Source organism: Mycobacterium shunyiense, assembly GCF_058270035.1.
Genome location: NZ_JBZDPT010000019.1, coordinates 271209 through 325522, shown reverse-complemented (window position 1 = coordinate 325522; position 54314 = coordinate 271209). Strand labels below are relative to the sequence as shown.

The 54314-nt window shown below is 66.7% G+C and carries 60 protein-coding genes, 1 pseudogene and 1 riboswitch (1 of these 62 only partly in view); of the genes and pseudogenes, 21 read left to right on the top strand and 40 right to left on the bottom strand.

Annotated elements, in window-relative coordinates:
* From AC4ELS_RS13745 to AC4ELS_RS13735, 3 genes and pseudogenes are all read right to left on the bottom strand, one after another.
* Positions 1-291 (bottom strand): annotated as a pseudogene (locus tag AC4ELS_RS13745) (DUF222 domain-containing protein); the annotation flags it as partial.
* A gap of 45 nt (positions 292-336) precedes the next feature.
* Positions 337-663, bottom strand: coding sequence for a hypothetical protein (locus AC4ELS_RS13740; RefSeq protein ID WP_499047761.1), 327 nt, complete (start codon positions 661-663; stop codon positions 337-339).
* Positions 664-676: 13 nt separating this feature from the next.
* Positions 677-901: a hypothetical protein gene (locus tag AC4ELS_RS13735; RefSeq protein WP_064880536.1), complete on the bottom strand. Its 225-nt coding sequence runs from the start codon at positions 899-901 to the stop codon at positions 677-679.
* Positions 902-997: 96 nt separating this feature from the next.
* On the opposite strand from AC4ELS_RS13735, the gene AC4ELS_RS13730 reads away from it, so the two are divergent.
* Positions 998-2245, top strand: a complete 1248-nt coding sequence (locus tag AC4ELS_RS13730; RefSeq protein WP_448443960.1) for a TetR/AcrR family transcriptional regulator — start codon at positions 998-1000, stop codon at positions 2243-2245.
* Here AC4ELS_RS13730 and AC4ELS_RS13725 read toward each other — a convergent pair.
* From AC4ELS_RS13725 to thiC, 10 genes are all read right to left on the bottom strand, one after another.
* Positions 2212-2481, bottom strand: coding sequence for a DoxX-related protein (locus tag AC4ELS_RS13725; RefSeq protein WP_004571515.1), 270 nt, complete (start codon positions 2479-2481; stop codon positions 2212-2214). The two genes, AC4ELS_RS13730 and AC4ELS_RS13725, sit on opposite strands and share 34 nt — an antisense overlap.
* Positions 2482-2497: 16 nt before the next feature.
* Positions 2498-3982, bottom strand: a complete 1485-nt coding sequence (locus AC4ELS_RS13720) for a flavin-containing monooxygenase (protein WP_448443958.1) — start codon at positions 3980-3982, stop codon at positions 2498-2500.
* Positions 3983-4024: 42 nt separating this feature from the next.
* Entirely contained in the window at positions 4025-4324 is a 300-nt protein-coding gene (locus AC4ELS_RS13715) for a CDGP domain-containing protein (protein ID WP_448443956.1), read from the bottom strand.
* A 25-nt stretch (positions 4325-4349) separates the two neighbouring features.
* A complete protein-coding gene (locus AC4ELS_RS13710) occupies positions 4350-5273 on the bottom strand; it encodes a DUF5996 family protein (RefSeq protein ID WP_499047758.1) in 924 nt (307 codons plus the stop codon).
* Positions 5274-5371: 98 nt separating this feature from the next.
* Positions 5372-5641, bottom strand: coding sequence for a DUF3303 domain-containing protein (locus AC4ELS_RS13705; protein WP_064880549.1), 270 nt, complete (start codon positions 5639-5641; stop codon positions 5372-5374).
* The gene (locus AC4ELS_RS13700; protein ID WP_064957161.1) at positions 5638-7014 is read right to left on the bottom strand and encodes a cytochrome P450; all 1377 of its coding nucleotides are present in this window, start codon (positions 7012-7014) and stop codon (positions 5638-5640) included. Before AC4ELS_RS13700 ends, AC4ELS_RS13705 begins: the two co-directional genes overlap by 4 nt.
* 46 nt (positions 7015-7060) lie before the next feature.
* Positions 7061-7624, bottom strand: coding sequence for a septum formation family protein (locus AC4ELS_RS13695; RefSeq protein WP_448443950.1), 564 nt, complete (start codon positions 7622-7624; stop codon positions 7061-7063).
* The gene (locus AC4ELS_RS13690) at positions 7621-8247 is read right to left on the bottom strand and encodes an alpha/beta hydrolase family protein (protein ID WP_499047755.1); all 627 of its coding nucleotides are present in this window, start codon (positions 8245-8247) and stop codon (positions 7621-7623) included. Before AC4ELS_RS13690 ends, AC4ELS_RS13695 begins: the two co-directional genes overlap by 4 nt.
* Entirely contained in the window at positions 8244-9077 is an 834-nt protein-coding gene (gene thiD, locus AC4ELS_RS13685; protein WP_499047753.1) for a bifunctional hydroxymethylpyrimidine kinase/phosphomethylpyrimidine kinase, read from the bottom strand. The genes AC4ELS_RS13690 and thiD overlap by 4 nt, the downstream gene beginning before the upstream one ends.
* Positions 9078-9084: 7 nt before the next feature.
* Positions 9085-10707 carry a phosphomethylpyrimidine synthase ThiC gene (gene thiC / locus AC4ELS_RS13680; RefSeq protein WP_499047751.1) on the bottom strand — a complete coding sequence of 541 codons (1623 nt, stop codon included), beginning with the start codon at positions 10705-10707 and terminating at the stop codon, positions 9085-9087.
* Positions 10696-10805, bottom strand: a riboswitch (TPP riboswitch). Its footprint overlaps the gene before it by 12 nt.
* A gap of 388 nt (positions 10806-11193) precedes the next feature.
* Here thiC and AC4ELS_RS13675 point away from each other — a divergent pair.
* The 6 genes from AC4ELS_RS13675 to AC4ELS_RS13650 all read left to right on the top strand — a co-directional run bounded on the left by AC4ELS_RS13675 (position 11194) and on the right by AC4ELS_RS13650 (position 17399).
* Positions 11194-12423 carry an amidase domain-containing protein gene (locus tag AC4ELS_RS13675; RefSeq protein WP_499047749.1) on the top strand — a complete coding sequence of 410 codons (1230 nt, stop codon included), beginning with the start codon at positions 11194-11196 and terminating at the stop codon, positions 12421-12423.
* Between the two features lie 10 nt (positions 12424-12433).
* Positions 12434-12928, top strand: coding sequence for a hypothetical protein (locus AC4ELS_RS13670; protein WP_499047747.1), 495 nt, complete (start codon positions 12434-12436; stop codon positions 12926-12928).
* 295 nt (positions 12929-13223) lie between these two features.
* Entirely contained in the window at positions 13224-14987 is a 1764-nt protein-coding gene (locus tag AC4ELS_RS13665) for an MFS transporter (protein ID WP_499047745.1), read from the top strand.
* A gap of 87 nt (positions 14988-15074) precedes the next feature.
* The gene (locus tag AC4ELS_RS13660) at positions 15075-16004 is read left to right on the top strand and encodes an LppU/SCO3897 family protein (RefSeq protein ID WP_499047743.1); all 930 of its coding nucleotides are present in this window, start codon (positions 15075-15077) and stop codon (positions 16002-16004) included.
* Positions 16005-16023: 19 nt separating this feature from the next.
* Positions 16024-16665, top strand: a complete 642-nt coding sequence (locus tag AC4ELS_RS13655) for a class I SAM-dependent methyltransferase (protein ID WP_499047741.1) — start codon at positions 16024-16026, stop codon at positions 16663-16665.
* Complete coding sequence (locus AC4ELS_RS13650) at positions 16662-17399, top strand: LOG family protein (RefSeq protein ID WP_064880567.1); 738 nt, start codon at positions 16662-16664, stop codon at positions 17397-17399. Before AC4ELS_RS13655 ends, AC4ELS_RS13650 begins: the two co-directional genes overlap by 4 nt.
* On the opposite strand, the gene AC4ELS_RS13645 is transcribed toward AC4ELS_RS13650, so the two are convergent.
* From AC4ELS_RS13645 to AC4ELS_RS13610, 8 genes are all read right to left on the bottom strand, one after another.
* Positions 17377-18693 (bottom strand): phenylacetate--CoA ligase family protein, encoded by a 1317-nt coding sequence (locus AC4ELS_RS13645; protein ID WP_499047739.1) that lies wholly within the window; start codon positions 18691-18693, stop codon positions 17377-17379. The two genes, AC4ELS_RS13650 and AC4ELS_RS13645, sit on opposite strands and share 23 nt — an antisense overlap.
* Entirely contained in the window at positions 18686-19300 is a 615-nt protein-coding gene (locus tag AC4ELS_RS13640) for a hypothetical protein (protein ID WP_448443937.1), read from the bottom strand. The genes AC4ELS_RS13645 and AC4ELS_RS13640 overlap by 8 nt, the downstream gene beginning before the upstream one ends.
* On the bottom strand, positions 19293-21164 hold the full coding sequence (locus AC4ELS_RS13635; protein ID WP_499047737.1) for a hypothetical protein: 1872 nt from the start codon (positions 21162-21164) through the stop codon (positions 19293-19295). Before AC4ELS_RS13635 ends, AC4ELS_RS13640 begins: the two co-directional genes overlap by 8 nt.
* Entirely contained in the window at positions 21161-21775 is a 615-nt protein-coding gene (locus AC4ELS_RS13630) for a hypothetical protein (protein ID WP_499047735.1), read from the bottom strand. Before AC4ELS_RS13630 ends, AC4ELS_RS13635 begins: the two co-directional genes overlap by 4 nt.
* A complete protein-coding gene (locus tag AC4ELS_RS13625) occupies positions 21772-23340 on the bottom strand; it encodes an AAA family ATPase (protein ID WP_499047733.1) in 1569 nt (522 codons plus the stop codon). The genes AC4ELS_RS13630 and AC4ELS_RS13625 overlap by 4 nt, the downstream gene beginning before the upstream one ends.
* A gap of 120 nt (positions 23341-23460) precedes the next feature.
* Positions 23461-24273 (bottom strand): exodeoxyribonuclease III, encoded by an 813-nt coding sequence (locus tag AC4ELS_RS13620; protein WP_499047731.1) that lies wholly within the window; start codon positions 24271-24273, stop codon positions 23461-23463.
* Positions 24274-24304: 31 nt separating this feature from the next.
* A complete protein-coding gene (locus tag AC4ELS_RS13615; protein ID WP_499047729.1) occupies positions 24305-25234 on the bottom strand; it encodes an N-acetylglutamate synthase, CG3035 family in 930 nt (309 codons plus the stop codon).
* Positions 25234-25827, bottom strand: a complete 594-nt coding sequence (locus tag AC4ELS_RS13610) for a peptide deformylase (RefSeq protein ID WP_064880584.1) — start codon at positions 25825-25827, stop codon at positions 25234-25236. Before AC4ELS_RS13610 ends, AC4ELS_RS13615 begins: the two co-directional genes overlap by 1 nt.
* A 138-nt stretch (positions 25828-25965) precedes the next feature.
* On the opposite strand from AC4ELS_RS13610, the gene napA reads away from it, so the two are divergent.
* The 5 genes from napA to AC4ELS_RS13585 are packed head-to-tail and all read left to right on the top strand — an operon-like array spanning position 25966 to position 29056.
* Positions 25966-26277, top strand: a complete 312-nt coding sequence (gene napA / locus AC4ELS_RS13605; RefSeq protein ID WP_054601151.1) for a nucleoid-associated protein NapA — start codon at positions 25966-25968, stop codon at positions 26275-26277.
* A gap of 48 nt (positions 26278-26325) precedes the next feature.
* Positions 26326-26796: a LytR C-terminal domain-containing protein gene (locus tag AC4ELS_RS13600; RefSeq protein WP_207549043.1), complete on the top strand. Its 471-nt coding sequence runs from the start codon at positions 26326-26328 to the stop codon at positions 26794-26796.
* A 10-nt stretch (positions 26797-26806) separates the two neighbouring features.
* Positions 26807-27517 carry a superoxide dismutase[Cu-Zn] gene (sodC, locus tag AC4ELS_RS13595; RefSeq protein WP_064957146.1) on the top strand — a complete coding sequence of 237 codons (711 nt, stop codon included), beginning with the start codon at positions 26807-26809 and terminating at the stop codon, positions 27515-27517.
* On the top strand, positions 27498-28628 hold the full coding sequence (locus tag AC4ELS_RS13590; RefSeq protein WP_498886010.1) for a glutamate--cysteine ligase: 1131 nt from the start codon (positions 27498-27500) through the stop codon (positions 28626-28628). Before sodC ends, AC4ELS_RS13590 begins: the two co-directional genes overlap by 20 nt.
* An 11-nt stretch (positions 28629-28639) precedes the next feature.
* Complete coding sequence (locus AC4ELS_RS13585) at positions 28640-29056, top strand: hypothetical protein (RefSeq protein WP_498886008.1); 417 nt, start codon at positions 28640-28642, stop codon at positions 29054-29056.
* Here AC4ELS_RS13585 and AC4ELS_RS13580 read toward each other — a convergent pair.
* Positions 29034-30044: an Lrp/AsnC family transcriptional regulator gene (locus AC4ELS_RS13580; protein ID WP_498886007.1), complete on the bottom strand. Its 1011-nt coding sequence runs from the start codon at positions 30042-30044 to the stop codon at positions 29034-29036. The genes AC4ELS_RS13585 and AC4ELS_RS13580 overlap by 23 nt on opposite strands.
* A 61-nt stretch (positions 30045-30105) precedes the next feature.
* Between AC4ELS_RS13580 and AC4ELS_RS13575 the strand changes: the two genes are divergently transcribed.
* On the top strand, positions 30106-30732 hold the full coding sequence (locus AC4ELS_RS13575; protein ID WP_448443919.1) for an LON peptidase substrate-binding domain-containing protein: 627 nt from the start codon (positions 30106-30108) through the stop codon (positions 30730-30732).
* Between the two features lie 18 nt (positions 30733-30750).
* Complete coding sequence (locus tag AC4ELS_RS13570) at positions 30751-31554, top strand: alpha/beta fold hydrolase (protein ID WP_499047727.1); 804 nt, start codon at positions 30751-30753, stop codon at positions 31552-31554.
* Positions 31555-31635: 81 nt separating this feature from the next.
* Here AC4ELS_RS13570 and AC4ELS_RS13565 read toward each other — a convergent pair whose 3' ends face one another.
* From AC4ELS_RS13565 to AC4ELS_RS13525, 9 genes are all read right to left on the bottom strand, one after another.
* Positions 31636-32559, bottom strand: coding sequence for an SAM-dependent methyltransferase (locus AC4ELS_RS13565; protein WP_498886003.1), 924 nt, complete (start codon positions 32557-32559; stop codon positions 31636-31638).
* Positions 32546-32899 (bottom strand): monovalent cation/H(+) antiporter subunit G, encoded by a 354-nt coding sequence (locus tag AC4ELS_RS13560; protein WP_448443913.1) that lies wholly within the window; start codon positions 32897-32899, stop codon positions 32546-32548. The genes AC4ELS_RS13565 and AC4ELS_RS13560 overlap by 14 nt, the downstream gene beginning before the upstream one ends.
* Positions 32896-33177: a monovalent cation/H+ antiporter complex subunit F gene (locus AC4ELS_RS13555; protein WP_064880600.1), complete on the bottom strand. Its 282-nt coding sequence runs from the start codon at positions 33175-33177 to the stop codon at positions 32896-32898. The genes AC4ELS_RS13560 and AC4ELS_RS13555 overlap by 4 nt, the downstream gene beginning before the upstream one ends.
* A gap of 71 nt (positions 33178-33248) precedes the next feature.
* The gene (locus AC4ELS_RS13550) at positions 33249-33782 is read right to left on the bottom strand and encodes a Na+/H+ antiporter subunit E (protein ID WP_448443910.1); all 534 of its coding nucleotides are present in this window, start codon (positions 33780-33782) and stop codon (positions 33249-33251) included.
* Entirely contained in the window at positions 33779-35377 is a 1599-nt protein-coding gene (locus AC4ELS_RS13545; protein ID WP_064957140.1) for a Na+/H+ antiporter subunit D, read from the bottom strand. Before AC4ELS_RS13545 ends, AC4ELS_RS13550 begins: the two co-directional genes overlap by 4 nt.
* Positions 35374-35835 (bottom strand): Na(+)/H(+) antiporter subunit C, encoded by a 462-nt coding sequence (locus AC4ELS_RS13540; RefSeq protein WP_064957139.1) that lies wholly within the window; start codon positions 35833-35835, stop codon positions 35374-35376. The genes AC4ELS_RS13545 and AC4ELS_RS13540 overlap by 4 nt, the downstream gene beginning before the upstream one ends.
* Positions 35832-38684, bottom strand: a complete 2853-nt coding sequence (locus AC4ELS_RS13535) for a Na+/H+ antiporter subunit A (RefSeq protein WP_064880606.1) — start codon at positions 38682-38684, stop codon at positions 35832-35834. The genes AC4ELS_RS13540 and AC4ELS_RS13535 overlap by 4 nt, the downstream gene beginning before the upstream one ends.
* 192 nt (positions 38685-38876) lie before the next feature.
* Positions 38877-40163, bottom strand: coding sequence for an ArsB/NhaD family transporter (locus AC4ELS_RS13530; RefSeq protein WP_499047725.1), 1287 nt, complete (start codon positions 40161-40163; stop codon positions 38877-38879).
* Positions 40164-40175: 12 nt separating this feature from the next.
* Positions 40176-40664 (bottom strand): CBS domain-containing protein, encoded by a 489-nt coding sequence (locus AC4ELS_RS13525; RefSeq protein WP_499047723.1) that lies wholly within the window; start codon positions 40662-40664, stop codon positions 40176-40178.
* A 156-nt stretch (positions 40665-40820) separates the two neighbouring features.
* On the opposite strand from AC4ELS_RS13525, the gene AC4ELS_RS13520 reads away from it, so the two are divergent.
* Complete coding sequence (locus AC4ELS_RS13520) at positions 40821-41780, top strand: sensor histidine kinase (RefSeq protein WP_064880610.1); 960 nt, start codon at positions 40821-40823, stop codon at positions 41778-41780.
* Entirely contained in the window at positions 41780-42427 is a 648-nt protein-coding gene (locus tag AC4ELS_RS13515; protein ID WP_055110531.1) for a response regulator, read from the top strand. The genes AC4ELS_RS13520 and AC4ELS_RS13515 overlap by 1 nt, the downstream gene beginning before the upstream one ends.
* Here AC4ELS_RS13515 and AC4ELS_RS13510 read toward each other — a convergent pair.
* From AC4ELS_RS13510 to AC4ELS_RS13500, 3 genes are read right to left on the bottom strand one after another with little or no spacing between them, the layout of a single operon-like run.
* The gene (locus AC4ELS_RS13510) at positions 42394-42843 is read right to left on the bottom strand and encodes a DUF1707 domain-containing protein (protein ID WP_499047720.1); all 450 of its coding nucleotides are present in this window, start codon (positions 42841-42843) and stop codon (positions 42394-42396) included. The two genes, AC4ELS_RS13515 and AC4ELS_RS13510, sit on opposite strands and share 34 nt — an antisense overlap.
* Positions 42844-42903: 60 nt before the next feature.
* Positions 42904-43398, bottom strand: coding sequence for a hypothetical protein (locus AC4ELS_RS13505; protein WP_499047718.1), 495 nt, complete (start codon positions 43396-43398; stop codon positions 42904-42906).
* The gene (locus AC4ELS_RS13500; protein ID WP_499047716.1) at positions 43395-43784 is read right to left on the bottom strand and encodes a hypothetical protein; all 390 of its coding nucleotides are present in this window, start codon (positions 43782-43784) and stop codon (positions 43395-43397) included. Before AC4ELS_RS13500 ends, AC4ELS_RS13505 begins: the two co-directional genes overlap by 4 nt.
* A gap of 21 nt (positions 43785-43805) precedes the next feature.
* Between AC4ELS_RS13500 and AC4ELS_RS13495 the strand changes: the two genes are divergently transcribed.
* Both AC4ELS_RS13495 and AC4ELS_RS13490 read left to right on the top strand, forming a co-directional pair.
* Positions 43806-44390, top strand: coding sequence for a TetR/AcrR family transcriptional regulator (locus AC4ELS_RS13495; RefSeq protein ID WP_499047714.1), 585 nt, complete (start codon positions 43806-43808; stop codon positions 44388-44390).
* A gap of 25 nt (positions 44391-44415) precedes the next feature.
* A complete protein-coding gene (locus tag AC4ELS_RS13490; RefSeq protein WP_498885987.1) occupies positions 44416-44868 on the top strand; it encodes an SRPBCC family protein in 453 nt (150 codons plus the stop codon).
* 89 nt (positions 44869-44957) lie between these two features.
* Here the strand turns inward: AC4ELS_RS13490 and AC4ELS_RS13485 are convergent, their stop codons facing one another.
* From AC4ELS_RS13485 to AC4ELS_RS13460, 6 genes are read right to left on the bottom strand one after another with little or no spacing between them, the layout of a single operon-like run.
* On the bottom strand, positions 44958-47180 hold the full coding sequence (locus AC4ELS_RS13485; protein ID WP_448443894.1) for an AAA family ATPase: 2223 nt from the start codon (positions 47178-47180) through the stop codon (positions 44958-44960).
* 1 nt (position 47181) lies between these two features.
* Complete coding sequence (pssA, locus tag AC4ELS_RS13480) at positions 47182-48063, bottom strand: CDP-diacylglycerol--serine O-phosphatidyltransferase (RefSeq protein ID WP_064880630.1); 882 nt, start codon at positions 48061-48063, stop codon at positions 47182-47184.
* Positions 48060-48761, bottom strand: a complete 702-nt coding sequence (locus tag AC4ELS_RS13475; RefSeq protein ID WP_448443892.1) for a phosphatidylserine decarboxylase — start codon at positions 48759-48761, stop codon at positions 48060-48062. Before AC4ELS_RS13475 ends, pssA begins: the two co-directional genes overlap by 4 nt.
* A 35-nt stretch (positions 48762-48796) precedes the next feature.
* Positions 48797-49984, bottom strand: coding sequence for a molybdopterin molybdotransferase MoeA (gene moeA / locus AC4ELS_RS13470; protein ID WP_499047846.1), 1188 nt, complete (start codon positions 49982-49984; stop codon positions 48797-48799).
* Between the two features lie 2 nt (positions 49985-49986).
* Positions 49987-50910, bottom strand: a complete 924-nt coding sequence (locus tag AC4ELS_RS13465) for an SDR family NAD(P)-dependent oxidoreductase (protein WP_064880636.1) — start codon at positions 50908-50910, stop codon at positions 49987-49989.
* Positions 50911-50941: 31 nt separating this feature from the next.
* Positions 50942-52237, bottom strand: a complete 1296-nt coding sequence (locus AC4ELS_RS13460) for a flavin-containing monooxygenase (protein WP_499047712.1) — start codon at positions 52235-52237, stop codon at positions 50942-50944.
* 96 nt (positions 52238-52333) lie between these two features.
* Here AC4ELS_RS13460 and AC4ELS_RS13455 point away from each other — a divergent pair, with 96 nt between their 5' ends.
* The 3 genes in view from AC4ELS_RS13455 to AC4ELS_RS13445 are tightly spaced (at most 29 nt apart) and all read left to right on the top strand, a layout consistent with a single transcriptional unit that may run on beyond the window.
* On the top strand, positions 52334-52732 hold the full coding sequence (locus tag AC4ELS_RS13455) for a MerR family transcriptional regulator (RefSeq protein WP_064957131.1): 399 nt from the start codon (positions 52334-52336) through the stop codon (positions 52730-52732).
* Positions 52733-52761: 29 nt separating this feature from the next.
* On the top strand, positions 52762-53274 hold the full coding sequence (locus tag AC4ELS_RS13450) for a PH domain-containing protein (protein WP_499047709.1): 513 nt from the start codon (positions 52762-52764) through the stop codon (positions 53272-53274).
* A protein-coding gene (locus tag AC4ELS_RS13445; protein ID WP_499047707.1) for a PH domain-containing protein crosses the window boundary here: on the top strand, positions 53271-54314 show its 5' portion. 429 nt of this gene lie beyond the right edge of the window; 1044 of the gene's 1473 nt are visible here — the first part of the coding sequence; the start codon lies at positions 53271-53273; the stop codon falls past the right edge of the window. Before AC4ELS_RS13450 ends, AC4ELS_RS13445 begins: the two co-directional genes overlap by 4 nt.

Genomic DNA, 54314 nt, shown 5'->3' with positions numbered 1-54314 from the left:
CCCCAACTCGGCGGCCTCACCCAATCGCCGGCCGGCCTCAGCGGTCGACAGCCGCCACCGGATCCGCAGCACCTCATTCCAGGATTTGGCACCCAACTCCCGAGGTGTGGCTGCGGCCTGCAACTGCGCGAGCAGCCGATGCCCCACAGAGGGCAGCTGACACAGCAGTTCCTCGTACTCGTCGAGCACCGCGACCAGCTCAGACCGGGTCAACGAAGCCAAATCACACCCGGCGAACGCGTCGAAAGCGGCGCGTAACCCCGCTACCGCCTGGACCGCACCCGCCTCCATGAATCGAACATACATTCGACCCCCGACAAGTGCGGCCAGCGCGCACTAGTGCGAGTCGTGCTTGGGCAGCAGCGTCTCGTGCGCAGAGGATGTGGCGGCCCGGAACAGCACCGCGATCAGGGCCAGGGCGCCGACTGCGACGATAGGGATGGTCCACAGCCTGCGGGTCAGCACAGCCGACCCGCACGTGTCCGCGTACTCCTGGCCGGCGGCGTTGGCCTGCACCAGGTGGGTCGAATAACCGGAGCCGCAGGGGATCTGCATTCCGAACTGATCGAAGTCGTCGAGGTAGACGGGCAGGCTCAGTAGATACAGCCCGATCCCCAACACCACGGCCCCGGCGATTCCGATGTAGACGGCGCGAAAACTCACTTCTCTTCCCCCTTCACGTCATGCAGACGTCGGTGAACAACAGCACCGGCCACGAGACGATCGACCCGAGAAAAGACACCACGGCGTCGAGGCCGCCCATCGAGGGCAGGTGATCGGTGTGCGTGCCGGACCAGACCGTGCCGATCAACAGATACGGCACTCCCAGCACGACAGCGACGACGATGAGTTCGCCGAGTGCGACGCGGTAGGCCAGCAACCTCCGCAACTTGGCAAACACGCGACCCCCATCCGGCCTCAACGCCGTCTATGTTAACGCCTATTCTCTGCCGGATTACCATTTTGACCCGGCACTTCGGTCCGTTATGGTGACGGAATGGCGCGCATCTCGCCCCGGTCGATCGACAGTGGTGCCAGTGTTGTGCGGCGTCGACCCAAAGACCGAAAGGCGCAGATAGCGCGGGCCTCGGCGGAGTCTTTCAGCGCGCTGGGCTATCACGGCGTCAGCATGGAGGCCATCGCTTCGCGGGTCGGGATCTCCGCGGCCGCGTTGTACCGGCACTATTCGAGCAAGTACGAATTGTTCCGCGACGCCGTGCTCAACCTCAGCCAGCAACTGGTCGACGGTACCGCGTTCGCAGACGAGGCCGACGGGGATCCGCGGGAGCGGTTGCGTCTCATCGTCGCCGCGCTCAGCGACACCGCCTTGGTCAATCGCGAATCCGGCGGGCTGTACCGCTGGGAGGCGCGTTATCTGCGCGGCGACGACCAGAGCACTCTGGACGCGCAGGTGCGCACCGTGCACCGACGGATTCACCGGCCGCTGATGGAATTGCGGCCGGAGCTGAGCTCGCACGCCCGCTGGACCCTGTCGACTGCGGTGCTCGGCGTGATCGGCAGCGTCGTCGACCACCGATCCAAGCTGCCCGCCGGTCAGATCCGCACACTGCTCGCCGACATCTGCGACACCGTGCTGGCCGCCGAGTTGCCGGAGGTTCCCAACGCGACCGGCCCCGCGGTGACACCGCCACCCGTCGTGAGCACGACGAAATACGAAGCGCTGCTGACCGAATCGATGCGCCTGTTCAATCAGAACGGCTACCGCGACACCACCATGGAGGACATCGCCGCCGCGGTCGGCATGCCCGCCTCGGGGATCTACCGGTACTTCTCCGGCAAGTCTGACATCCTGGCCGCCGGGTTCCGTCGCGCCGCCGACCGGTTGTCTTCCGACATGGCCGAGGTGCTCAGCGCGGCAACGGATCCCGAGCAGGCTCTGGGCGCGCTCATCGACGACTACGTGGCCCGCTCGTTCGACCACCCCGAACTCGACTACGTCTACTACACCGAACGCCTCAACATGACGCCCGCCGACCAGAAGATCCTGCGCGACCTTCAGCGGGCGGCGGTGGAATCGTGGGTCGAGGTGGTCATGCCGGTACGTCCGCGGTGGAGTGCGGGTCAGGCACGCTTCGCCGTTCATGCGGCGATGGCGTTGGTGATCGACTTGGGCCGGCTCATGAATTATCAGAATTCGGAGCAGGCCCGAGCCGTCGTCGCGGTCATGGTCGATATGACGCTGCTGGGCCGTTACCGGTTACGCACGGCGTTGCCGGCCAGGTAGGCCACGTAGCCGAGCGTGCCGATGGTGGCCAGCTTGCGCGTCTTGGGGAGCAGGAGGCCCAGGCCGATCGCGGTCTCGATACCACCGTTGGTGTAGATGTGCTTCTGCGTGTCCTTGGGGAACGCCGGCTTGGTGATCGACTCGAACAGCTGCGGCTTCACAAAATGTGAGACGCCGGCGCCGGCCACGCTGAGGCCGACGAGCTTGACCAGCTTGGAGTTCTTGCCCTCTGCCATGTGTGATCCTCTCTGATCAGGCAAATGTGTAGTCGCTCAACGGGAATCGTGAAGCTTCCGTGACGGCCCGGCGGGTCGTCATCGGTCGGAGCAGCGTTGCCTCGCCACTCGGATTGAAATAGTACGACCGTGCCGATGCGCAGTTGCCGAGGGTGAACAACGAGTCACCCAGCAACTCCGTCATCCGGTCCAGATAGCGCGCGTTGGCCTGTTCGGTGACCTCGAACGTCGTCGCCTTCCGGCGCCGGAGTTCGCCGAACAACCGGTCCATCAGATGCATCTGATACTCCATGGTGTTGAAGAAGTTCAGACCCAGGAACGCGTACGGACTGGCCAGGCTCAAGTAGTTCGGGAAGTACGGCATCGATACACCCTGGTAAGCCTGGAACCGGGTTTCCCGCCACCACTTGCCGAGGTTGCGGCCATCACGCCCGATCACCTCGATGGCAGGGAAGTTGGCCTCCCACAGATCGAACCCCGTCGCCAGCACCAGGGTGTCGATGTCGGTCCGGGTGCCGTCGGCGTTGACGATGCCCCGGGCATCGATGCGTTCGATGCCGTCGGCCTGCAGGTGCACATTCGGCTTGGTGAAGGCGCGGTAGTAGCCATTGGAGAACGTCGGGCGCTTGCAGCCGAAGTCGTAGTCAGGGGTCAGCTTGCGGCGCAATTCGGGGTCGCGGATCGAGGCGAACCGGTGCAGTTTGGCCAGGTCGGCCGCGGCGATGTTGAACCGCCGGAAGTACCGGTGCTTGAGCACGGCCGTGTCGACCATGAACGCGTAGATGGCGTCGGTGACGGCACGCACGGCCCGCTGGGTCAGCGGGACCCTGGCGAACAGGGCCTTGACCCCAGCGGAGAACTTCAGGTCGATCTTGGGCACGACCCAGATCGGGGTGCGCTGGTACACCGTCAGGTCAGCAGCCTTGCGAGCCAGCTCTGGGATGAGCTGAACGGCAGTGGCGCCGGTGCCGATGATCGCGATACGACGGCCGTCGGGCCGGTAGTCGTCGTCCCAGTCGGTGGTGTGGATGACCTTGCCGGTGAAGTCGGCGATGCCGGGGATGTCAGGCGTGTGGGGTTGCGACAGGAAGCCGGTGGCGGTGAGGAGAAAGTGTGCGTTCAAGGTCTCGCCACCCGCTACGGATACTCGCCAGAGTGAAGCCTCTTCGTCCCAGTGGGCGCCGTCGACGGTCGTGTTGAACCGGATGTGGCGGCGCACGTCGTACTTGTCGGCGACGTCGTCGGCGTACCGCTTGATCTCGGTGCCGGTGGAGAACAACCTCGACCAGTTCGGGTTCGGCTCGAAGAAATACGAGTAGGTCGTGGTCGGCACGTCGACGGCCAGGCCGGGGTAGTGGTTGACGTACCAGGTGCCGCCGAGATCATCCTCGCGATCCAGGATCACGAAGTTCTCGATGCCCAGCCGTTTGAGCTGGATGGCGGCACCGATGCCGGCAAATCCCGCGCCGACGATCACCGCCTCGAATTCCCCCGGGCTCATGCCGCAAACAGTACCGCAGGTACTGGGTACTTTGTCGAGGGCTCAGTTGTCGTCGATGCGCGTCGGCGGATCGGCGAACGGGGTGTCCCACGGAGCGATCTCGTGGCCGGGCCCCATCACATCGCAGCGCTTGACCGGCACCAGGTGGGAGCTGAAGCCACTGGGCACATAGCCCCAGGTCCCCATGCAACGCTGCCAGGTGCCGTCGGGTTGGACGGGCCCGTCGCATTTACTGATCACCGGCCCGCCGTACTGGCAGCCGGCGGCGGCCGGTGGCGCTGAGGTGATCAACCCGCCGGCGATCAGCGCGACAGCCACGCTGCCGACGATGCAGAGCTTCATGGTGTTCTCCGTCTCCGTGTGCGTGTCACCAGCGCTGTGGATCGCATTCCAGACCTGCCCGGTCCCAGCCCGCAAGGTCGGCTGCGGCGGCGTAGGTCGATTGCAGGAAATCTAGCAGGGCACGGTCGGGTTCGGAGGCAGTCCGCACCGCTTCGTACGGGAGAAGGAACTGCCGAAAGTCCGCGCTGTAGAACGCTGCGTCCGGGCCGACGCGATAGTCGGCGAAGCCTTCCGGCTCGGGATAGGCGTAGGCGTAGAACGCGCCCTCGTCGCCGCCGCCCGGCCAGAAACCGCAACTGCTCAACTCGTGCGAATAGCCTTCCACCATCACCCAATCCGCGCAGTTGGGCGCCCCGCCGGGGTGCTCGGGCGCGGGCCGGCCGGAGAATCGGGTGCAGGCCAGGTCGAACGAGCCCCAGAAGAAGTGCACAGGGCTGACCTTGCCGATGAAATGCGAACGGAAATCGGTGATCACCCGGTGCGCCTGGACCAGTTGGCGCCAGAACAAGTTGGCGGCTTCGGGGTCATACGAGGCGTGCTGGTGATCTTCGGCAAAGGGTATGGCCGGGTCGACCTCGTTGGGGCTTGCCGAGATTCGCGTTTCAATGTCCAGTTGTCGCAGCGCGGTGAAGGTTTCGTCGTAGAACTCGGCGACCGATTTCGGCTTCAACGTGACGGCGCGGGATCCGCCGTCGCTGGTACGGATCTCCAGCAGGTGGTCGATGAAGTTGAACTCCATGTCGAACAACCGGTTTCGGTACGGGATCGACGACGTGGTCAGACCGCGCGGGCTCACGTAGAACGTCACCTGCCACCAATGGTTGATCAGTGGCGAGTGTGTCAGCCGGATCTTCCCGACGATCTGAGTCCACATGTGCAGGGTGTCACGGGTGGGCTCCCAATCGGATACCCGCAACGCGGGCCAAGAGTTGCCTGGACCAGCGTTCATGAGACAGATGCCACCTTCCGCCGTTGACGACTCGTGGTGACGTCAGCCTAGCTTTGTGTCACCGAGGTTAGAGGCGGAACGACGGCACCGCGTCGGGATCAGAACAGCTTTGCGATCACCTCTCCTGCCTCGGCGTCTTCCACACAGGGGGTGATGTCGAAGGTGAGAAACTCGCTCCACTCGGCGACCGACTCGAACATGGTCTTGGCGTCGTCAGTTTCGACGATGGCGAAGCCCTGGCCGTTCATGCCCCACCATCGGTGAAGCATCGTCGCGCCTTCCGGAACCGCGCCGGCGGTCTGCTTGAACTTCTCGATCGCATCCCGGTAGTTCGCCTGCGACTGAGTCCAGTGCACGATGAATTTCATGGCGTACTCCTTCTGGTGATCCGGGCCGGGATCGGCTCGGCGGCGATGACGGTGAAGGGGGTATCCACCGGGAAGCTGTCGTTCAGGGAGGTCACTGCGACCTCCCGCACGATGGTCGCCAGCGCCAGGGTGGCCTCCAGCATGGCGAAGTGATCGCCGACGCAGGACCGCGGGCCGCCGCCGAAAGGCAGGTACTGCCAACGGTTTCTACCTGCCGAACGTTCCGGGCTGAAGCGGTCGGGGTCGAAGGTCAGCGGGTCGTCCCACAGCGCCGGGTCGCGGTGCATGACATAGAAATTGACCATCGCCATCGTGCCGGCCTCGGCGCGGTAGCCGTCGACGGTCATCTCCTCGTTGAGCATCCGAGGCGTGCCGGCACCGGGCGGGCAGAGCCGCAGTGCCTCGTGGAGCACCCGCACGGTGTGTTCGAGGTGCGGCACATCCTCGGGCGTCAGCGTGCGATCGCCCAGCGCCGCGACTTCGTCGTACAGGCGGGACTGCAGCTCGGGATCGCGGCCCAGCGCCCACAGTGAGTAACACAGCGTTGTCGAGGTGGTGTCATGCCCGGCCAGCATGAAAAGCACCAATTCATCGCAGATTTCGTCGTCGGCGAGCTCTCGGCCGGTGTCGGGGTCACGGGCCTCGATGAGCGCGCGCACCAGCGGTGCTTCCCGATCGGGATCAGCCCGCACCGCGGCGAGGATCTCGGCGGCCAGCTCATGTAGCCGGGCATTGGCCGCCCTGGCCCGACGTTGGCCGCCGGTGGGCACCCACTGCGGGAAGTTGACCGGGCGGACCGCCCGGTCGGAAATCCAGGACAACGCGGTACGCAGTGCGGGGCCCACGTCGTCGGCGCTCTCGTCGAGATCCACGCCGAATACCGAGCGGCCGAGCGCCCGCAGCGTGAGCGCTCGGCACGCAACGTCCAGATCGACCGTCGTACCGTCGCGCCACCCGCCGGCGATCGAATCCGCCGCGGCGGCCATGTGTCCCGCATACCGTGGCACGTTCTGCTTGGTGAACATCGGCTGGAGCGTTCGCCGTCGCGGCAGCCAGCGCTCGTGCGGCAGGTTCAGCAGGTTGCCGCCCATCAGCCGGCGTAGCTCGACCATGTTGAGGGCGGTGCCGCGATCGGCGATCGAATCGCGGCGGCCCAGGACATCGCGGGCTCCCTGCGGCGACGTGACCAACAGGACCGGGGGGATCAGCCATCGTGGACCGAGCACCATCCGGCTGATGGGCCCTCCGGCATCGCGGAGCCGTTGATGCCCCTCGATGAAGGACCGCATCGCCTTGATCGTCTGCCGATAGGACAGCGGATTTCGCGGTGCGAGCGGCAGGGTGGCTGCGGCCCGCGTATCGATCTCGACCATGGATCGAGTGTCTGACCACGCGGTCTGGGCGGCCTAGAGTAGTGCGTTACCCTATTTTGCCGGTGCGGGGGTTTTTGCTGGTAGCGATGCACGTCACGCTACGGTCCCCGCGTTGCCAGGAGTCTGCGGTCGGGTACAGGACGAACAGCTGGATCCCGGATTCCGAGTTGGCGTCGGGGGCGTAATCGGCCAGTGCTGGAGCGCACTTGTCGGCGTACTTCACGACTGCCGCGTCGCCCGGGAAATTCCCCTCGGGCAGCGGCAGCACCGCGAACACCTCACCCTTGTGCGGCTGATCGCAACTCACCGACTTGACGTACAACACCCGGCTGCTGTCGGGAATGTCGGCCAGACAATCGCCCGACCGAACCTGGCTGGCTTCGGTGCCGCCCCGGTCCCGAGCCAGGTAGAACACCGCGCCGGCGGCGACCACGAGCGCGACCAGAACCACGACACCCAGCAGCACCCACTTGAGCGCAGGAGATTTCCTCGGTGGCGCCGAGAAGTGGTCGGGGCCGGTGGAATACGGCTGCGGCGGCGGTGGCGGGTAGTGGTGACCGGGCGAGCCCTGCGGGCCAGGGCGACCGGTGGGGCCGGGCGGGTAGGTCATGGTTCGACGATATCGACTGCCCGCAGCGCGGCATCCACCGCGAGGGCGGGCACGTCTAGACACTTGGATCCGAGGTCGTGGCGGGCACCCTCGATGACGACGACTTCGGTGGGACCGGCCACCAGCGCCGCCGCCGCGGTGAGCTCGTCGATGGTGCCGAACGGGTCGGAGGTGCCATGGGTGAATACCGTCGGCATCGTGATGTCGGGGAGATGCTCAGTGCCCGCGCGTTCCGGCTTACCCGGCGGATGCAGTGGGTAGGAAAACAGAGTCAGCACGTCCGGCCCAGTCCCGGTGGCCGCGACCATCGAGGTCATCCGCCCGCCGTAGGAATGCCCACCCGCGATCACCGGGCCATCGGTGAGGCTGCGGGCCAGTGCGATCGCCTCGGCGATGCCCTCCTGGTCTCCCGCCGCCGATCCCGACGGTGGTCCCTTGGGCCTGCGCCGGCGGTAGGGCAGGTTGTAGCGGACGGCCAGCCAGCCCCGCGACGCCCATTCGTCGCAGACCTTGACCAGCATCGCCGAATCCCGGTTGCCCCCTGCGCCATGCGTGAGCACCACGACGCCCGTCGGGGTGGCCTCGGGTTCGTGGGCGACGCCGGCGATCGCGTCGAGGTTCACGACTGCAACCGGAACAAGGCGTTCACCGGGCCGTGGCCGTGGCCCAGCGGATAGTTGGCCCGAATGCATTCGGTCACCCAGGCCTTGCCGAACTCCACTGCCTGCGGAACCGAATAGCCATGTGCCAAGGCACAAGCCGTCGCCGCGGCCAAGGTATCGCCGGCCCCGTGGTCGTTGCCGGTATCGATCCGCGGCGCCGCGAACTCGTAGAACTCCGTGCCGTCGAACAGCAGATCCGGACTGGCCGACGACGAGCGCAGGTGCCCGCCCTTGACCAGTGCCCACTGCGGACCGAGCGCGTGCAGTGCGCGCGCGGCGTCCCGCTGCGAGGCGTCGTCGACGACCTCGATGTCGACGAGCAACCGGACCTCGTCGAGGTTCGGGGTGACCAGCGTGGCCAGCGGAAACAGCTCGGTGCGTAGCGCGTCGAGGGCGCTGTGGTGCAACAGCGGATCGCCGTGCATCGAGGCGCATACCGGGTCGACGACCAGGGGCACCGCTCCCATCCCCTCCGCCCGCCAGGTCTCGGCGATGGTGGTGATGATCTCCGAGGACGCCAACATACCGGTCTTGGCGGCCTGGATCCCGATATCCGAGGTGACGGCCGAGATCTGACCGGCCACCACGTCGAGCGGAACCTCGTGAAAACCCTTGACACCCACCGAGTTCTGCACCGTCACAGCCGTAAGCGCGACACAGCCGTGCAGGCCGAGCATGGCGAAGGTCCGCATGTCGGCCTGGATCCCGGCACCACCGCCGGAATCGGACCCGGCGATGGTCATCACCCGCAGCGGGGTCTCACCCGCAGGGGTCAACGGCAAGAAGTTCACTTCGGCCTCACGTGGTCAAGGGTAGATAGACGCGGTTGCCATGGTCGGCGAACTCCTGCGATTTCTCGGCCATACCGCGCTCGATATCCTCCGGGGCCACCCCGTCCGGGTAGGCATCACGGATGTCCTGCGTGATGCGCATCGAGCAGAACTTGGGGCCACACATCGAGCAGAAGTGCGCGGTCTTGGCCGGTTCGGCGGGCAGCGTCTCGTCGTGGAACTCACGCGCGGTGTCGGGATCCAGCGACAGCGCGAACTGGTCGTGCCAGCGGAACTCGAAGCGCGCCTTGGAGAGTGCGTCGTCGCGCTGCTGGGCGCGGGGGTGTCCCTTCGCGAGGTCGCCGGCGTGGGCGGCGATCTTGTAGGCGATGACGCCGTCCTTGACGTCCTTTCGGTCCGGGAGGCCCAGGTGCTCCTTCGGGGTGACGTAGCACAGCATCGCGGTACCGGCCTGGGCGATGATGGCCGCCCCGATCGCCGACGTGATGTGGTCGTAGGCCGGAGCGATATCGGTGGCCAGCGGGCCGAGGGTGTAGAACGGTGCTTCCTCGCACCACTCCTCTTCGAGCCGCACGTTCTCGACGATCTTGTGCATCGGAACGTGGCCCGGTCCCTCGATCATCACCTGCACGCCATGGGATTTCGCGATCTTGGTGAGCTCACCCAGAGTGCGCAGCTCGGCGAACTGGGCCTCGTCGTTGGCGTCGGCGATCGACCCGGGTCGCAGCCCGTCGCCCAGCGAGAAGGTCACGTCGTAGCGGGCCAGGATCTCGCACAGTTCCTCGAACCGGGTGTACAGGAACGACTCGGTGTGGTGTGCCAGGCACCAGGCCGCCATGATCGATCCGCCCCGGGACACGATGCCGGTGACGCGCTTGACCGTCAGCGGGATGTAGCGCAACAGCACGCCGGCATGGACAGTCATATAGTCGACACCCTGCTCGCACTGCTCGATCACGGTGTCGCGGTACATCTCCCACGTCAACTTGGTCGGGTCGCCGTTGACCTTCTCCAGCGCCTGGTAGATCGGCACGGTCCCGACCGGAACCGGAGAGTTGCGCAGAATCCACTCCCGCGTCTGGTGGATGTCCTTGCCGGTCGACAGGTCCATGATGGTGTCGGCACCCCATCGGGTGGCCCACACCATCTTGTCGACCTCCTCCCCGATCGAGGACGTGACAGCCGAATTGCCGATATTGGCATTGACTTTCACTCCGAACGCCTTGCCGATGATCATCGGCTCGGCCTCGGGGTGGTTGTGATTGGCCGGGATGACCGCCCGGCCCCGAGCTACCTCGTCGCGCACCAGATCAGGTGAAACGCCTTCGCGTTCAGCGATATACGCCATCTCGGCGGTGATCTCCCCGGCGCGGGCCCGCTGCAACTGGGTGCCGCGGTCTTTGTGCATGCCGGGCCGTGACGGCAGGCCGGAGTTCAGGTCGATCACCGCGTCGTCGTCGGTGTAGGGGCCTGAGGTGTCGTACAGGTCCAGATGTTCCCCATTGGTCAGGTTCACCCGGCGAAACGGCACGCGCATGGTCGTGCCGTCATGGTTGATCTCGCGATAGACCTTGGTGCTTCCGGTGATCGGACCGGTGGTCACGGATGGGTCGACAACAAAACTGCTCATTTCATCTCCCTACGCCGGCATTACCCGGTCAGGTTCGTACGGTCGACGGGCGTACCCGTCCTCTCAGTGCGCTCGTGCGCACTCCCGCGTGTGTGGTTTGCAGGGCCCAACCTAGCGCAGTCGTAGGGGTCGGGGGAACCCGATCGTCGTTTCTATCGCCTCCAGGAAGTTGCCAGGCAGCAAAGGTACTTTCTCAATCTGGGGGGTGAGCGCTTTGTCGATTCCGCTGAACGTGGACCCGGGGGGTTTGCGGTCGGCCGCTGCCGGAAGTCGGGAGGCTGCCGCTGAATTGAGCGTGTCGGTACCGGGTCGCATCGGTGGGTCACATGCCAGTCATTTGGGGGCGTGTGCCGTTGACGAGGCATTATGTGCGACTCAAGTCCGCCAATCGAGTTGGATTGTTCGTCAGGCAGACAAGCTGACTATGGCCGCGGAGACCTATGTCGCCACTGACGACGGGGCGGCATCGAATCTCACGCAGTCGATGTGAGCGCTACCGACAGCTCGTGGGATCCACTACCGACGAGGTCCGAAATCAATGAGTGGGACATCAGTGTTCTAACGGACGCCGCATCCAGGTGGGCACGTGCCGCTGATCATTCCGAAGATGTGTTTGCGCGGCATCGCGTCAATGTCTCCGCTGGAGGCGGAAGCGATTGGTCCGGGCAGGCGCGTGATGCGGCACTGGATCGAGCGGATGTGGGCACAACGGTAGTCCGTCGGCAGGGCGATGTACTCCGGGAAGCTGCTCGGATTGCCGAAAGCGGCGGTGACGACATCACGCTCGCCCATCGCGCCATTACTAGCGCAATTGCTGAAGCTGAGGCCGACGGTTTTCGCGTCGGTGACGATCTGTCGGTCACCGACCCGCGCGGTTCGCTCGGATCGGCCGCGATGAGCGAACGTTGGACGGCCGCTAGGCTGCATTCGGAGAACATCCACTGGCATGCCGGGCAATTAGTGCGCACCGATGCGTTGGTAGGCAAGCGCTTGCATGCTCAAGCCGCGGAACTAGAAGCCATCAGGTTTGACGGCGAGGGGAACGACGGTCCTGTACAAGCTGTCGAATTCCGTCAGAGTCCTGCTCCCACCGCGCTTCTCGACGCGCGTCGACGAGCGATCGAATACGCCGATCGGTGGGCGCGAGGCGCTAATCCGGAATACAAGGACTTCGGTGGCGGCTACGATTGCGCGAATTTCGTATCGCAGGCGTTGCAAGCGGGTGGCTTCGAAAACGATGGATCGGCGCTGGGGAACATGACGGGCGAAAGCAGTGACGAGTGGTATTACGACAATCAATGGCGTGCACTGCCGCGAATCCTTCTGGAGAGAAAACCTCAATCAGCAACATGGTCGCTTGCGCGAGAACATCACAACTACTTCACTCAGCATTCCGGCTTGGGTGAAATCACTAGTGTAGTTGCCACGCCGAGCAGAGCAGGTTTGGATCCATTGGCCGCCAGTCATGCCGGCCTTGTGCCGGGCGACCTGATCTATTACAAGAACGCCGAGGGGGAAATCGATCACGTGGCGATGTACGTGGGTACGCAGATGGCGTGGAACCCGGAACTCGGGAGGGAAGTTCCCACGGACGTGGTTGATCAACATGCCAACGGCAGCAATAACGTTCGCAACGATTGGATGCCTGACACGGTTGATTACCACGGAGGTCTGGCTCAGGCTGAATTTGTTCATCTGACTTATCCAGGGGAATGAGCGTGTCGGCGTGAATGTTAAAAAATCTGCAATTTTCATCTTGATTCCGGCGCTAATCCTTCTCACGTTGGCGGTGGCAGTTGCATGCCGCTTGTGGGGTGGCGATGCCGACAAGCGCATTGACAGTTTTGCTCCGGATGCCCGCCACCGGCATGCCCAAGCCATTGTGGACGCTCTGAATACCCATGATCCGGCGAAGCTGACGTCCATGCGGAGCTCAAGTCCCGGGCATGACGTGGAGATTGCGAACGCGTACTCAGAGAGAATAATTCGCGCCGCGATGCCGCTACCGGGTTGCAGTTACGTGTTGGATTCGGTGCTACCGCAGGGAGAAGAGATGCTTCCTGATGCGCCATGGGTGTACCAGCATCAGGCGTATCGCTACGACATGATGCTCACTGAGAACTGCCCAGACAAGATGCCGCTATCCCGCGTCATCAGTGTTCTCTCAACCCGAGGTGAAGGCGGCCACTGGACGGAAGCGTTCTTCGAAATCAAACAGTAATGCGCGACCGGTCCACACCTATGGCCAGTGTGTAGCTTTTCGTCGCGAAAGCCTGCACGTTCGTCACAAGGTGCGCGGGTCGGTGCCGAGGATGCCGCCGGAGTCAGGGGAACCGGATGCCGCCATTTCGATGCCAGGGTCGCTCTTCGCGCGGTTCAGCAGCCCTCGCGTGGAAATCGGCGGGCAGGAGTTGCCCTGCCTTGATTTGCATAGCTAATATATGTGTTTTGCATGTTTCGGGTCGACCGCCGGCCCTGGATATAGCCCTTGATGCGATACGAGATGCGAACACGAGATGACGACTGACGCTGAACTCAGCAGCCCGCCAGGCGCGGGCGACACCGCCGAGGCCGAGACCGCCGACCGGCGCAAACGGATGGATCACGACCACCCGTTCTACAAGTGGGTGGTGCTGTCCAACACGACGTTGGGCATCCTGCTGGCCTCCATCAACGCGTCGATCGTGTTGATCTCGCTGCCGGCGATCTTCCGCGGCATCGGGTTGAACCCGCTCGCCCCAGGCAACGTCAGCTACCTGCTGTGGATGCTGATGGGCTACCTCGTGGTGACCGCGGTGCTCGTCGTACCGTTCGGGCGCCTCGGCGACATGTACGGCCGGGTGCGCATCTACAACCTCGGTTTCGTGGTCTTCACCGTTGCCGCGATCGCGCTGTCCTTCGACCCGTTCCAGCTCGGTGGCGGTGCGGTGTGGCTGATCGCCTGGCGCGTGGTCCAGGGCGTCGGCGGCGCCATGCTGATGGCGTCGTCGTCGGCCATCCTCACGGATGCCTTCCCCGCCAACCAGCGCGGCATGGCACTGGGCACCAACATGGTGGCCGCCGTTGCCGGGTCATTCCTAGGACTGCTGATCGGCGGCTTCCTGTCCGAATGGCACTGGAAGGCCGTGTTCTGGGTGGGTGTGCCGATCGGGATCCTCGGCACGATCTGGAGCTACCGCTCACTCAAGGAACTCGGTGTCCGCACCGCCGGGCGGCTCGACTGGGCCGGCACGCTCACGTTCGGGCTGGGCCTGACGGTCCTGTTGATCGGCATCACCTACGGCATCCAGCCCTACGGTGACTCGACCACCGGCTGGACCAGCCCGTGGGTTCTGGGCTCCATCGCGGTGGGCCTGCTGCTGTTGGTGGCGTTCTGCATCGTCGAGTTGAAGGTGTCGTCGCCGATGGTCGACATCCGGTTGTTCAAATCGGCGGCGTTCGGGATGGGCAACCTCGCCGGGCTGATGTCCTCGGTGGGCCGCGGCGGACTGCAATTCATGCTCATCATCTGGTTGCAGGGCATCTGGCTGCCGCTGCACGGTTACAGCTTCGAATCCACACCGCTGTGGGCCGGCATCTACCTGCTACCGGTCACCGTCGGGTTTCTGGTCGCCGCGCCGATCGCCGGGTCGCTCTCCGATCGCATCGGTGCGCGGCCGCTGACCGTCGGCGGCATGCTGCTGATGGCTGCCACCTTCGTGGCGCTGCTGATGATCCCGGTCAACTTCGATTACTGGGTGTTCGCGATCCTGGTGTTCCTCAACGGACTGGGCGGCGGCATCTTCACCGCCCCCAACACGGCAGCCATCATGTCGAGCGTGCCGGCCGATCAGCGCGGTGCGGCCTCCGGCGTGCGGTCCACGTTCTTCAACGCGGGCAACTCGCTGTCGATCGGCATCTTCTTCTCGCTGATGATCGTCGGGCTGGCCAACACACTGCCTGCGGCGTTGACCACCGGCCTGACGCAGCAAGGTGTTTCGGCCTCAGTCGCCCACGATGTGGCCAACCTGCCCCCGGTCGGCAGCCTGTTCGCCGCCTTCCTGGGCTACAACCCGATGGCCGAACTGCTCGCGCCCTACGACGCTCTGCACCAACCGGGAGTGAACGCGGACGTGATCACCGGGCAGACGTTCTTCCCGCAGCTGATCACCGAGCCGTTCCATTCTGGCCTGACGGTGGTGTTCTCCGCCGCGGCCGTGATGATGGTGATCGGTGCGGTGGCGTCGATGTTCAGCGCGGGCCGCTATGGGACGGAGGCGGGAGCCGACAACGAGGCCTGAGCGGCGGGAGCCGACAACGAGGCCTGAGCAGCCTCAGCAGCCGGTCAGCAAACCGATTTCCGGTGGCCTCATGGGATACTCGCCGCCATGGTCGCTCAGACATTGGCCGCCGCCGGAAGCGCCGCAGAATCCGCGGGCTACGTCATCGGCACGCTGTTCATTCCGGGGTTGGGGCTGCTGCTGCTCATCCTCGGCCTGGTTCGGCGTTCGTCGTCTCAGTCGAAGTCGAGCGGCCAGTCCGGGTACCCGCCGAGCTATCCGCAGCCGGGGTACCCCCAGGGCTACCCGCAGCCGGGGTATCCGCAGGGTTACCAGCAGCCGGGTTATCCGCCGAGCTATCCGCAGCAGGGTTACCAGCCCGGTTACCCGCAGCAGCCCGGCTATCCGCCGGTCCCGTCACAGGGCTACGGCGCACCACCCAAGAAGTCGGGCACGGCATTGATCGTGATCGGTGCGATTCTGCTGGTGCTCGGCCTGTTGGGATTGGCCGGGCGGATGGCCACCCGCGCGTCGGAGTCGACCTCGAGATCTGAGTCGAATTCCAGTTCCGCGTCGAGTTCGAGTGCGGTCCCGAGCACGAGCTCAAATTCCGGGTCCTCGCAGTCCGGGGCCTCAGATGACTTGGCGGTGGGGGAGTGCATCACCAGCGATCAGTACGCCACGACGGGCATGGACCTCACCCCGTCCGGCTGCAGCAACCCGGATGCTATTTACGAGTTGGTGTCCAAAGGTGGCGGATCCGCAACCTGCCCGGACGGCAAACGGGCCGACTCTGACTACTCCGTGCTCATGGACGACGCCCGCACCTACTGTTTCATCCTCAACTTCGAGGAAGGCGAGTGCTTCAACCTCGACGACAAGCTCGCCTCCCTGGTGGAATGCTCCGACCCGAAGGCTGTCATCAAGATCGTCCAGCGGGTTGACGGTTCAACCGACCCCGCCGTCTGCGGTTCCGGCTCACGTGCGGTGGCCTTCCCCGAACCGGCGCGGGTCTACTGCGCGGGGAAGCCGTCATAGCCGACCTACACTCGGGCTCGTGACCACCACACAGCGCCGCGGATTCAACGACGCCATCACGCGCTTCTGGAGTTTTGCCGCACCGGCCTATGACCAGGGTTGTCTCCAGCGGTGGGTGTACCGGCCCGCTCAGGACGAGGTGATCGCCCAACTGCAGGAGCGCGGTGCCCGTGCGATTGCCGACATCGCCTGCGGTACCGGCATCCTGGCCGACCGCATCCAGCGTGAACTCCTCCCCGATGAGGTCTACGGCCTGGACATGTCGGACGGCATGCTCGCCCAGGCGCGCAAGCGGTCAGACCGCGTGCGGTGGAAGTCTGCCCCCGCCGAGGAGCTGCCCTTCCAGGACGGCTTCCTGGACGCGGTGGTGACCACCTCGGCTTTCCATTTCTTCGACCAGCCCGCCGCGCTCGCGGAGTTCTACCGGGTGCTGGCGCCCGGGGGGATGGTGGCGGTGGCGACGATGAGCCCGCGCCGCACCTTCCTGCCGCTGCATGCGTTGTCGGCCGACCTGGGCGCACCCGCGCACAGTCCCACCGAGCAGGAGATGCGCGCGCTGTTCGAGGCGGCCGGATTCACCGTCGCCGAACAACATCGGGTACGCCGGCCGGTATGGACGCCGATCTCCGACGCCGTCACCGTGGGCGTGAAGCCCGCATGACAGAGAACGACGACAGCCAGCCTCAGATCAGCGGTTCGGTGCAACTACGCCGTGACCGCTGTGCCACCACGACTGCGGATCAGCGGCTGCTGGACCGGCGCGGCCCCACCGATTGGGTGCACACCGATCCGTGGCGCGTGATGCGCATCCAGGGTGAGTTCGTCGACGGTTTCGACGCCCTCGCCGAAATGCCGAGGGCGGTGACGGTTTTCGGGTCCGCTCGCACGGAACCACATTCGCCCGAGTACCGACTGGGCGAGGAACTGGGTATCGCGTTGGTGCGGGCGGGCTACGCGGTGATCACCGGGGGCGGTCCGGGTTCGATGGAGGCCGTCAACCGCGGCGCCAGCGAGTCCGGCGGCTACTCCGTGGGACTCGGTATCGAGCTGCCCTTCGAGCAGCGCCTCAACCACTGGGTGGATCTCGGCATCAACTTCCGCTACTTCTTCGTCCGCAAGACCATGTTCGTCAAATATGCCCAGGCCTTCGTGTGCCTGCCGGGCGGATTCGGCACTCTCGACGAACTGTTCGAGGCGTTGACCCTGGTGCAGACCCACAAGGTCACCGAGTTTCCGATCATCCTGCTGGGTGTCGACTATTGGTCGGGCCTGATCGACTGGATTCGGAACACCGTTTTGCCCGGCGGCAAGATCGATGAATCCGAGTTCGCCCTGCTCCACTGCACCGACAGCGTGGCCGAAGCCGTGGAACTCATCGTTGCGTCGGCGCGATAGCCGAGGAATAGCGGCGCGGCTTGCCGGGCCCGAGTTCGGCCAGCGTCCTCACTTGCGTGACTTCGACCGGATGCCCCAGCAGTAGCCTCAGTGCCTCGGTCACCCGGTGCTGGTCGCCGGACGCGACCACCGCCGAGACGCGACCGTGGGCGTCCTGGTCGACGCTCCACCCGCGGGCTCCGGCCGCCTGCAGCTGTTGGGTGAGGTCGACACACGGCACCACGACGCCCGTCGCCGACACGAAAACCGTTGCCTCCCTTCCCTCCAGATCGGTGAGAGCGGGCCGGCCGCGATGGATGACCAGCCGCGCGTAGTCGCCCGTGCGGTAGCGCACCAGTGGCAGAAACTGGTTCTCTCCGCATGTCACCACGACCTCACCGGCCAGCACCTCGACATGCACGCGGCGTTCGGCCACCACGAACGGTCCGCCGTCGTCGCTCACCGCGATGGGTCGGGTCTCGTGCAGACCGTAGACGTCCAGGACCGGACAGTCGTAGGCCGCCTCGAGCGCCCGGCGCAAGGGCGCCGTCAGTGTCATCGCCCCGGAGATCAGCGCCAGCGGCCGCAATACGGCGGCAAGGCCGGGATCGAGCAGCACCTCCAACGACGTGGGAGTGCCGCTGATCACCTGCGGATCGGTATCCCGCAGATACGCGTCGCGCTGCGTGGCCCCACCTGCCCAGGCGGCCGGATGCAGGTTCAGTCGGGCCATCAACGCCTCGTCGAAGCCCGGGATTACCGAGGTATAGGTGAAGGCCTGCCGCTGGAACACCGTCTGCACCAAAGCCACCCGATGGTCCATCGGCTCCCAGTGGGCGCCCACCAACCCGCGCAGCCAATGAAATCCGCGAGCCAACTCGTCCGGATCGTCGGGCATCACCAGGGCGGCACCGGTACTGCCCGAACTCGTGCCGTGCAGCATCCGACCGAGGTCGGCGCCGGGCGGGACGAACGCCGCGATGCTGTCGACGAGGTCTTCGCGCCCGATCAGCGGAAAGTCGGTGAGACTGTCCAGCGGGCCGGTGTGGCGGCGATAGGCGGGCAGGGTGCGGGCCAGCGTGAGATGTTGCGGAAGCCAATCATCAAGGGGAAGTTGGCGGGTGGCGGCTTGTTGCTCGGCGGGGGTGAGCCGGTGCCCGACCCGGTGGCGCCAGGCCGGTGCGTGCGGGTGCTGTTCCAGGGCGGCCAGTCGCTCGCGCCCGGCCACCGACAGGCCGGGCCAGCGCTGCTCATCGGTCAGCGCCACCTGGCCGAACGGAACATAGTCCTGAAGCCCTAGCGGATCGTCACTCACTGTTGTACCGTGCCGCAGCTTCTTTCGCCTTGGCGTCGGCCAGGCGGCGTTGTACGGCCATGCGGTGTTCGTGATCGGCCAATGCCTGCGCCAATGCGCCCTCGCGCCGCACCGAATCGCGCATCTCGAACAGTGATCGGGCCTGCCCGGTGTCCTCGCCGTGCGCCAGCAGGCCGTTCCACAGCAGGAAGGTGCGCACCGCCTCGTCGCGGCGGTCCGCATCGCTGAGCCAACGGCCTGGATCGACCAGCGGCGCCACCCGAAAAGCCAATGCCAACAACGCCGTCGCAGCCTTACGGTCGTCCAGCGGTGCGGTGAACGGGCCGATCAGGTCCGCACTGGCGAACAACCACAGCCCGATGGCGGCGCCGCGCCGGGACGCCGGAGAGCCCCGCTCGGCGATACGCTGGGCGGCCGCGGCGCAACCGGTGTGGTTGAACACATCGCATGCCAGCGCCACCACGTCGACGGTGTCGGCGAGAAACGGCTGCGGCGTACTCGCCATCCGCGCCGCGACCTCGTCGACGGTAGGGCCGGGCTTGAGCGTCGACCACACTGCCTGCTCGTCCAATTCCTCGGCGAACCAGTTTGCCAATTGTTCAGCCATGCAGTACCTCTCGCCGATATCCGGCGATGCGCGCGGCCAGCCTCGCGCAGACTGCCGGTGCGTCGGACATGTTGTCCAGATAGTCGATGTCGTAACCCGCCTCGGCGGCCGGACCGGCCACCGAACGGGACCGGTTCTGTATCAGCAGGGTGGCGGTGTCTAGTTGTCGCCGCACCGCCGCCGCCACCCCGGTGTACTCCTCCTGGCCGGCGCCGAAAAGCGACATCAAACCGTCATCGGACAGCACCACCAGGTGGCGCAGCTCGTCAGCGCCTGAAAATCCCTGGCCACCGGGTGGATACCGGTGCGCGAGCAGATCGAGGGGAAACACGGTGCCGCCGCTGAAGAAGGTCGTCAGCTGGCGCATGATCTCCGATCGGTCCCGGGTGTACACGCTGTCCCCGGCGACCTGGCCCCGGCCCGACCAGGATGTGACGCGTACCCGCCCACCGCCTTTGAGCACCGACAGCACGAGGATGGTGCCCGCCAGCACGGCCGGGGAACCGCGCTGGGGGCTCGGCATCGAGCCGGACGAGTCGATGTAGAGATCCAGCATCACCGCCTCGGTGGTGGGGGCCGGATCGTCGGGTAGTTGGGTGCGACGACGCGTCGTCACCCCGGGCACCACTATCGGGTTCACCGCGATGGTCGCCGACCAGTCCAGCTCGGTGGCATCGTCGCCGAGCTCCCACGTCTCCAACGGCCCGGGGATCCCGTGCCCGGCGACGCCGCACCCGGATTGCAGCAGCGGGCGGATCCAGGGGCGGGCCTGCGCCTCATACCAGGCCAGCATCACGGCGTTGGGATCGGATCCGTCGAACAAGGCCAAGGTCTGTGCGACACCGTAACTTTGGCCCGGAGACTGGACGGTCGGAGGGGCGCCGACCGCGGCCGCCGCGGGGTGAACCGGCGCGTCGTCGAGTCGCGGGTCGGCCAGCACCTGCGCGAGTTCGGCTGCCGTCGCAGGCGCTCCGCCCTGTTCGGCGCATCCGCCGCCGGGCAGAGCGGCACCGTCCGCGATCATCGACTCCAGCACCAGGTAGGGCACCAGGACCATGCCGAAGGTGAGGGCACCGCCCACCGGATCCGCCCCGAAGGTCCGGATCGCCTGTGCCACGTACTCGGCGTCGGCGACGGGTTGCACCGGCTGGCTCAGCAGTAGTTCGTCCTGGATGGCGCGCACCCGCATGGCGGCTACGCGGTGGGCGCGTTCCTTCTCCTGCAGGTCTTCGCGGACCATCGACACGTCGAGCGTGGCCGGGTCGACGTGCTGGCGGGCTCGCACGTCTTCTCGAACTGCCTCGGGTACCGAGGGAGGGTCGTTGGGGCACAGCGTGTTCGACGGCAACGACCACAGCAGCTCGTAGGCGCGCATGAGTACCCACCAGGCCGCGTTCGACACGGGCTCGCGGGTGGTCAGCGTGCGCCACAACGCGATCATGTCCGGCTCGGTGCCCGGGTGCTGTCTGCGCTGCATGCGGACCACCCGGTCGTTGATGAGCAGGTCCGACCACAGATTGGACAGGTGCCGGGCGGTGCTGGTGACGGGAATGGCGCGGCGCGGGTCGCTCGCCACGATCGCCCGGGCCATCTGCTGCATCAGCTTGAACGACACGATGCGGGTGCTCGGCGACAGCACGTGATGGCCGATCTCATGGGCGAAGACGGTGGCCAGGTGACGTTCGGCGCCCTGACGGTTCAGCTCGTCGAGGTCGATCGAGATCGACGGCGGAAACGAGAACCAGGCGAATGTCCCGGTTACGCTGTCGCGCACCATGTTCGGCGGATGGAGCTGTACGCCCCACAGGTCGAGTGCGGCCCGCCAGGCCACCAGTTCGGGATCGGTCGGTGCCCGTCCGGTCATGCCGGCCAGATCTCGGCCAGGTAGGAGGTGGGGCGCACCACCAGTTGCGCCGTGGCGGGTCCGCCGGTCTGCGGGCCGGGTGCGGCTGCGTCGGAGATGACGTGGCCGAACACGTCGGCATCGATCTGCCGGCGCTGTGCGCCGACATTCACCGTCCACCTACCCGGTCCACAAGGTGCGGGATCGGTGGGCGGCTGGTCCCATCTGCCGCCGAGGCCGGTGAAACCGCCGATCCGCGCGATCAGTTGGCCCGGCGGGCGCAGAGGCCAGTAGAACCGGTCGAGCGCCTGCCCGTCGGTGAACGGGACGACCGCGTCGACCGGAAGGCCCAGGACCGAGGCCGCGAGGTCGACGGGGAGCAGCTGCAAACGGGACAACGCATCGTCGCGGATCCCCAGCACCCCGGCCCGCCAGGCGGCCACCGCCGCGACGTTGAACATCACGTCCCGCGCCGCCGAAATGCCGCGCAGGGCATGGCGATACCGCTTCGGATCGCCGCCGAAGCGGGCCACGTTGTCAGCCGAGATGGCCAGAGCGAGGCCGGGCACCGCAGGCAGCTCGGCGGGCGTGGGCAGGTCGAGGTTGACCTGGTGATACGCCCGGGCAATCACCGGCCGCTCTCCAGCCAGTGCAGATAGTTCGAATACCGTTGGTAGAGATACTTCAAGGCGACCAGATCGTCGAAATCTCGACCGTAGATCTTGCCGACGCCAGAGACCGCCGAGATGTGAGCCTCGATCGTGGTGAGGCGCCGCGACACCTCAAGCGCGTCCAAACCGTCGAGACCGTGGCCGAACTGGTCGAGCAGTTCGGCCACCGGATCCTCGCCCTCGCGCTCCAGCGCGACGAACTCCCGGCACGACGAGTCGAACAGGTCGGTCAGCCAGCTCGCGGGGTCTGACGCCAGTTCCCGGTCCGTGCCGGTGTCGAAGCGGGGATGGGCGGTATTCGGTAACAGCTTGCTGCGCAAGGCGAACGGCACCATCGCCCGCACGTCCTCGAGAGTGACGGTGTCGTTGCCCCGGAACCAGGCCAGCGCCTTGGCATAGAGCACCAGGTTCTGCAGCGAGCGCACCGACACCCCGTTGACGGTCTGCGCGCCGAGATCGATCTGCAGATCGGCGCCCGAGTTGGCGTCGATGATCTGCTCGACCTCGAGACCGGCGGTGGCCACCACATCCTTGGTCCGGTACTCGAAGCGGCGGCCACCGTGCTGGACGAATTCGAAGTGGCTGACGAAGAACTCCAACCGACGGCGTACGTCGGTGGGCACCGGAATCGCCCGGATCGCCCGGACCATCTCCGCCTGCTCGGCCGCGCCGAACACCAGCTCGGCGGGCACGTTGTCCTCTGGCCGGTCCCCGGCCTCCACGCGACTCACCAGTTCGTCGAGGAAGCGGCTGTTGAAACCGAATGCCTGCACGGTCACGTCGATACGGTCGCGCAGCGCCTGGATCACCGGGAAGGTGCCGCCACCGCCGTCGTCGTTGGCGGTGAAGAACCAGCTCTCCACCCCGTGTTCGGGTGCGGTGACGTGCATCTGGTCATGGCTTTCCACATAACCCTCGGCGACCATGGTCAGCAGCGCCGACTGGGTCTTGGTCGGAATCCGGTTGTACTCGTCGAGGATCTTGACCGGCGCGGTCAGCCAGCTCTTCCAGGCGATGGTGATCTCGGCGAGGCTCCCCGCCTGCACCAGGTCGCGCGGCAGCGGGATCCCGACCAGATCACCCACGGTCAGCTGTGGCTGGCCCTGCTGGACGTGGCGGCGTACGTCGGCGGGGGTGGACCCGGCCAGCACGCCCATCAACACTGCCAGTGTGGTCTTGCCGCGGCCCGGCCCGCCGATCAGCAGGCAGCGTCCGCCGACGGCGAAAGTCAGCAGTGGGACAAGGACATTCGAGGAGTAGGCGGGCTGCCTGGGCAGGCTCAGGGACGCACCCGCGTCGCCGAGCGGATAGTTGACGGTCGTGTCCGAGCCGAACTCGACGTCGTAGAACGGGGAGATGACGGCCTTGTTGATCAGCCAGAAGTAGGCGCGGCGCAGCTTCTCGTCGAGAGTGACCGTGGGCTCCGTGGGTGGGGTGAACAGGTCGGCGGCGGTGAGGCCGGCGGCCGGCGCGTGGCCCACGGGCAGGGTCGGCGATTTGGATACCGCGCTCCACCTGGTCGTCATCCGGCCCCCTCCCGTCGCGCCAATGCTAACCGGCCCGCCCGCGCCGCCGCGGCGTTGATTCTGCGCCCGGGGCGTGGCCCACTCGCACTTTCTCGCCCTGGCCGCAGAGTCGACCGGGGGTCAGCCGAGCTCGACCACGACCGGGGCATGGTCGCTGGGCGCGGTGGTGCCCTTCTTGGGGCGGCGTTCGTCCTTCGCGATCTCGGCGCCGGTGACCCGCGACGCCAGACCGGGCGAGCCGAGGATGAAGTCGATGCGCATGCCGCGGCGCTTCTGGAACGCCAGCTGGGTGTAGTCCCAGTAGGTGTAGATCCCCGGCCCTTCGGTGAAAGGTCGCACCACATCGGTGAATTGGGCGTCATGCATGGCCTGGAAGGCGGCCCGCTCGGGCTCGGACACATGGGTGCGGCCGTCAAAGACGGCCATGTCCCAGACGTCCTCGTCCTTTGGGGCGATGTTCCAGTCACCGACCAGTGCGATGGGCTGCTCCGGATCCTCCTTCAACCAGCTGGCGGCGGTATCCCGCAGGGCGGCAAGCCAATCCAGTTTGTAGGCGTAGTGCGGATCGGCCAAGGTGCGGCCGTTGGGCACATAGAGGCTCCACACCCGCACCCCGCCGCACGTCGCGCCAAGGGCGCGAGCCTCGGACGTGGCCTCTTCCTCAGGCTTGCTGCTCCAGGTCGGTTGACCCGTGAATCCCACCTCGACGTCGTCCAGACCCACCCGTGAGGCGATCGCGACGCCGTTCCACTGGTTGAGCCCGACGTGGGCCACCTCGTAGCCCAACGCCGCGAACGGCATCATCGGGAACTGTGCGTCGGTGCACTTGGTTTCCTGCATGGCCAGCACGTCGACGTCAGCGCGCTCCAGCCAGTCGACCACGCGGTCCACTCGGGTACGGATCGAATTGACGTTCCACGTGGCCAGGCGCATGAAGTAAGAGGGTAGAGGGTTCGGGTCAGCGTCAGCCGAGGACGTCGTCAGCCGCGACGTACCGGGTTTGGTGGTGCAGCCGAAAACCCAGCGAGGTGTACAGCGCGATTGCCGCGTGGTTGTCGACCTCCACCTGGACGTAGGCCTGGCGGGCGCCTGCCTGGGCACCCCAGGTTGCCAGCGCCTCACACACCGACCGGGCGTGGCCCTGCCCGCGCCGCGCCGGGGAGACCCGGACCGACGAGATGCCCAGCCAGGGCGTCCCGTCCGGAGTCGGTGTCACCGCCCCGCGGCCCACCGCGCAATCGGGGACCGTTGCGAAAACCAGCTGCCCGTCGACCACGGCCGTCAGCACGTCCACGGGGACGTCGCGTTCGTAGAGCCGCAGCCACTCCGCGTCCGGTTGCTGCGCCAGCGTGACGCTCGACGGCGAGGGTTGCGCCGGCGTGACATTCGGGGAGGAAGGGGGAGGGGCGGGCAGCTCACGCACCATGACCCGGGCCGGCTTGATGCCCGGGGTGCGAATCGGCAGGAGTCGCTCGGGCAGGGCCAGCCAGGCCGGCAGGCCACGTTCGCGGTACCAGTCGCGCACCGCGGCGAGATCGGCGATCTGGGCCGACATGTCCAACGGGATCGCCGAATTCGCGCGGCTGGTGACTCCGTGCCCGGCGCGCAGCAGCCAACCGCCCAACCATTGCTGCTCGACGCCCGGCCAGGCCAGCGCCGCCGCATGTTCGAGCGCGCGGATCTCCGAGGCCCGAACCGGGGCGTGCGACAGCTCGCGCACGCTGACGATGTCTGCCGGCGCGACGTCGACGAGCTCGCCGTCCTTGGTGCGGATCAGCACCGTCGGCTCCAGTTGTTCCAGGTGCCCGATGACGTCGGTGAGCGGCTTGGCCGACCCGGCGGGCAGCCGGTACCGAAGGCTGACCCGCGACCCGAGTGCGGGTAATGCCGGCATCAGTGCCCGAACGGGTCAGGGACCTCGCCGGGCATCCAGGACAGGCCGGGAACACCCCATCCGTTGCGCTTGACGGTCTTCTTGGCAGCCCGCGCGTAGCGGCCCACGAGGCGGTCGATGTAGAGGAATCCGTCGAGATGCCCGGTCTCGTGCTGCAGCATCCGGGCAAACAAGTCGGTGCCCTCGAGAGTGATCGGCGAACCGTCGGCATCCAGGCCCGTGACCCGTGCCCAGTCGGCCCGGCCGGTCGGGAAATTCTCGCCCGGCACGGACAGGCAGCCTTCCTCGTCATCGTCGGGGTCGGGCATCGTCTCGGGAACGTCGGAGGTCTCCAGCACCGGGTTGATGACGACCCCGCGGCGCCGCGTGACCTGACCGCGGGTCGGAGCGCAGTCGTAGACGAACAACCGCTTGGCCACACCGATCTGGTTGGCGGCCAAGCCAACCCCGTTCGCGGCGTCCATGGTGTCGAACATGGTCTGGATGAGTTCGGGTAGATCTGCGGGCAGCGAGCCGTCCGGGCCGACCGGCACCGGCTCGGTCGGTGTGTGCAGAACGGGATCCCCGACGATGCAAATCGGTGCGACAGCCATGGGGGAAGCTTAAGGTGGCAATCCTTCTCACCCGACTCGCGGGTTTATGTGTCAGCTCAAGCCAGCAAGCCGTGGTTGAATAATCGCCGAACCACAGCGATGTTATTTCTCAAGTGTCGGAAGGGTCCAGGGAGCAATATGGACGGCGCCATGGCGCGGGCTGAGCAATCCGGGGACGACTCTGACCTGAGCGACGGGCTCACCCGGCGCGAGCACGATATTTTGGCCTTCGAACGCCAATGGTGGAAGTACGCCGGCAGCAAGGAAGACGCGATCAAAGAGCTCTTCTCGATGTCGGCTACCCGGTACTACCAGGTGCTCAACGCGCTGGTGGACCGCCCCGAGGCGCTGGCCGCCGACCCGATGCTGGTCAAGCGGTTGCGGCGGCTGCGGGCAAGCCGTCAGAAGGCGCGCGCCGCGCGGCGACTCGGCTTCGATATCACTACCTAAAGGTCACGCAATGAGGGATCGGGCGGTTCGCTCGATACAGTGGTGGCGATGAATCAGCGAGACTCCTCCGGGCTGCCCCTGCGCGCCATGGTGATGGTGCTGTTGTTCCTCGGGGTCGTGTTCCTGCTGGTCGGTTTCCAGGCGCTCGGCTCCGACGACGACTCAGCGGATCAATCGTCGTCCGTGGCCACCACGACCGCGACGACCACCACAAAGACATCGGCAAAGGCCGCGCCCGCACCCGACGTCAAGGCCGACGTGCGCGTGTACAACATCTCCGACGTTCCTGGCGCGGCCGAAACCGCGGCCAATCAGTTGCGTGAGGCGCACTGGAATGTCACCGAGACCGGCAACCTGACACTGGAAGGTGTTGCCGGCACCACGGTGTTCTTCGGTGAGACTCCCGATGAGAAGGAAGCAGCCGAAAATGCGGGCAAGGTGTTGCATGCGCCCGTCGAACCCCGACGCCCCGAACTTGTCGCGCAACCACCGGGCGTGATCGTGGTAGTCACCGGCTAGGCTTTGGACCATGCTTAAGTCCGTCGGTGTTGCCGTCCTGTTCGCCGCCCCTGTCGTCGCACTGAGCGCCTGCAGCCCTCCCGGTCAGGTCCCGTCCGACACGCCCGGGACCACCCCGGCAATCTGGACCGGATCGCCGTCCCCCTCGGCCGCTCCCGGTGAGCACGGCAGCGGACACGGTGCACCGGCCACCAGCGGCGGCGAGACCCTGACCGCGGAGCTCAAGACCGCCGACGGCACGTCCGTGGCAACCGCCGACTTCCAGTTCGCCGACGGCTTCGCCACCGTGACCGTCGAGACGACCGCCCCGGGCAAGCTGGCTCCCGGATTCCACGGCCTGCACATCCACTCCGTCGGCAAGTGCGAGGCCAACTCGGTGGCCCCCACCGGCGGCGCACCCGGCGACTTCAACTCGGCCGGCGGCCACTTCCAGGTGTCCGGGCACAGCGGTCACCCCTCCAGCGGTGACCTGAGCTCGCTGCAGATCCGCGCCGACGGCTCAGGCAAGCTGGTGACCACCACCGACGCCTTCACCGCACAGGATCTGCAGGCCGGCGCCAAGACGGCCATCATCATCCACGAGAAGGCCGACAACTTCGCCAACATCCCGCCGGAGAAGTACCAGCAGGTCATCGGCGGCGCACCCGGCCCCGATCAGGCGACCTTGGCCACCGGCGACGCCGGCTCTCGGGTGGCGTGCGGTGTTATCGGCGCAGGCTGACAGCCGCATCGATTTCGCCGGGTCGCCCCGGCCAACCGTCGGCGTCGAGTGGGAGTTCGCTCTCGTCGACGCCGACACCCGTGATCTGAGCAACGGCGCTGCCGAGGTGATCGCCGAGGTCGGCGAGAGCCCGCACGTGCACAAGGAGCTGCTGCGCAACACCATCGAGATCGTCACCGGAATCTGTGAGAACACCGGTGAGGCGATGGATGACCTGCGCGGCACCCTTGGCTCCGTGCGCAAGATCGTGCACGACCGCGGCATGGAGCTGTTCTGCGCGGGCACTCACCCGTTCGCAAGATGGTCGGCGCAACAGCTGACCGACGCGCCGCGGTATGCCGAGCTGATCAAGCGCACCCAGTGGTGGGGCCGGCAGATGACGATCTGGGGAGTGCACGTGCACGTCGGGATCTCCTCGGCGCACAAGGTGATGCCCATCATCTCCTCGCTGCTCAATCAGTACCCGCATCTGCTGGCGCTCTCGGCGTCGTCCCCGTTCTGGGAAGGCGAGGACACCGGGTACGCCAGCAACCGGGCGATGATGTTCCAGCAGCTGCCCACCGCCGGGCTGCCATTCCAGTTCCAGACCTGGTCGGAGTTCGAGGGATTCGTCCACGATCAGAAGAAGACCGGCATCATCGACCACCTCAACGAGATCCGTTGGGACATCAGGCCGTCACCGCACCTCGGCACGATCGAGGTGCGGATCTTCGACGGGGTGTCCAATGTGCGGGAACTCGGTGCGCTGGTTGCGCTGACCCATTGCCTCATCGTGGATCTGGACCGCAGGCTCGACGCGGGCGAGCAGTTGCCGACCATGCCGCCGTGGCATGTCCAGGAGAACAAATGGCGCGCTGCCCGCTACGGGCTCGATGCGGTGATCATCCTGGATGCCGACAGCAATGAGCGGCTGGTCACCGAAGACCTCGACGAACTGCTGAATCACCTTGAGCCGGTCGCCAAGTCACTGGGGTGCGCTGACGAGCTGGCCTCGGTCACCGACATCTACCACGGCGGCGGCTCGTATCAACGACAGCGCCGCGTGGCCGAGGAGAATGACGGCGACCTGCGCGAAGTGGTAGACGCCCTGGTCGGTGAACTCCAACTCTAAGGATGAACGCTATGCGGCAGCGGATCGTGGTGGGGATTATCGTGGCGGGCTTCGCCCTCTCGGGCTGCAGCACAGTCACCGTCGGCGCACCGATGGCCGATCCCGATCAGACCGGGATCTCCACGCCGACGACCACCAAGCGCCGACCCAGCACTACGGCAGCACCGTCGACTCCGGCTTTCCCGTCCCCCGGAACCAGTGGCGGGACCAGGACCCCGCCACCGAACGGGATGTCGACCACCTGCCGGGAGTATTCCTCGATGGACGAGGCCACCCAGCTCGGCATGGTCGAGCTACTGGTGAAGAACGGCTATGCGGGAATGAAGAAGAATCCGTACATCTGGACCTCGTTCATCGGAGCCATGTGCGTGCTGGCCGATCGGGACTCGACCGTGGTCGACGCGATCAACAAAAAGGTGCCGGGCTGAGATCGCCGACGTCCCTGGGATGAATTGCCTTGTAGTGCACTGAGATATAAGGCCAGGCCTGCATCGCGGTGACCCCGTCCAGTCCACGGATGCGCTCGTCGAGCGCGTCGAGCAGATCCTCGCCGCGGGTGGTCAGCACCTCCGCCAGGACGTCCCAGCGGCCGGCGGTCAGCGCCACGTAGGAGACCGCGTCCACCCGCGTCAGCGCCTCGGCCACCTTCTGCGCGCCGGCCCGGCCATCGGTGCGGATCGCGACCCAGCTGCTGTGGCGGTAACCGAGGCGCAGCGGGTTGGCGATGCACATCACCCGAGCCGCGCCCGTCTCCACGATCCGGCTGTAGCGGGATCGGATGGTGGTCTCGGACAAGCCGAGGGCCGAAGCGAAGTCGCGGAACGCGGCCCGGCCGTCGACGGCGAGGCGGGTGAGGATCGCCCGGTCGATGTCGTCGAGTGGGCGCGGGCGCACCGCTCCGTCGGCCAGCGCACCCGACAACCGGGCCTGCTGATAGTGCAGCCGCAGATAGGGGAGCAGCTCCACCGAGCCCACGCCCGGCAGTGTCGCGATCCGGCCGAACGCCACATCGTGAAGTTCGCGGGCGTCCGTGCAGACCAACTCGAGCACCACGCCGTACGGCCCCGTCACCGCCGTCACGTAATCGGCCTCGGGCAGGTGGGCGAGCTCCGCGGCGAGCTCGACCGGGGTGCGGGATCCGTCGACGGTCAGCAGGGCCAGGCCCAGCGCGTGGAATCCGAGGACAGCTGGATCCGTGATGGCGGCGATGGAGATGTATCCCTCGCTCAACAACCGCGAAACACGGCGGCGCGCAGTCTTTTCCGTGATATCCGCACGGCGACCCAGCTCGGCGTAGGGAATGCGGCCGTCGGCCTGCAGCAGTTCGATCAGTTGGCGGTCGACCGCGTCGAGGTCGGTGTAGCCCGGATCGGACAGCAGCGTGCGGGTAGTCGCAAGCTCCGCTGACGGTGGCATCATCCGAGGTTACCGGCTCGTGCGCATTGACCAAATCGGAGGCGAAGACGATCCTGGCCCCATGACGGTCTCACCGATGTTTCCTCTCGAAGTGGCGATGCTGCCCGGCCAGGAACTGCCGCTGCGGATCTTCGAACCGCGCTATGTGGCGCTGGTGGGCGACTGTATGGCCTCCTCGGAGCCGTCTTTCGGGGTGGTGCTGATCTCCGCCGGGCGCGAGGTGGGCGGGGGTGACCGTCGATGCGAGGTCGGCGCACTGGCCAAGATCGTGGACTGCCAGGAGTTCGGTGTCGGCAAGTACCGGTTGCTGTGTGTGATGGGTGAACGAATTCGCGTGCAGCGCTGGCTCGACGACGATCCGTACCCACGCGCCGAGATCGAACTGTGGCCCGACGAACCGGACGGCCCGGCCGATGCCGCCCGAATCGCTGACGTCGAAGACCGGATGGTCGCCTTGCTCGACCGGATCGGCGAGGCGCGCGGCACGCCGATCCGCAGCCGCGAGATCGTCGAATCCGCCGGCGTCGACCCGGAGAACCGTTTGTACGCCTTGGCGACTCGGCTGCCGATGGGGCAGGCCGACCGCTATTCACTGCTGGCCGCGCCGTCGGAGGCGGCCCGCGTCGAGGTGCTCAGCGAGGCCGTGGATTCGGTCACCGCGATGGTGGAGTTCCAGCTTTCGGAGTAGCAGAGCAATACTCGGGAAATGGCTTCTGTGCTCACAACCGCGGACGGCACCGATCTGGTATTGGAGACGACGGGAACCGGACCTCCGGTGGTCTTCGTGCACGGGTCCAACGGTGGCCTGGATTCCTGGACCGATGTCGCCGGGCGCCTCAACGGTTTCCAGATCGTGCGGTATGCGCGGCGAAACCACCCGCCGAGTGCAATTGGCTCGTCGCCCAACTGGTTTGCAGTGGAGGCCGCCGATCTGGGATGCGTGTTGAAGTCGGTGACGGACGCGTCCGGAACGGGGGCGCACGTCGTCGGTGGTTCTTACGGGGCGACGGTTGCCCTTCACGCCGCGGTGGCCGGTACCGATCACATCGCATCGCTGGCGCTGTTCGAGCCGCCGCTGTTGCTGTCCGGCGCGCACCTGTTGCCTGTCCTGGACCGCTACCGACGGCTGTGTTCCGAAACCCGATATGCGGACGCGGTGGAGCTCTTCGCCCGCGAGGTCGCCTGCGTTCCTTCAGAACTGGTGGAGCAAGCTTCGTTCGAGCCAGAAAGTGAGGAGGCCGGCCGGGTGGCGACGACCTCCGCGGGGGCAGATCTGGAAGCGATGGCCAACGACGGGCGTGATGTCGAACGGTGGGCGGCCATCACTGTGCCGGTGTTACTGATGCAAGGCGGCTTAAGTTGGCCGCCTCTTCCTGAGGGCATGGAGCGCTTGGCGGCGGTGCTTCCCCACGCGCAGCGAGTCGTTTGGCCCGACCAGTCCCACTTCGCCACCGCCATGGTGCCCGAACGTGTTGCCGAGGCACTGCAGGATTTCTTTGCAGCGGTGTGATGCTCCGCGTTTGGTAACCGGAGGGCGAAGATTTCGCGATTCGGCCGCCACCAGGTTACGAACGCGACCGCCTGATCTCCGTCACCAAGAATTCTTCTCGGTCAGAACACCCTCGACGAATTCGGTGGCCATGGTGCCCTCGGTGGTGTCAGCGGACAGGGACCGGTGGTAACGCGCCATCAGATCGTCGGCAGGCAGCGCCGCCACGTCCCAGCAGTGTTCACTGAGCCACTCGGGCACATAGGGGCGGTCCTCGATGAACCACAACTGTGCGGGATCGGGCATGTCCTCGGCGGACTCGCCCGCTTCGGCGGCCTCGGCGCGCATCTTCTCGATGAGCTCACGGCGACGCGCCAGATGGTCCTCGGAGAAGAACCCGGCACTGAACGACTCGACGCCTATCCGGCTGTCCCGTGCGGACAGCTCGGTGATGCGCTCGAACAGCAGGTCCTGCGCCTCGGCGGGCAGGTAGGGCAGTAGCCCCTCGACTGACCAGGCCGTCGGTTGGGTGGCGTCGAAACCGGCATCCCGCAAGGCTTTCGGCCAATCCTGACGCAGATCGACGGGCACCGCGACATACCGGGCCTTCGGTACCGCGCCGCGGGCCGCCAGGACTTCCTCCTTGAACTGCAGCACCTGCGGTTGGTCGATCTCGAACACCACGCTCTCCTGGATCCAGGGCAACCGCCAGGCCCGGGCATCCAGACCGGCCGCCAGGATCACCGACTGACGGATACCCGCTGCGCCTGAGGCGACGAAGAACTCGTCGAACCACTTGGTCCGCGAGGCGGCGTAATTGCCGATGGCGCGGATCCGTTGAGCCATCGCCCCGGTTGGCGGTCGCCAGCCCCGCGTGGCCGCGGCGTCGAGAAACATCTGTGCATACGGGTCGGTGAACAACGGAGAGTCCGCGGTGGTCTCGTCGGCACGAGCCATCGCCACCCCGAGCGCGGTCGCACCCACACTCTCGGTGATATCCCAGCTGTCGTCGTTAGTTCTGGCCATCGCTTCCAGTCTCCTCGAACTCGGCCATCTCGTCTCGGGTCAACAGGTTCTCCCGGTTGCTCTGCTCGCGGTAGGCCAGTTGCCCAACGCGGTTGGCGATCACCGGCGCGGTGATCAGCGTGAACAAACCGGTCAGGATCAGCATGCCGACATCGGCATGGCCGCGGAGACGGATCGCGGCACCGGCCAGCACCAACAGCAACCCGAGCACCTGAGGCTTGGTCGCCGAATGCATCCGCGACATGGTGTCGCCGAACCGCACAATGCCGATCGCGGCGGTCAGGGCCAGCGTCGACCCGGCCAGAATCAAGACCGCAGTCACGATGTCGAGGACGTTCATGGCGCCCTCTTCCGCCGCGGCTCGGTATCGGGCACACGGAAACGCGCCACGCTGACCGACCCGACGAAGCTGATCAACGCCAACGCGGTCAGGCTGTAGGTCACCGTGGTGTCCAGGCTGTAGGCCGCCCAGGTCCCGATACCGCACAGCGTGACGGCCACCAGGGTGTCCAGCGCCACCAGCCGATCCAAGGTGCTCGGACCGGCCAAGAGACGAAACATCGTGATCGCCGCGGCGGCGGTCAACATGACCGCGGCGATCGTCCAGACGGTACTCATGCGCGATCCGCCTTCGCTCCTCGCTGAACACTCATGCGCGATCCGCCATCGCTCCTCGCTGAACACTCATGTCAGGCGCCCTCCTTGTTGGCCACGGGACGCCAATCAGACTCGCGCTCGAAAGCCGCCACCAAAAGCCGCTCCAGGGTGGTGATCTGGTTGTGGAACCGCTCGATCGCCTTGTCGGAACCGGCGTCGACGACGTGTACGTAGATCAGCCGGCGGGCCTGATCGATCTCCAGCACGATGGTGCCCGGGGTCAGGTTCACGATGTTGACCCCGAGGGCCAGAACCAGATCCGACTTGATCGCCAGATGCGCCCGTAGCACCGCATTGACCGGCAGCGGCCCGGGCCTGACGGCCAGCCATGCCATCTGGAACGAGGACATCACCAGCCAGACGGCCACCTGAACCGCCAACCGCGCCAACGACAGCAGATGAACCCGGCCCTCCACCGGGACGGCAGGCAGCGGGAGCAGAACCGTGATCACCACGGCGACGGCCAGGCCCGCGATGATGTTGGCCGCAGAGAGGCTGCCCCACAACAGCACCCAGACCAACATCAGCCAGCACAGGATCCAGGCCCGAAGCAGCAGCCACCTCATCGCGGATCACCCCCGAGCACGGCAGAGATGTACTGTCCACGATCCAAGACCTCGGCCGCGGCGCGCTCGCTGTAGGAGAAGATCGGCCCGGCCGCCACGGTCAACGCGAGCCCGACCGCGATCAAAGCGCCCGTCGGGGCCAGCATTCCCACCGGCATGCGTCCCACACTGTCACGATCGGCGAACTCGATGTCCTCGATGTCATCGAGGAGCACTGCCGGCGCTGCCCCGGCCAAATGTCCTTCGGGCGCATCGGCGCGGGCCCGCCAGAACGCCTTCGTCCACACCCGGGCCACCACGTAGAGCGTGAGCAGGCTTGTCACCACACCCCCGGCGACCAGGATCCAGGCCAGGACCGAACCGTTCTCGGCACCGGCTTCCAGCAGCGCAACCTTGCCGATGAAACCCGAGAAGGGCGGAATGCCACCGAGGTTGAGCGCGGGCACCACGAAGACGAACGCGAGTACCGGACTGGCCGCGGCGAGCCCGCCCAGCCGCTGCAACGTCGACGCCCCGGCCTGCCGTTCGATCAGGCCGACCACCAGGAACAGCGTGGTCTGCACCACGATGTGGTGGGCCACGTAGTAGATCGCGCCGGACATGCCGAGCTGGTTGGCCAGTGCGACCCCGAAAACCATGTAGCCGATGTGGCTCACCAGGGTGAAGGACAGCAGCCGTTTGATGTCGCTCTGGGCGATCGCGCCGAGGATGCCGATGATCATGGTGAGCAGGCCCGCCACCAGCAGCACGTTGTCCAGCTCGCCGCCGGGGAACAGCAGCGAATGGGCCCGGATGATCGCGTACACACCGACTTTCGTCAGCAAACCGGCGAACACCGCGGTGACCGGCGCGGGCGCGGTGGGGTAGGAGTCGGGCAGCCACGTCGACAGCGGAAAGACCGCGGCCTTGATGCCGAACGCCACCAGCAATACCGCGAACAGTGCGGTGCGGGTGCCCGTCGAGATGTCATCGAGGCGCAGCGCCAGCTCAGCCATGTTGAGTGTTCCCGTCGCCGCGTACACCAGCGCGATGCCGATCAGGAAGATCAGCGACGACACCATCGAGACCAGCACGTAAGAGATGCCGGCCCGGACCCGGTCCTCACTGGCGCCGATGGTCAGCAGGACGAAGCTCGCGGCCAGCAGCACCTCGAAGCCGACGAACAGGTTGAACAGGTCACCGGCCAGGAAGGCGGTGCACACACCGGCCGACAGCACCAGATAGGTGGGCAGGAAGATCGACGTCGGCTGGCGTTCGTCGCCGTCGCGGATACCCTGCCCGATGGCGTAGGCGACCACGGCCAGCAACACGATGGCCGACACCACGAGCATGAGCGCCGAAAGCCGGTCCACCACCAGCGTGATGCCCAACGGCCCCATCCCCGGCACGCTCTGCCCCCACCCGCCGACGTGTAGCACCAGCGTGCCGTCGCGGTCGGCCAGGTAAACCAGTGCCGCGCACACCACCACCACCGCCGTCAGCGCGAACTGGGTGATGACCCTTTGCAGCCGGGGACGACGCCCGGCCACCAGCGTGGCCGCCGCGGCCAGCGCCGGGATCAGTACCGGCAGGGGGATCAGGGCCTGGGCGCTCACTTGGACCCCTCGAATCCCGGCAGCGCATCGAGTTCGTCGGGCGCGTCGGTATCGCGGTGGGGATCGGCCACCGGAATGACTTCTTCTTCCTCAGCACTCGACCGCTGGGAGACGCGGGTGTCCTCCGGATCGTTACTGACTTCTTCGACCGTGGTGAGTCGATACGAGCGGTAGGCCAGCGCCAGGACGAACGCCGCCAGCCCCATGCTGATGACGATTGCGGTGAGGATCATGCCCTGGGCCAGCGGATCGGCATCGGTGGTGGCGCCGTTGCTGGTGCGCCCCCGGATCGGCGGATTACCCCCGCGGCCGCCGACGGTGAGGATCAACAGGTTGACCGCGTTGCCGATCAGCAACAGCCCCAACAGCATCCGGGTCAGGTTGCGTTCGAGCAGCAGGTACACCCCGGTGCTGGTGAGCCCGCCGATGATGATCAGCGTGATCAGGAATGTCGTCATCGGGCGATCTCCGTATCCACGCGGGCGCCGAGGCTGCGCAGGATGTCGAGCACCAAACCGACGACGATGAGATACACCCCCAAATCGAAGAACAGCGCGGTCACCATCTTGACCGAGCCCAGCACCGGCACGTCGAACTCCAGCACCGCCGAAGACAACGCCGGCGCCCCCAACAGGATCGAGGCGACCGCCGTCCCCGCCGACAGGCCCAGCCCGGTGCCCAGGATCTTGCCCGCGTCGAGCGGCAGCGTCTCGCCCAGCTCATAGCGGCCGCCGGCCAGGTACCGCAGCACGAGCGCCAGGCCCGCGGTCAACCCGCCGGCGAAACCACCGCCGGGAGTGTTGTGGCCGGCGAAGAAGAAGTACGCCGAGAGCACCATGATGAGCGGGAAGATGACGCGCGTCGCGACCTCCAGCACCAGGGAACGGTGGCGAGGGTCGCGCAGCTCGCTGCCGCGTAGCCAGGTGACATCGCCGACTGCCGGGCTGTACGCGCCGACAGGACCGATGTCGGGCTGGCCGACGGCCGTGCTGACCCGCGGTGCGGCGCCGAATCGCCGATGCCGGAACACCAGTGACGCCACACCTGTGGCGGCCACCAGAAGCACCATCACCTCGCCCAAGGTGTCCCAGGCGCGGATGTCGACCAGCAACACGTTGACCGCGTTGGCCCCGTGCCCGCGGTAATAGGCGGCGTCGGGAATCAACTCGGCGACGCCGGCGCCGTCGCGGGCGGCCATCGCGAATACCGCCAGCGTGGTGACCGTGGCCCCCACCGCCAGTGCCAGCGCCGCGCGCGGCAGCCGGTGGCGGTTGATGTTGGTGGCGTCGGCCTCGGGGGGCAGGATCCGGAGGACCAGCACGAAGATCACCAAAACCAGTGTCTCGACCAGGAATTGGGTCAATGCCAGGTCAGGTGCGCCGTGGAAGGCGAAGATCGCACCGCAGCCGTAGCCGGTCACCCCGACCAGCAGCACCGCGGCCAGCCGGTTACGCATCACGGTCGCGCCGATGGCGGCGGCCAGCATCAGCAACCCGACCACCACCTGCAGCGGGGAATCCCACAGTGCGATATCCGGGCGATCCCGCGCTCCGAGCGCCAGCATCACGATGGGCAGCACCACCAGCGTCGACAGGATCACCGACTGGGTGGCCGGCAGCGAGCCGCGCTGAGTCTCGCCCGTCAACCGCACCGAGGCGATGTCCAGACCGCGAATCACCGCGTCGTACATGCGGTCGGCGTTACCCAGCGGGCGATAGGCGAACCGGGTGCGGGGCAAACGGTTCCGCCCGAAGAACACCGCGGTGCCGACGGCAAGCACCACCACCGAGAGCAACAGCGGCAACCCGAGGCCGTGCCACAGGGCCAGGTGGTAACCCGACCCGCCTGGCATGGTGTCGGCGTATTCGTCGAGCACTGCGTCCATCCCGGCCGGCCACAACCCGAAGCCCAGGCCGGCGGCAGCCAGGACGGCCGGGCCGGCCAGGAAAGTCATTGAGGGACGGTGCATTTCAAGGACGCGGGTGCTCGGCTTCGGAAGTCCCTTGTCGGAGAACGCGCCCCACATGAAGCGCAGGCTGTACATCGTGGTGAACACCGAGCCGACGACGATGCCGGCCAGCACCCACGGCGCCGCTGAGCCGAGTGCCGGGCTGTGCAGAACCGTCTCGAGGTCGGCTTCCTTGGCGACGAACCCGAAGAACGGCGGCAACGCGGCCATGCTGGCGGTCGCACACGCGGCGACGATCAGTAGCGGCTTGCACTGACGCCCCAAGCCCGCGAGGCGGCGGATGTCGCGGGTGCCGGTGGTGTGGTCGATGATGCCCACCACCATGAACAGCCCGGCCTTGAACATCGCGTGTGCACAGAGCATGGCCAGCCCGGCCAGCATCATGTCGCTGCCGCCGGCGCCCACCATCACGGTGATCAGGCCGAGCTGGCTGACCGTGCCGAACGCGAGAATCAACTTGAGGTCGTATTCACGGACGGCCCGCCAGCCGGCCAGCAGCATCGTGAGCAACCCGAGGCCGATCACCATCGGCCGCCACAGCGGCGTCTCGGCGAAGCCCGGCGCCATCCGTGCCACCAGATACACACCGGCCTTGACCATCGCCGCGGCGTGCAGATAGGCGCTGACCGGAGTCGGTGCGGCCATCGCGCCGGGCAGCCAGAAGTGCATCGGCACAATCGCCGACTTGGACAGCGCCCCGACGAGGATCAGCGCAATGCCGATGGCGGCCGCCGTTCCGCCCGGGGGAGAGGCGATCAACTCCGAGAGCAGATACGTGCCTGACAGGTGGCCCAGCACGATGATGCCGACCAGCATCGCCAGCCCGCCGAACGTCGTCACCAGCAGCGCCTGGGTGGCCGCGCGTCGGCTGGTCGCACGCTCGGCGTAGTGCCCGACCAGCAGGAACGACAGCACCGTGGTGGTTTCCCAGAAGATGTAGAGCACCAGCATGTTGTCGCTGACCACCAGACCGAACATCGATCCGGAGAAGGCGACCAACTCGGCGGCGAAGCTGGGCAGCCGCTTCTCGATCTTGCCGTCGTGGTGGTGGAAATACTCGCCGCAGTAGAACAGCACCAATGAGCCGATCGCGAGCACCAGCACGCTCATGATCGCGGCCAGCGAGTCGAATCGCAGCGTGATGTCCATCGACAGCTCGTGCACCCACGGGATGCTCACGGTCGGGACGCGATCGTGGCTGGGCCAGTTCAAGCCGACCCAGGCCAGGGAGCCGAGCGGCACCAAGGCCAGGGGATAGAACGCTCGCCGCCCCCATTTGGCCACCAGAAGTGGCGCCAGCGCGGTAGCGACCGCGTGGGCGAGCAGAACGGCGAGCATGGCACTCCGATCGGGTTGGGGTCGGGGTGTCGGCTACCGATGAGCGCTTGCGCGAACAGCACCGGCAGGGAGAGCTATCAGGTGGCTATGGCTTTTGGGCTATTGGTTGCTAGTGATGGTTGCTACTGATTAATGGCATTCTACGTGGGCCGTTTCCTGCCGCGAGAGTGACGCAATGGTTGTGCACCGCCATCAGAAGTACCGCAGCCAGACGTACACCCAGGCCAACACGGTGCTGAGGGCGGTGACCACCAGGCCGTAACGGGTGAACCGCCAGAAGCTGATCGGATGGCCGGCCCGCTTGGCGATGCCGATGGCCACCACGTTGGCGCTGGCCGCGATGGCGGTGCCGTTGCCGCTGAAACAGGCGCCGAGCGCGAACGCCCACCACAGCGCCTCACCGGTGGGTGCGTCTGGAACCTGGGCCACCATGTCCTCCACCACCGGCGTCATCGTCGCGGTATAAGGAATGTTGTCGACGAAGGCGCCGACGATCGCCGAACCGAACAACAGGGCCGTGGCCGCCCCGAACCAGTTGTCGCCGAATGCCGATTCGGCCACCGACCCGAGCGCACCGATGACACCGGTGTGGACCAACCCGGCGACCATGACGAACAGTCCCATGAAGAAGACCAGGGTGGGCCACTCGACCTCGGGTAGCACCTCGGCCACATCGATGTCGGTGACCAGCAGCATCGCCCCGGCGCCCAGCAGCGCCACGATCGACGGCGCCACATGCAACACCGAGTGCAGCGCGAACCCGACGATCACGACGTTGAGTACGAGTAGAGAGCGGATCAGTAGGCGCTTGTCCTTGATCGCCCGCCGCTCCTGCAGGGCCAGCACCTCGTCGATCTGCACCTGGTCGGCGCGCAGGTCTCGATGGAACAGCACCCGGGTGAACAGGACGAACAACGCGAAGATGATGACCACGACCGGCGCCATGTGGATCAGGAAGTCGTTGAAGGTCAGTCCGGCACGGCTGCCGATGATGATGTTCGGCGGATCCCCGATCAGGGTGGCGGCGCCGCCGATGTTGGAGGCCAGCACCTCGGCGATCAGATAGGGCTGTGGCGCGATACGCAGTCGGTCGCAGATCACCAGGGTCACCGGTGCGATCAACAGGATGATGGTCACGTTGTCCAGCACCGGCGAGGCGAACGCGGTGATCGCCATCAGCATGACCATCAGCCGGAACGGATTGCCGCGGGATCGCTTGGCCGCCCAGATCGCGAGGAAGTCGAACAGCCCGGTCTGCTTGATGACGCCGACGATCACCATCATCCCGAGCAGCAGGAAGATGACGTTCCAGTCGATGCCCTGGTGCTCGGAGTAGAACACCTGCGCGCCGGGAATCAGGCCCAGCAGGGCCATCAGGCCGGCGGCCACCAGGACGGTCTTGACCTTGTCGGCTCGTTCGGTGGCGATGAACCAGAAGGCGACGACGAAGATCGTCAGCGCCAGAACCGGAGCCAGCATGGGCCCGGGTGATCAGTCGCCGGGCCCGGCGACCGCGAGGCTGGTCAACAGCCGTTCGAGAGTGACGGCTCCGGTGAGCCGTCCGCTGCGGTCGACGACGGCGATCAGCGGGCTGCGTTTGTTGGCCATCACGGTGGCGATCTCCAACAGTGTGGCGTCGGGTGTCACGGTCGCCGGCTTGGTGGCGGGGCCCGGCAGGCAGTCACCGACGGTGAGCTTTCCCGGGCCGTGCCAGAACAGGTCGGCGTGGATTTCGTCGACGGTGCGGACCAGTGCCGGATCATCTTGGTAGGACTCGGGAATCGCCAGACGCAGCACCTGGGTTCCGGGCAGCACCGCCACCGGGCGATCGTCGTCGTCGACCACCACCAGGCCGGGAAGCCGGTTGACCACCATGAGCTGGACGGCCTTCGATACCGGGTCGTCGATCCGCACGGTGGGTAGGTGGGCTGCGATTTCATGTGCCTGCATGAGCTTGTTCCAATGCGTCGTCAGTGTCATCGTCCTCGTTCTCCGATCACTTCGGGACGGCTCGGCTTCGGCGGTGGCTGCCAGTGTGTGCGACCCGGTGGTAGGGGACCATCGGGGCTGACACCCATTCGGAGGGGGGAATTGCCTGTATGGACAACAGTGCTGGTCTCGGGTCACGCTGGTGGGGTGAAACCGGCGCGCACCCCGGCGGCCGCGTTGTTCCGGCGGGTGTTCCTGATCAACGGGTTGATCTTCACGCTGGGCACACTGATTTTGGCGGTATCGCCGGCCTCGGTGTCGGCGCGCATCAAGGTCACCGAAATCCCGGTCCTGGCCGTGGGTTTGGTGATCATCCTGGCCGCCAACGCCGTGTTGTTGCGGTCCAGTCTTGCCCCACTGGATCGGCTCGCCGCGTCAATGCGGCGGGTCGATCCGCCCAAGCGCAGCGATCGTGTCGACGGCCGTGGCAGCGGCGATCTGCAGCACCTGATCGAGTCGTTCAACGCGATGCTGGACCGGTTGGAGACGGAAAGGACCACCGCCAGCGCGTCGGCACTGGCGGCCCAGGAGAACGAGCGGCAACGCATCGCACGGGAACTGCACGACGAGATCGGTCAGACCCTGACGGTTGCACTGCTGCGGCTCAAGCGGGTTGTCGACCGGGCGCCCGAGTCGATCAAGGACGAACTGGCCGATGCTCAGGAGATCGTGCGATCCAGCCTTGACGAGGTACGTGAAATCGCCCGGCGGCTGCGTCCCGATGCGCTGGAGGATCTCGGGTTGCACAGTGCGCTCAATGCGCTGTGCACCGACTTCGGTCAGGCCTCGGGGATCGCCGTCGTCAAACACATTGCGCCGCAATCAGGTCGGTTGAAACCGGATGTCGAGCTCGTGTGCTATCGAATCGCCCAGGAGAGCCTGACGAATGTGGCTCGGCACGCCGAGGCCGGCAAGGTGTGGCTTGACCTGCATACCGGCGCAACCGACCTGACGCTGCGGATCGCCGACGACGGCCGTGGCGGCGTGGATGACGAAGGTGCCGGCATCAACGGCATGCGCGAGCGCGCCCTGCTGGTGAACGCCGACCTCTCCATCACCTCACCGCCAGACGGCGGCACCGAGGTGCGGCTGGTGATCCCGCTCTGATGTCCGCACGCATCCTGCTCGCCGACGACCACGCACTGGTCCGTAGCGGTCTGCGCATGATCATCGACGCCGAGCCGGATCTGCAGGTGGTGGCCGAGGCCGCCGACGGGCATGAGGCGGTGACCGCGCTCGGGACGACGCCGGTGGACCTGGCGATCCTCGACATCGCGATGCCGCGGATGACGGGATTGCAGGCCGCACGGGAGATCAACCGGACGCATCCGAACGTGCGGATCCTGATCCTGTCGATGTACGACAACGAGCAGTACTTCTTCGAGGCGCTCAAGGCCGGGGCATCGGGCTACGTGTTGAAGTCCGTGGCCGACCGCGACCTGCTCGAGGCCTGCCGGGCGACGATGAGAGGGGAGCCGTTCCTGTACGCCGGCGCGGTGACGGCGCTGATCCGCGACTATCTGCACCGGTCACGTCAGGGCGGGGAACTGCCGGACACGATCCTCACCCCTCGGGAGGAGGAGGTCCTCAAACTGATCGCCGAGGGCTACTCGACCCGTGAGATCGCCGCGACCCTGACGATCAGCGCGAAGACGGTTGATCGGCACCGGACGAACATCCTGGCCAAACTCGGGCTGCGAGACCGGCTTGCGCTGACGCGTTACGCGATCCGCGCCGGACTGATCGAACCGTGAGCCCACACCGGAATGGCATGTGACGCAACGCCGATACCCCAGCCCATGATCGGCCAGACCGGCCAGAAGTACCAGCCGCCTCCGCCGAGTCCGACGGCAAGCCAGATGCCGAGCATCAGCAGGGCGCCGGCGAGGTAGGCGGCGAGGTGGATCCGGACGCTCATCCGGGCGGCCCGCTGCTGCGCGGCGTGACGACGGGGATCGCGTCGTCGTAGTCGGTTGACGGGGAGGTCGGCGACGAGCAGGCGCAGTTGGTCGGCGGTCTGCGCCTGGAACGTCGACTGCAGTCGATCCTCGTACTCGGGCATCGTCAGATAGCCCTGGGTGAGTGCCTGTCCGAGGTCGTTCGCGGTCTGCGCACGTTCCCGGTCGCCGGCGCGGGCGGTTTCAACGGTGTGTAAGGCGGTGTCGGCCATTTCGACTCCCGTGAATCTAGTCAGTGACAAGTTGGACTATGCCACCGTAACTAGCCACCGTCAAGATGTAATCGCCGAGGCTTCCTCTTCGGCCAACTCGCGCAGGGTGAGCAGCTGTTTACGCATCATCACCACGTCGCCCAGTGCCAGTGCCCAGCCGAGGATCCGGTTCGTGCCGAAGCGCACCCGCACGTGCAATCGGGAGCCGCCGACTTCGGGTCGGGTGGCATACGTGACCGCGACCGTTCCGGATCGCAGGGTGATGTGCTCGTCCTCGATGAACGAGTCCAGCGTGAAGATCTGCATGAAGCGTTGGCCCACCGTGAGGCGGGCGAGCTCCGGGTCCCGGGTGCGCGGGCTGCGTCTGCCGAAATTGTCGAGCAGGTCGTAGCTGTAGGGCGCGGCGCGCAGTTGGCACAGCCACCCGAAAACGGTCGACGGTGGTGCACAGATGCTGATCGCCCGGTCCGCGCAGACCGCGGCGTCGGGGGCGAGGGCATCGCACGGCAGCGGAGCGGCACGTTCATGCGTCGTGGCGCCCCAGTTCGCGATCATGCCGGGACGTTCGGACGCGGACGGAGTTGGCCGGCAATGCGTTTGAGCGCGTAGCGCACCGCAACCTTGTGGCCGCCCGAACCGATTACCAGCGCGCGATAGACCTTTCCGTGGATGCCGGGGAAGGCGGCCCAGGTTTGTGAGCGCACCCTGGTGCGATGCGGGCCCAGGTCGTCCAGTTCGAACACCCACTCGTAGATCGAGAAGGGATGACGGCCCTTGAGTACCAGGCGCAGGCGCGGCGTGCACTCGCCGATCGCGAACCCGATCGGAGGCCGCGGCTCGGTCGGGCCGCCGCACATTGCTCGAAGGACGGCGGCCCATGTCGTGGCAGCGTCGGCGTCGACTGTTGTGGCATGCTCATCGATATAGGGTAAACGTTCCATATAGAAGGACTGTACTAGAACATGGCGCCTCCTCGGAAGCATGAAACCGACGCGATTTTGGATGCGACGCGGGCCCTGGTGCTCTCCGAAGGGCCCAGGGCTGCAAGTGTTGCAGCGATTGCCAAGGTCAGCGGCGCTCCGGCGGGCACCCTGTATCACCGGTTCGGCAACCGCAACGGTGTGCTGACCGCGGCCTGGTTGCGGGCGCTGGAGCGGTTTCAATCGCGGGCGATGGCGGCGACGCCCGATGATCCGGTCGAGGCGGCGGTCGCGATGGGCGTGGCCGCCGTCGGTTTCGCCCGCGAAACCCCCGAGGACGCGCGGTTGCTGCTGACCATCCGGCCCAGTGATCTGCTCGACGGCGCTCCGGACGCAGAATTCACCGCGACGCTGACGGCGATGAACGCGCCACTCATCGAGCGGTTACGCGAACTGGCGCGGGGCATTTATGGCAACGACGACGCGCGCACGATGGACGCCATGTCGCGCGCGGTCGTCGACCTCCCGTATGCCGTCGTGCGCCGCCACGCCAACGACGCCGAGTTGCCGGCTTGGATGGAGGAAGACCTGGCCGATTCGGTGCGGAAGTTGTTGACCGCGCGATGAATCCGGTTTGGGTATGGTCGGGCGTATGGATTCTGAGTCCGGTGCCTCACGGGTGGTCGCGGCAAGTCGGGAGATCGCCGCGCCTGCGGAGGTCCTTTTCGAGATGATCGCCGACCCGGCCCAACAGCCACGCTGGGACGGCAACGAGAATCTGGCCGAAGCGCCGACCGGTCAGCGGGTTCGTGCGGTCGGGGACGTGTTCGTCATGACGATCAGCCAGGGCGGCGACCGGGAGAACCACGTCGTGGAGTTCGAGGAGGGACGGCGGATAGCGTGGCGACCATCGGAGGTCGGGAAGGAACCGCCCGGTCACCTGTGGCGCTGGGAGTTGGAACCGTTGGGCGACAACCGAACCCTGGTCACCCACACCTACGACTGGTCGCAGCTCACCGATGAGAAGCGGCTGGTGCGCGCACAAGCGACCACAGCCGACAAGCTGCAGGGATCGATCGATCGGCTGGCGGCGATCGCCGAGTAGGTAGTGATTCGCTCTGCGATGAGGGCGCACGGTTCTCGCACTTTTGCGCCGTAGATGCAGAGTCAACGCCGGGGAGTCCGGCGCCAACCTCACCGGCCGGCCGCGAACTCCCGTAACGACGCCACCTGCGTCGCATCCAGTGAGGGCCGCACGGTCTCGCGGGCTTTGGCGACATCGGCTGCGGTGACGTCGGCCGCATCGATCGACCGGCGCATCGCGGTCAACGCCGCCTCCCGCAGCAGCGCGACACAGTCGGCCGCGCTGTAACCGTCCAGCTCGGAGGCCAGGGCATCGAGATCGACGTCTGGGGCCAGCGGAATGGATTTGCCTGCGGTACGCAGGATTTCACGACGCGCATCGGCATCGGGCGGCTCGACGAACACCAGCCTCTCCAGCCGGCCCGGCCGTAGCAGCGCCGGGTCGATGAGGTCGGGGCGGTTGGTCGCACCCAGCACCACGACGTCGTTCATCGGTTCGATGCCGTCGAGTTCGGTCAACAGGGCGGCGACGACGCGGTCGGTCACCCCGGAATCGAAACTCTGTCCGCGGCGCGGAGCCAGGGCGTCGATCTCGTCGAGAAACACCAGCGACGGTGCCGAGTCACGGGCCCGGGCGAACAGTTCGCGCACGGCCTTCTCCGACGAGCCGACCCACTTGTCCATCAGCTCGGCACCTTTGACTGCGTGCACAGAGAGCTTCCCGGAGCTGGCGAGTGCCCGGACGACGAAGGTCTTGCCGCAACCGGGCGGGCCGTACAGCAGCACTCCGCGCGGTGGCTCCACGCCGAGGCGCTGGAAGGTATCGGGATGCTGCAGCGGCCACAGCACCGCTTCGGTGAGCGCCTGCTTGGTCTCGACCATGTCGCCGACGTCGTCGAGGGTCACCGAGCCGACCGACACCTCCTCGGCCGCCGACCTCGACAGCGGCCGGATCACCGTGAGTGCCCCGGTCAGGTCTTCCTGCCACAGCACCGGCTCGTTGCCGTCGGCGCTGGCTCGGGAGGCTGCCCGCAATGCGCCCTCGCGGACCAGTGCGGCCAGATCGGCGACGACGAAACCCGGTGTACGGTCGGCAACTTCGCCGAGATTCAGTTCAGCACACGGTACGCCCCGCAGCAGCACCTCCAGCAGTGACTTGCGGGTGGCGGCATCGGGCAGCGTCAGGGCCAGTTCGCGGTCGCACAGATCCGGCGCCCGCAGCCGGGTATCGACCCCGACGGGCACCGCCGACGTCGCGACGAACGCCACGCCGCGGGTGGCGACGGCGTCACGCAGCTCGCCGATGATCAGGGCGGCGACCGGCTCTGGGGCCCGGTCGCCGGTGGCGGCGGGCAACAGCGCGTCTACGTCGGAGATCAGCAGCACCCCGCCGCCGTCGCGCACACTGGCGACCGCGTCGGACACCCGGCTGAACCGGTCGTCGGCGGCCAGCGCCCCCACCTCCGGACCGTCGAGCTCCACCAACCGCCGCTCAGCGCACACGGTCCGCACCATGGTGGCCTTGCCGACACCGGCGGGCCCGGTCACCAGCACACCGAGATTGGGTGTGGCACCGAGAGTTTCGAGAAGCTGTGGCTCGTCGAGTGAGAGCTTGAGCCATTCGGTGAGCTTGCCGGCCTGGGTATGGGAGCCCTTGAGATCGTCGAAGCTGACCGCAGGTTCGGCGCGCGCGGGGCTGATCGTGTGGGCTCCGGTGGTATCCGACGGCCCCGATCCGACGCCGTCGAGGCCTGACCCCCACGACACCACCGAATTCGGTTGGATGCTCACCGGTCCGGACGGATCGACCCCGGTCACCGTCAACAGCTCCGAGGTCCAGGTGATACCCACCGACGAGCCCAGCGCCGCGGTGGCCGCCGACGTCGAGGTGCCCGGCCCCAGATCACGGGGGAGCAGCGACACCGTGTCGCCGACAGTCATCACCTTGCCCAGGAGCGCCTGGCGCAGCGTCGCCGACGAGATCGAATCGGTCGCCAATTTGGATCCGGTCACCGTGACCGCCCGGGCGCCGTACACCGTCACCGGCGCCACGATAACGGTGGCGTTCTCCCGCAGCCCGGCGTTGGACAGCGTCACGTCGTCGAGCAGGGCGGTCCCGGTGGGGGTGCCGCCGGGGGCAAGGCCGACGACAGCGGCGGTGGTACGGGAACCGGTCAGCGACACGGCATCCCACTCCCGGATCCCGAGGGCGGCGATCGCCTCGGGATGCAGTCGGACCACACCACGACGCGAGTCGAGCGCCGAGGTGTTCAGTCGTGCGGTCAGGCGCAGATGCCCGAGCGGTTGATCCTCGTCGACCTCGAGCTGCGACATGTCAGCGACCCGGCTTCCGCAGTCCCAAACGGGCCATAGACCGCCGATGCGGCTGGGCGCGGCGGATGGCGCGCCGCGCCGCGCGGCGCTGCTGCGGCTTGTCGTCCCACGATTCGGGGTGGCTGGCCACCCACTTCTTGGTGCGTATCGCAAACGGGATGTGGATCACGTAGGCCACGATGATCACCATGATCACGATGTAGCCGTAGAACACCGACGCCGCCACACCGATCGCGACGAGAGCGAGCAAGGGCGCCACCATGTTCGGCGGCACCGAGAAGGTGTGGATCTTGCGCATCGGGATCCGGCTGACCACCAGAAGCGAGACACCGATCATCCAGATCGACACCGCCCACTCGCTGGTCCACCACCCGTCGCCGAACTGCATCTTGGCCGCGAGCGGCCCGATGGCACCGAGCGCGCCCGCCGGCGCAGGCATGCCGACGAAGTACTCCTTCTCGTACGCGGGCTGATCCACGTCGAGCAGCGCGTTGAACCGGGCCAGCCGCAGCACGATGCATACCGCATACAGCAGCACCACGATCCAGCCGATCCGCGAATGCGACAGCAGGGTGCCGTAGACGATGAATGCCGGGGCGACACCGAAATTCACGGCATCGGCCAGCGAGTCGATCTCCTCGCCCATCTTGGAGGTGGCGTTGAGCATCCGGGCCACCCGGCCGTCCAGCGCGTCGAGGATCGCCGCGACTGCCAGAAATGCCATCGATTCGGTGGGCCGGTCGTCGAGCGCCATCTTGACCGCCGACAGGCCGAGGCAGATCGCGGCCACCGTCATCGCACTCGGCAGCATCCGCACGCTGAACGGCGGCGGCTTCATGCGGCCCTTGATCAACGACGGGGGCCTCATGCGCGGCTTGATCATGGCAACTCCGCCAGGACGGTTTCTCCGGCCAGCGTCCGCTGGCCCGGGGTGACGAGAAGCTTCGAACCGGCAGGTAGGTAGGTGTCCAACCGGGAGCCGTAGCGGATCAGACCGTAGGTCTCGCCGATGGCCAGTTTGTCGCCGACGCGGGCGTTGCACACGATGCGCCGGGCAATCAGACCGGCGATCTGCACCGCGATCACCTCGGTGCCCTCGGCAGTGCGGATCACGACGCTGTTGCGCTCGTTGTCCTCGCTGGCGGCTTCGAGTTCGGCCGAGTGGAACCGCCCGGGGCGATGCTGCACCGCGACGACGTCACCGCCGATCGGGGCACGCTGCACGTGCGCGTCGAGAACCGACAGGAAGATGCTGATCCGTGGCAGCGGGGTGTCGGGCAATCCCAGTTCGGCCGGCGGGACCGCGTCTCCGATCAGACACACCAACCCGTCGGCGGGAGCGACCACCACTCCGGGGCGCGTGGGCGCCACCCGGGCCGGATGCCGGAAGAACGCTGCGTTTGCGCCGGCGGCCAGCAGGCCGGCCCGGCGCACCCAGCGGTGCTTGCGGCCCAGGGCCGCAACGGCGAGGCTGGCGCCGACGAACGGCAATCCCGCCGAATGCATCGGCGGAACACTGGATCGCACCAGCGCCACGAGGCGTTCTGGTCCGGACTGCTGGAGGTCGGGGCGTCTGGCCATCGGGAGGATTCTACGTGCGCCCGGTAGCGGAATTGCTAGCTCAGGTCCCAGACGGGAACCGTCGACCCGGCCGAAAGTTCGGTGACGTCCTCGGCGATCTCCAACAGACAGTTCGCCGAGGCGAGCCAACGCAGATGATGTGAGGCCGGAGGGCCGTAACTGCTGACCGTATCCCCGGTCAGAACACCCCGCCGGAACTGCCGTTTTCCACGCGGTGAGGTCAGGTCCTCGGTCAACTGCGCGGTGCGCCGGGGCCGGTCCGGTTCGGTCCGGCCCATCGCCGCACGCAGCGGTGAGCGGACGAACACCTCGAAGGACACCAGCGCGCTGACCGGGTTGCCGGGCAGCGTGATGATCGGGACTCCGTTGACGGTGCCTGCGCCCTGCGGCATGCCCGGCTGCATGGCCACCTTGACGAACTCGACCTGATCCGACAACGAGTCCTTGACCACCTCGTACGCGCCGGCGCTGACCCCGCCGGTCGTGATGATCAGATCGGCATCTGAGCCGTGGGCGGCCAGCGCGGCGCGGAACGCGTCGACGTCATCAGCAGACATCGGGGCGACGGTCGCCTGGGCACCGGCGTCGCGGACCGCTGCGGCCAGCATCACCGCGTTCGACTCGTAGATCTGTCCTGGCTGCAGTTCGGCGCCAGGGGCCACGAGTTCGGTGCCGGTCGACATCACCATCACGCGTTGCGGCGGCAGCACGGGAAGTGTGGCCAGACCCAATGCCGCGGCCAAGCCGAGAGCGGCCGGGCTGATCACCTGGCCGGCGTGCAGCACAGTGGTGCCGGCCGTGACATCCTCGCCGGCGCGGCGGATGTGCTGGTTCTCCCGGGCCGCAGCGCGGATCGTCACCGTGTCCGTGGCGCCGTCGGTGGCCTCGACGGGCACCACCGCGGTGGCACCCGACGGGAGCGGCGCGCCCGTCATGATGCGGTGCGCGGTTCCGGGTTTCAGGATCAGCAGGTCGGTGCGGCCGGCGGGGATGTCCTCGGCGACCGGCAGCCGAACCGGGGCGTCCTCGGTCGCACCTGCGACGTCGTCGGCGAGGACCGCGTAGCCATCCATCGCGGAGTTGTCGAAGCCGGGCAGCGACAGCGGGGCCACCACATCGGCGGCCAGCACCAGGCCGAGTGTGTCGGTCAGCAATAGGTCTTGTGGTGCTCGGGATTTCAACAACCCCGCGACCACCTTCTGGTGTTCTTCGACGGTCCGCATCGTCACACCGGGAAGCTGACGCCGGTGAGCTCTTCCGACACCGTCCACAGCCGGCGCTGCAGGTCCTCGTCATGGGACTGCTTGCTGGAGGACACGAGCTTCGGGTAGCCGCGCACTTCCCGGAATCCGTCCGGTCCGTAGTACTGGCCGCCGCGAACGTCGGGATCGGTGGCCGCGCGGAGTGTGGCCAGTGCGCCCTTCAGCGCACTGTTGACGAGCAGGCTGGTGAGTTGGTCAACGCCGGGCAGCCCGGCGCCGGGGATGTGGCGGGTGAGCTCGGTGGCCGACACCCCGGGGTGGGCGGCCACCGCGATGGTCGGCTCGTTCTTGGCGGCCAGCCTGCGCTGGAGTTCGTAGGTGAACAGCAGGTTGGACAGCTTGGACTGCCCGTACGCGGCCACCCGGTTGTAGCTGCGCTCCCACTGCAGGTCGTCGAAGTGGATCGCGGCCTGGATGCGGTGCGCGACGCTGGCGACCGCGACGACGCGCGACCCGTCGACCGGCAGCAGATGATCGAGCAGCAGCCCGGTCAGCGCGAACGCGCCGAGATGGTTGGTGCCGAACTGCAACTCGAAGCCGTCGACAGTGGTCTGCTTGGGCGGGTACATCACCCCGGCGTTGTTGATCAGCAGGTCGATCCGCGGGTAGGCGGCCTTGAGTTCGTCGGCCGCGGTACGCACCGAGTCCAGCGAGCCCACATCGAGGTGCTGCAGCTTGAGGTCGGCCTTCGGCACGGCGGCGGTGATCCGGTCGACGGCCTCGCGGCCCTTGTCCAGATTGCGCACAGCGACGACGACGTGCGCGCCCTTGGCGGCGAGCACGCGGGCGGTCTCATAGCCCAGCCCGGTATTGGAGCCGGTGACAATCGCGATCCGTCCGGACTGATCGGGGACATCGGCCTCGGTCCACTTGGAATTGGCGCTCATGGTTCGAACTCTACGGGTGCACCCGTGTGCCTCACACCGTTGCGATCACCGACGCCGAGGGCATCGTGCGCATCACGTGATCGATATGGATCTGGCTTGCGATGTACCGGCTGTTGTCCGCGACAGCGGCCAAACCCGTCCGGGCCAGCGAGTTACCGTCGGGCAGCCCCGCGTAGTACAGGCCTGGGAGGGCCCCGAGGATCCCGCCCTGCTGCAGCGGCACCCCGTTCTCGTCGAGTGCATATGTGGGCAGGATCTGATAGTCAGGACGGAATCCGGTGCACCACACGATGGTTGAGATGTCGTGGTGGACGAGGTCGAGCCGGGTATCGAAGCCCGTGATCGCATCGAGGTTCACGACGGGTGTCGTTGCGGACTCGGGGGCGACGAAGCCGCGGTCGCGCAGCCCGGCGTCGATCTTGTTGATCACCTCCCGGAGTGAGAGTGCGGATGCCTCGGCGATGTCGACGACGTTGTCCTCCAGTGTCAGCACGGTTGCCCGCGCCCCGCGCGCCGAACCGACCAGTACGACGCCCTTTTCGGCCAATGTGCCGAGATTGAGTTCGGCGGTGCCGAGCCGGTTGCCGCACACCGGCAATCCGGGTAGCCGGGAGCTGTCGTCGGCGCCCGCGTTGACGAAGTCGTCATACAGCGAGAACACGTGCATCCATTCGTGGATGGTGCGGCCGCGGTAGTGCCGCGGCCAGGCTCGGTGCCGTCCCACCGACAGGAAGACCTGTCGTCCGGCGTCTATCAGTTCATCGGCGATCTGCTGACCGCTGATGCCCGTGCCGACCACCAGGACCGCTCCGTCCGGAAGCGAACCGGGATTGCGGTAGTCGGACGAATGGGTTTGGTGGATGGCCGAATCGATGTCGCAGGACAGGATGGGCTTGCGTGGCTGGGCGTAGCCGCCGACGGCAGCGACGAGGTTGCGCGATTCCACCGTCTCGCCGTCGTGTAGGCGTGTGCTGAACCGCGTGTCCTCGTCGGAGGCGCCGAACCGACTCTCGACGGCCTGCACCGGTGTGTGCTCACGGACGGTCAGGTCGCGGTCCTGTACATAGCGCCGCAAATGGCAGGCCACCTGCGGTCCCGAGGGCAAGGCGAACGGGTCGTCGCCGTCGTAATCCCACCCGGGCAGCCGGATCGATCGGTTTCCGCTCCCGACGAGCAGGCTGTCCCACCGTTCGTGCGCCCACCGTTGGCCGACCTCGCCCTTCTCGAACACGATCGCGTCGTGCCCGATGTCCTGGAGTGCTCCTGCTACGCCACAGCCTTGTTGACCGGCGCCGATGATGACGGTCTCGATGTATTCGTTCCCCATGGGAGAGTCCCGCTTTCCGTGAAGAATTAGTTAGGGTTACCTAACAAGAGCACTTCAAGTCGGCTTCAGATCAAGGTCGTGAATGGGGTGGGTGACATGAGTGACGACTTCATCGGCATCGGCGCCGCTGCGCGGCGGTTCGGTCTCGCCGAATCGGCGCTGCGGTACTGGGAGAAGCGCGGCCTGCTCCATCCGGCCCAGCGCCGGTCGAGTTGGCGGTTGTACGGCCCGGAGCAACTCCACCGCATCGGACTGATCAAGATGTGGCGGGAAAGCGGCCTCATGAGTCTGGATGAGATCGAGGCAATCCTCACCGCGGGTGGCCGTGACTGGCGCGACGCTGTGCGCGACCGCCTCGGGGAGATCGAGCACCAACAGGATCGCCTGGCGAAAGCCAAGGTGCACCTTGAGCATCTGTTGACCTGTCCGGATGCGAATCCGGCCGAGGACTGCCCGTACCTGCGGACGATGACCGCTGAACTGCCTTCCGCCTAAGTGGGGCCTTGTTGGGGCATGCTCGGTTCATGGACAGTGCAACCGGTCTGACACTGCGCGATCCCGCCCAGCGGCCCAGTCGCAAGGCGCCGCTGGTGTGGGCACTGGGCGCGGCCATCCCATGGGTGGTACTGACACTGGCGCAGTTGATCTGGTTCGCGATCGACCAGCGGATGCTGTGGCTGCACGGCACCGCGGCGGTCGTCACGGTCCTGGGCGCTGCGCTGTTCATCGTGGTGGTCCCCATGTGGCGTTACCGGGTGCACCGGTGGGACATCAACCTCGGGTCTGGGACCCCGGCGGTGTACACCCGCACGGGGTGGCTGGTGCAGGAGCGGCGGATCGCGCCGATCTCGCGGGTGCAGACCGTGGACACCCACCGGGGCCCGCTGGACCGGATGTTCGGCCTGGCCAACGTGACGGTGACGACGGCATCCTCGGCGGGCGCGGTGCGGATCGTGGCGCTCGACGACGACGTGGCCGATCAGGTGGTGGCGCAGTTGACCGACATCGCGGCGATCGGCGAGCGGGACGCCACATGAGCCTGCCTGCCGGGCCGGCCGTCGAGCGGCAGTGGCAGCGGCTGAGCCCGCGCATGCTGCTGGTCCACCCGGTACATGAAGTGCTGCAGCAGATTCCACTGCTCATCGGGGCGGTGGTGCTCGGCTCGGCGACCGGCAACCAGGGCTGGACGATTGCGGCGATCGTCCTCACCATCGGCGTCGGCCTGGCGCGGTGGTTCACCACCAGCTACCGCATCGAACCCGACGAGGTGCAACTGCGCACCGGGCTGCTGCAACGCAAGACGTTGTCGGTGCCGCGTAACCGGATCCGGTCGGTCTCGACCGATGCGCGGCTGCTGCACCGGCTGCTCGGGCTGACCGTGCTGCGGATCAGCACCGGACAGGAAGCCAAGGGCGACACCGAATTTGCCTTGGATGCGGTCGAGGCGCAACAGGTGCCGAGGCTGCGCGCGATCCTGCTCGCCGATGCGGTTCCGGTCGCCGAGGCGCCGGCAGGCCGCGAACTGGCCCGCTGGCAGCCCTCCTGGCTGCGCTACAGCCCACTGAGTTTCACCGGTCTGGCCATGATCGCAGCGGCGGTCGGCGTCGTCTATCAAGCCGGTGTCGGTGCCGCGCTGCGCGACTCAGAGCTGGCCCAGTCCGGGATCGCACTCGTCGAACGCCTCGGGACCCTGGCTGCCGTGGTGGCCGGCGCGCTGGTGGTCCTGGTGGCCTCGGTGGTGCTGTCGGTACTGCGGTCGTTGCTGACCTATGGAAACCTGGCGTTGCGTCGGGATTCCGATGTGCTGCACATGGAGCACGGCCTGCTACGTCGGCGCGAGCACACCTACGACATGCGGCGGCTGCGCGGCGGCACCCTACGCGAGCCGCTGTTGGTCCGTGCGTTCGGTGGCGCCCGCCTGGACGCGGTGATGACCGGCGTCGGCGGCGAGGGGGAGGCCTCACTGCTGCTGCCACCCTGCCCATCCGACACAGCAAGGCGAGTGCTGGCCGAGTTGATCGGCAATCCAGGTGCCGTCGAAGCGCCGCTGGTGGCCCACGGGCCGGCGGCGGTGCGG

Coding starts and splice junctions, on each gene's coding strand:
- AC4ELS_RS13730 (WP_448443960.1), top strand. CDS start 998: ATGGCGCGCATCTCGCCCCGGTCGATCGACAGTGGTGCCAGTGTTGTG.
- AC4ELS_RS13725 (WP_004571515.1), bottom strand. CDS start 2,481: ATGGCAGAGGGCAAGAACTCCAAGCTGGTCAAGCTCGTCGGCCTCAGC.
- AC4ELS_RS13720 (WP_448443958.1), bottom strand. CDS start 3,982: ATGAGCCCGGGGGAATTCGAGGCGGTGATCGTCGGCGCGGGATTTGCC.
- AC4ELS_RS13715 (WP_448443956.1), bottom strand. CDS start 4,324: ATGAAGCTCTGCATCGTCGGCAGCGTGGCTGTCGCGCTGATCGCCGGC.
- AC4ELS_RS13710 (WP_499047758.1), bottom strand. CDS start 5,273: ATGAACGCTGGTCCAGGCAACTCTTGGCCCGCGTTGCGGGTATCCGAT.
- AC4ELS_RS13705 (WP_064880549.1), bottom strand. CDS start 5,641: ATGAAATTCATCGTGCACTGGACTCAGTCGCAGGCGAACTACCGGGAT.
- AC4ELS_RS13700 (WP_064957161.1), bottom strand. CDS start 7,014: ATGGTCGAGATCGATACGCGGGCCGCAGCCACCCTGCCGCTCGCACCG.
- AC4ELS_RS13695 (WP_448443950.1), bottom strand. CDS start 7,624: ATGACCTACCCGCCCGGCCCCACCGGTCGCCCTGGCCCGCAGGGCTCG.
- thiC (WP_499047751.1), bottom strand. CDS start 10,707: ATGAGCAGTTTTGTTGTCGACCCATCCGTGACCACCGGTCCGATCACC.
- AC4ELS_RS13665 (WP_499047745.1), top strand. CDS start 13,224: ATGACGACTGACGCTGAACTCAGCAGCCCGCCAGGCGCGGGCGACACC.
- AC4ELS_RS13660 (WP_499047743.1), top strand. CDS start 15,075: ATGGTCGCTCAGACATTGGCCGCCGCCGGAAGCGCCGCAGAATCCGCG.
- AC4ELS_RS13650 (WP_064880567.1), top strand. CDS start 16,662: ATGACAGAGAACGACGACAGCCAGCCTCAGATCAGCGGTTCGGTGCAA.
- AC4ELS_RS13640 (WP_448443937.1), bottom strand. CDS start 19,300: ATGGCTGAACAATTGGCAAACTGGTTCGCCGAGGAATTGGACGAGCAG.
- AC4ELS_RS13635 (WP_499047737.1), bottom strand. CDS start 21,164: ATGACCGGACGGGCACCGACCGATCCCGAACTGGTGGCCTGGCGGGCC.
- AC4ELS_RS13625 (WP_499047733.1), bottom strand. CDS start 23,340: ATGACGACCAGGTGGAGCGCGGTATCCAAATCGCCGACCCTGCCCGTG.
- AC4ELS_RS13620 (WP_499047731.1), bottom strand. CDS start 24,273: ATGCGCCTGGCCACGTGGAACGTCAATTCGATCCGTACCCGAGTGGAC.
- AC4ELS_RS13615 (WP_499047729.1), bottom strand. CDS start 25,234: ATGCCGGCATTACCCGCACTCGGGTCGCGGGTCAGCCTTCGGTACCGG.
- AC4ELS_RS13610 (WP_064880584.1), bottom strand. CDS start 25,827: ATGGCTGTCGCACCGATTTGCATCGTCGGGGATCCCGTTCTGCACACA.
- napA (WP_054601151.1), top strand. CDS start 25,966: ATGGACGGCGCCATGGCGCGGGCTGAGCAATCCGGGGACGACTCTGAC.
- AC4ELS_RS13600 (WP_207549043.1), top strand. CDS start 26,326: ATGAATCAGCGAGACTCCTCCGGGCTGCCCCTGCGCGCCATGGTGATG.
- sodC (WP_064957146.1), top strand. CDS start 26,807: ATGCTTAAGTCCGTCGGTGTTGCCGTCCTGTTCGCCGCCCCTGTCGTC.
- AC4ELS_RS13585 (WP_498886008.1), top strand. CDS start 28,640: ATGCGGCAGCGGATCGTGGTGGGGATTATCGTGGCGGGCTTCGCCCTC.
- AC4ELS_RS13580 (WP_498886007.1), bottom strand. CDS start 30,044: ATGCCACCGTCAGCGGAGCTTGCGACTACCCGCACGCTGCTGTCCGAT.
- AC4ELS_RS13575 (WP_448443919.1), top strand. CDS start 30,106: ATGACGGTCTCACCGATGTTTCCTCTCGAAGTGGCGATGCTGCCCGGC.
- AC4ELS_RS13570 (WP_499047727.1), top strand. CDS start 30,751: ATGGCTTCTGTGCTCACAACCGCGGACGGCACCGATCTGGTATTGGAG.
- AC4ELS_RS13565 (WP_498886003.1), bottom strand. CDS start 32,559: ATGGCCAGAACTAACGACGACAGCTGGGATATCACCGAGAGTGTGGGT.
- AC4ELS_RS13560 (WP_448443913.1), bottom strand. CDS start 32,899: ATGAACGTCCTCGACATCGTGACTGCGGTCTTGATTCTGGCCGGGTCG.
- AC4ELS_RS13555 (WP_064880600.1), bottom strand. CDS start 33,177: ATGAGTACCGTCTGGACGATCGCCGCGGTCATGTTGACCGCCGCCGCG.
- AC4ELS_RS13550 (WP_448443910.1), bottom strand. CDS start 33,782: ATGAGGTGGCTGCTGCTTCGGGCCTGGATCCTGTGCTGGCTGATGTTG.
- AC4ELS_RS13540 (WP_064957139.1), bottom strand. CDS start 35,835: ATGACGACATTCCTGATCACGCTGATCATCATCGGCGGGCTCACCAGC.
- AC4ELS_RS13535 (WP_064880606.1), bottom strand. CDS start 38,684: ATGCTCGCCGTTCTGCTCGCCCACGCGGTCGCTACCGCGCTGGCGCCA.
- AC4ELS_RS13530 (WP_499047725.1), bottom strand. CDS start 40,163: ATGCTGGCTCCGGTTCTGGCGCTGACGATCTTCGTCGTCGCCTTCTGG.
- AC4ELS_RS13525 (WP_499047723.1), bottom strand. CDS start 40,664: ATGACACTGACGACGCATTGGAACAAGCTCATGCAGGCACATGAAATC.
- AC4ELS_RS13515 (WP_055110531.1), top strand. CDS start 41,780: ATGTCCGCACGCATCCTGCTCGCCGACGACCACGCACTGGTCCGTAGC.
- AC4ELS_RS13510 (WP_499047720.1), bottom strand. CDS start 42,843: ATGGCCGACACCGCCTTACACACCGTTGAAACCGCCCGCGCCGGCGAC.
- AC4ELS_RS13505 (WP_499047718.1), bottom strand. CDS start 43,398: ATGATCGCGAACTGGGGCGCCACGACGCATGAACGTGCCGCTCCGCTG.
- AC4ELS_RS13500 (WP_499047716.1), bottom strand. CDS start 43,784: ATGGAACGTTTACCCTATATCGATGAGCATGCCACAACAGTCGACGCC.
- AC4ELS_RS13495 (WP_499047714.1), top strand. CDS start 43,806: ATGGCGCCTCCTCGGAAGCATGAAACCGACGCGATTTTGGATGCGACG.
- AC4ELS_RS13490 (WP_498885987.1), top strand. CDS start 44,416: ATGGATTCTGAGTCCGGTGCCTCACGGGTGGTCGCGGCAAGTCGGGAG.
- AC4ELS_RS13485 (WP_448443894.1), bottom strand. CDS start 47,180: ATGTCGCAGCTCGAGGTCGACGAGGATCAACCGCTCGGGCATCTGCGC.
- pssA (WP_064880630.1), bottom strand. CDS start 48,063: ATGATCAAGCCGCGCATGAGGCCCCCGTCGTTGATCAAGGGCCGCATG.
- AC4ELS_RS13475 (WP_448443892.1), bottom strand. CDS start 48,761: ATGGCCAGACGCCCCGACCTCCAGCAGTCCGGACCAGAACGCCTCGTG.
- moeA (WP_499047846.1), bottom strand. CDS start 49,984: ATGCGGACCGTCGAAGAACACCAGAAGGTGGTCGCGGGGTTGTTGAAA.
- AC4ELS_RS13465 (WP_064880636.1), bottom strand. CDS start 50,910: ATGAGCGCCAATTCCAAGTGGACCGAGGCCGATGTCCCCGATCAGTCC.
- AC4ELS_RS13460 (WP_499047712.1), bottom strand. CDS start 52,237: ATGGGGAACGAATACATCGAGACCGTCATCATCGGCGCCGGTCAACAA.
- AC4ELS_RS13455 (WP_064957131.1), top strand. CDS start 52,334: ATGAGTGACGACTTCATCGGCATCGGCGCCGCTGCGCGGCGGTTCGGT.
- AC4ELS_RS13450 (WP_499047709.1), top strand. CDS start 52,762: ATGGACAGTGCAACCGGTCTGACACTGCGCGATCCCGCCCAGCGGCCC.